Source organism: Herbaspirillum sp. CF444, from assembly GCF_000282135.1.
In the GTDB taxonomy this organism is placed as follows: Bacteria; Pseudomonadota; Gammaproteobacteria; order Burkholderiales; family Burkholderiaceae_D; genus Herbaspirillum.
In genome coordinates this window covers 1-55,679 of the sequence record NZ_AKJW01000030.1, presented here as the reverse complement: position 1 = coordinate 55,679, position 55,679 = coordinate 1, and the positions used below count along the sequence as shown (strand labels likewise).

General features: G+C 60.6%; 58 protein-coding genes. 38 read left to right on the top strand and 20 right to left on the bottom strand.

Features of this window, described 5'->3' with window-relative positions; genetic code table 11:
• Positions 1-86 precede the first annotated feature (86 nt).
• The 4 genes from PMI16_RS07865 (at position 87) to nth (ending at position 4,296) form a co-directional block, all read left to right on the top strand.
• Positions 87-1,169 carry an NAD(P)/FAD-dependent oxidoreductase gene (locus PMI16_RS07865; protein WP_007878245.1) on the top strand — a complete coding sequence of 361 codons (1,083 nt, stop codon included), beginning with the start codon at positions 87-89 and terminating at the stop codon, positions 1,167-1,169.
• A 355-nt stretch (positions 1,170-1,524) separates the two neighbouring features.
• A complete protein-coding gene (locus PMI16_RS07860; RefSeq protein WP_007878240.1) occupies positions 1,525-2,760 on the top strand; it encodes a polyhydroxyalkanoate depolymerase in 1,236 nt (411 codons plus the stop codon).
• Positions 2,673-3,629 carry an electron transport complex subunit RsxB gene (gene rsxB, locus PMI16_RS07855; protein WP_272942473.1) on the top strand — a complete coding sequence of 319 codons (957 nt, stop codon included), beginning with the start codon at positions 2,673-2,675 and terminating at the stop codon, positions 3,627-3,629. The genes PMI16_RS07860 and rsxB overlap by 88 nt, the downstream gene beginning before the upstream one ends.
• 16 nt (positions 3,630-3,645) lie before the next feature.
• Complete coding sequence (nth, locus tag PMI16_RS07850) at positions 3,646-4,296, top strand: endonuclease III (RefSeq protein ID WP_007878235.1); 651 nt, start codon at positions 3,646-3,648, stop codon at positions 4,294-4,296.
• Positions 4,297-4,323: 27 nt separating this feature from the next.
• Here nth and PMI16_RS07845 read toward each other — a convergent pair whose 3' ends face one another.
• Complete coding sequence (locus PMI16_RS07845; protein WP_007878227.1) at positions 4,324-5,556, bottom strand: branched-chain amino acid ABC transporter substrate-binding protein; 1,233 nt, start codon at positions 5,554-5,556, stop codon at positions 4,324-4,326.
• A 186-nt stretch (positions 5,557-5,742) separates the two neighbouring features.
• Here PMI16_RS07845 and PMI16_RS07840 point away from each other — a divergent pair, with 186 nt between their 5' ends.
• Positions 5,743-6,165: a DUF1841 family protein gene (locus PMI16_RS07840; RefSeq protein WP_007878219.1), complete on the top strand. Its 423-nt coding sequence runs from the start codon at positions 5,743-5,745 to the stop codon at positions 6,163-6,165.
• 128 nt (positions 6,166-6,293) lie between these two features.
• On the opposite strand, the gene PMI16_RS07835 is transcribed toward PMI16_RS07840, so the two are convergent.
• The 3 genes from PMI16_RS07835 to PMI16_RS07825 all read right to left on the bottom strand — a co-directional run bounded on the left by PMI16_RS07835 (position 6,294) and on the right by PMI16_RS07825 (position 9,330).
• On the bottom strand, positions 6,294-6,647 hold the full coding sequence (locus PMI16_RS07835) for a c-type cytochrome (protein WP_007878213.1): 354 nt from the start codon (positions 6,645-6,647) through the stop codon (positions 6,294-6,296).
• A 12-nt stretch (positions 6,648-6,659) separates the two neighbouring features.
• Complete coding sequence (locus PMI16_RS07830) at positions 6,660-6,974, bottom strand: c-type cytochrome (protein WP_007878211.1); 315 nt, start codon at positions 6,972-6,974, stop codon at positions 6,660-6,662.
• A gap of 232 nt (positions 6,975-7,206) precedes the next feature.
• Entirely contained in the window at positions 7,207-9,330 is a 2,124-nt protein-coding gene (locus PMI16_RS07825) for a site-specific recombinase (protein WP_007878210.1), read from the bottom strand.
• A gap of 178 nt (positions 9,331-9,508) precedes the next feature.
• On the opposite strand from PMI16_RS07825, the gene PMI16_RS07820 reads away from it, so the two are divergent.
• The 3 genes from PMI16_RS07820 to PMI16_RS07810 are packed head-to-tail and all read left to right on the top strand — an operon-like array spanning position 9,509 to position 12,203.
• Positions 9,509-10,363 (top strand): AAA family ATPase, encoded by an 855-nt coding sequence (locus PMI16_RS07820; protein ID WP_007878209.1) that lies wholly within the window; start codon positions 9,509-9,511, stop codon positions 10,361-10,363.
• Between the two features lie 60 nt (positions 10,364-10,423).
• Positions 10,424-11,011, top strand: coding sequence for a GNAT family N-acetyltransferase (locus PMI16_RS07815; RefSeq protein WP_007878208.1), 588 nt, complete (start codon positions 10,424-10,426; stop codon positions 11,009-11,011).
• Between the two features lie 22 nt (positions 11,012-11,033).
• On the top strand, positions 11,034-12,203 hold the full coding sequence (locus tag PMI16_RS07810) for a vWA domain-containing protein (RefSeq protein WP_007878204.1): 1,170 nt from the start codon (positions 11,034-11,036) through the stop codon (positions 12,201-12,203).
• A gap of 4 nt (positions 12,204-12,207) precedes the next feature.
• Here PMI16_RS07810 and PMI16_RS07805 read toward each other — a convergent pair whose 3' ends face one another.
• Positions 12,208-12,405 carry a heavy-metal-associated domain-containing protein gene (locus PMI16_RS07805; protein WP_007878202.1) on the bottom strand — a complete coding sequence of 66 codons (198 nt, stop codon included), beginning with the start codon at positions 12,403-12,405 and terminating at the stop codon, positions 12,208-12,210.
• Between the two features lie 168 nt (positions 12,406-12,573).
• Between PMI16_RS07805 and PMI16_RS07800 the strand changes: the two genes are divergently transcribed.
• Genes PMI16_RS07800 through PMI16_RS07790 form a run of 3 tightly spaced genes read left to right on the top strand, consistent with a single transcriptional unit; the run spans position 12,574 to position 16,491 of the window.
• Positions 12,574-15,027, top strand: coding sequence for a heavy metal translocating P-type ATPase (locus PMI16_RS07800; RefSeq protein WP_007878201.1), 2,454 nt, complete (start codon positions 12,574-12,576; stop codon positions 15,025-15,027).
• Between the two features lie 2 nt (positions 15,028-15,029).
• Positions 15,030-15,440 (top strand): Cu(I)-responsive transcriptional regulator, encoded by a 411-nt coding sequence (cueR, locus tag PMI16_RS07795; protein ID WP_034379565.1) that lies wholly within the window; start codon positions 15,030-15,032, stop codon positions 15,438-15,440.
• A gap of 58 nt (positions 15,441-15,498) precedes the next feature.
• Positions 15,499-16,491 (top strand): Gfo/Idh/MocA family protein, encoded by a 993-nt coding sequence (locus tag PMI16_RS07790; protein WP_007878199.1) that lies wholly within the window; start codon positions 15,499-15,501, stop codon positions 16,489-16,491.
• 69 nt (positions 16,492-16,560) lie between these two features.
• Here PMI16_RS07790 and PMI16_RS07785 read toward each other — a convergent pair whose 3' ends face one another.
• Positions 16,561-17,328, bottom strand: coding sequence for a DUF3658 domain-containing protein (locus PMI16_RS07785; protein WP_007878196.1), 768 nt, complete (start codon positions 17,326-17,328; stop codon positions 16,561-16,563).
• A gap of 117 nt (positions 17,329-17,445) precedes the next feature.
• On the bottom strand, positions 17,446-17,898 hold the full coding sequence (cadR, locus tag PMI16_RS07780; protein ID WP_007878194.1) for a Cd(II)/Pb(II)-responsive transcriptional regulator: 453 nt from the start codon (positions 17,896-17,898) through the stop codon (positions 17,446-17,448).
• Positions 17,899-18,023: 125 nt separating this feature from the next.
• Here cadR and PMI16_RS07775 point away from each other — a divergent pair, with 125 nt between their 5' ends.
• Positions 18,024-20,303, top strand: coding sequence for a heavy metal translocating P-type ATPase (locus PMI16_RS07775; protein WP_007878192.1), 2,280 nt, complete (start codon positions 18,024-18,026; stop codon positions 20,301-20,303).
• A 16-nt stretch (positions 20,304-20,319) separates the two neighbouring features.
• Here PMI16_RS07775 and PMI16_RS07770 read toward each other — a convergent pair whose 3' ends face one another.
• Complete coding sequence (locus PMI16_RS07770) at positions 20,320-21,711, bottom strand: CoA transferase (protein ID WP_007878190.1); 1,392 nt, start codon at positions 21,709-21,711, stop codon at positions 20,320-20,322.
• A gap of 125 nt (positions 21,712-21,836) precedes the next feature.
• Here PMI16_RS07770 and PMI16_RS07765 point away from each other — a divergent pair, with 125 nt between their 5' ends.
• From PMI16_RS07765 to PMI16_RS07735, 7 genes are all read left to right on the top strand, one after another.
• Positions 21,837-23,018, top strand: a complete 1,182-nt coding sequence (locus tag PMI16_RS07765) for a citrate synthase (RefSeq protein WP_007878189.1) — start codon at positions 21,837-21,839, stop codon at positions 23,016-23,018.
• Between the two features lie 58 nt (positions 23,019-23,076).
• Positions 23,077-23,511: a hypothetical protein gene (locus tag PMI16_RS07760; RefSeq protein ID WP_007878187.1), complete on the top strand. Its 435-nt coding sequence runs from the start codon at positions 23,077-23,079 to the stop codon at positions 23,509-23,511.
• Positions 23,512-23,606: 95 nt separating this feature from the next.
• A complete protein-coding gene (locus tag PMI16_RS07755; protein ID WP_007878185.1) occupies positions 23,607-25,013 on the top strand; it encodes a TolC family protein in 1,407 nt (468 codons plus the stop codon).
• Complete coding sequence (locus PMI16_RS07750) at positions 25,006-26,388, top strand: multicopper oxidase family protein (RefSeq protein WP_007878182.1); 1,383 nt, start codon at positions 25,006-25,008, stop codon at positions 26,386-26,388. Before PMI16_RS07755 ends, PMI16_RS07750 begins: the two co-directional genes overlap by 8 nt.
• 13 nt (positions 26,389-26,401) lie before the next feature.
• Complete coding sequence (locus PMI16_RS07745; RefSeq protein ID WP_007878179.1) at positions 26,402-26,911, top strand: cupredoxin domain-containing protein; 510 nt, start codon at positions 26,402-26,404, stop codon at positions 26,909-26,911.
• A 132-nt stretch (positions 26,912-27,043) separates the two neighbouring features.
• Positions 27,044-27,301: a copper-binding protein gene (locus PMI16_RS24960; RefSeq protein ID WP_237719818.1), complete on the top strand. Its 258-nt coding sequence runs from the start codon at positions 27,044-27,046 to the stop codon at positions 27,299-27,301.
• A gap of 97 nt (positions 27,302-27,398) precedes the next feature.
• Positions 27,399-29,048, top strand: a complete 1,650-nt coding sequence (locus PMI16_RS07735) for a fatty acid--CoA ligase (protein WP_007878174.1) — start codon at positions 27,399-27,401, stop codon at positions 29,046-29,048.
• Between the two features lie 149 nt (positions 29,049-29,197).
• On the opposite strand, the gene purU is transcribed toward PMI16_RS07735, so the two are convergent.
• Positions 29,198-30,067: a formyltetrahydrofolate deformylase gene (gene purU / locus PMI16_RS07730; protein WP_007878173.1), complete on the bottom strand. Its 870-nt coding sequence runs from the start codon at positions 30,065-30,067 to the stop codon at positions 29,198-29,200.
• A gap of 63 nt (positions 30,068-30,130) precedes the next feature.
• Between purU and PMI16_RS25785 the strand changes: the two genes are divergently transcribed.
• Positions 30,131-30,466: a hypothetical protein gene (locus tag PMI16_RS25785; RefSeq protein ID WP_157212561.1), complete on the top strand. Its 336-nt coding sequence runs from the start codon at positions 30,131-30,133 to the stop codon at positions 30,464-30,466.
• Positions 30,467-30,503: 37 nt separating this feature from the next.
• Here PMI16_RS25785 and PMI16_RS07725 read toward each other — a convergent pair whose 3' ends face one another.
• Entirely contained in the window at positions 30,504-31,025 is a 522-nt protein-coding gene (locus PMI16_RS07725) for a bactofilin family protein (RefSeq protein WP_007878172.1), read from the bottom strand.
• On the opposite strand from PMI16_RS07725, the gene PMI16_RS26235 reads away from it, so the two are divergent.
• Entirely contained in the window at positions 30,919-31,158 is a 240-nt protein-coding gene (locus PMI16_RS26235; protein ID WP_162131117.1) for a hypothetical protein, read from the top strand. The genes PMI16_RS07725 and PMI16_RS26235 overlap by 107 nt on opposite strands.
• 63 nt (positions 31,159-31,221) lie before the next feature.
• Here the strand turns inward: PMI16_RS26235 and PMI16_RS25780 are convergent, their stop codons facing one another.
• Positions 31,222-31,569: a hypothetical protein gene (locus PMI16_RS25780; protein ID WP_237719814.1), complete on the bottom strand. Its 348-nt coding sequence runs from the start codon at positions 31,567-31,569 to the stop codon at positions 31,222-31,224.
• A gap of 61 nt (positions 31,570-31,630) precedes the next feature.
• On the opposite strand from PMI16_RS25780, the gene PMI16_RS07720 reads away from it, so the two are divergent.
• Positions 31,631-32,737, top strand: a complete 1,107-nt coding sequence (locus PMI16_RS07720; RefSeq protein WP_007878170.1) for a YjgN family protein — start codon at positions 31,631-31,633, stop codon at positions 32,735-32,737.
• A gap of 26 nt (positions 32,738-32,763) precedes the next feature.
• Complete coding sequence (locus PMI16_RS07715; protein WP_007878169.1) at positions 32,764-33,798, top strand: M48 family metallopeptidase; 1,035 nt, start codon at positions 32,764-32,766, stop codon at positions 33,796-33,798.
• A 7-nt stretch (positions 33,799-33,805) separates the two neighbouring features.
• Here the strand turns inward: PMI16_RS07715 and PMI16_RS07710 are convergent, their stop codons facing one another.
• Positions 33,806-34,204, bottom strand: coding sequence for a nuclear transport factor 2 family protein (locus PMI16_RS07710; protein WP_007878168.1), 399 nt, complete (start codon positions 34,202-34,204; stop codon positions 33,806-33,808).
• A 171-nt stretch (positions 34,205-34,375) separates the two neighbouring features.
• On the opposite strand from PMI16_RS07710, the gene PMI16_RS07705 reads away from it, so the two are divergent.
• The 4 genes from PMI16_RS07705 to PMI16_RS07690 all read left to right on the top strand — a co-directional run bounded on the left by PMI16_RS07705 (position 34,376) and on the right by PMI16_RS07690 (position 37,898).
• On the top strand, positions 34,376-35,212 hold the full coding sequence (locus tag PMI16_RS07705) for a helix-turn-helix domain-containing protein (protein ID WP_443134889.1): 837 nt from the start codon (positions 34,376-34,378) through the stop codon (positions 35,210-35,212).
• A 109-nt stretch (positions 35,213-35,321) separates the two neighbouring features.
• Entirely contained in the window at positions 35,322-35,939 is a 618-nt protein-coding gene (locus PMI16_RS07700) for a TetR/AcrR family transcriptional regulator (RefSeq protein ID WP_007878166.1), read from the top strand.
• A gap of 448 nt (positions 35,940-36,387) precedes the next feature.
• A complete protein-coding gene (locus PMI16_RS07695) occupies positions 36,388-37,083 on the top strand; it encodes a Pr6Pr family membrane protein (RefSeq protein WP_034379559.1) in 696 nt (231 codons plus the stop codon).
• Between the two features lie 191 nt (positions 37,084-37,274).
• On the top strand, positions 37,275-37,898 hold the full coding sequence (locus PMI16_RS07690) for a TetR/AcrR family transcriptional regulator (RefSeq protein WP_007878162.1): 624 nt from the start codon (positions 37,275-37,277) through the stop codon (positions 37,896-37,898).
• Between the two features lie 81 nt (positions 37,899-37,979).
• Here PMI16_RS07690 and PMI16_RS07685 read toward each other — a convergent pair whose 3' ends face one another.
• Positions 37,980-38,291: a hypothetical protein gene (locus PMI16_RS07685; protein ID WP_157212559.1), complete on the bottom strand. Its 312-nt coding sequence runs from the start codon at positions 38,289-38,291 to the stop codon at positions 37,980-37,982.
• A gap of 83 nt (positions 38,292-38,374) precedes the next feature.
• On the opposite strand from PMI16_RS07685, the gene PMI16_RS07680 reads away from it, so the two are divergent.
• Positions 38,375-38,761 (top strand): hypothetical protein, encoded by a 387-nt coding sequence (locus PMI16_RS07680; protein WP_007878161.1) that lies wholly within the window; start codon positions 38,375-38,377, stop codon positions 38,759-38,761.
• Between the two features lie 402 nt (positions 38,762-39,163).
• Positions 39,164-41,812 (top strand): bifunctional diguanylate cyclase/phosphodiesterase, encoded by a 2,649-nt coding sequence (locus PMI16_RS07675; RefSeq protein ID WP_237719813.1) that lies wholly within the window; start codon positions 39,164-39,166, stop codon positions 41,810-41,812.
• Positions 41,813-41,815: 3 nt separating this feature from the next.
• Here the strand turns inward: PMI16_RS07675 and PMI16_RS07670 are convergent, their stop codons facing one another.
• The 5 genes from PMI16_RS07670 to msrP form a co-directional block, all read right to left on the bottom strand.
• Entirely contained in the window at positions 41,816-43,249 is a 1,434-nt protein-coding gene (locus PMI16_RS07670; protein WP_007878159.1) for a YVTN family beta-propeller repeat protein, read from the bottom strand.
• Between the two features lie 81 nt (positions 43,250-43,330).
• On the bottom strand, positions 43,331-43,687 hold the full coding sequence (locus PMI16_RS07665; RefSeq protein WP_443134888.1) for a DUF305 domain-containing protein: 357 nt from the start codon (positions 43,685-43,687) through the stop codon (positions 43,331-43,333).
• A 329-nt stretch (positions 43,688-44,016) separates the two neighbouring features.
• On the bottom strand, positions 44,017-44,727 hold the full coding sequence (gene msrA / locus PMI16_RS07660; RefSeq protein WP_007878156.1) for a peptide-methionine (S)-S-oxide reductase MsrA: 711 nt from the start codon (positions 44,725-44,727) through the stop codon (positions 44,017-44,019).
• The gene (locus tag PMI16_RS07655; protein WP_007878155.1) at positions 44,724-45,398 is read right to left on the bottom strand and encodes a sulfite oxidase heme-binding subunit YedZ; all 675 of its coding nucleotides are present in this window, start codon (positions 45,396-45,398) and stop codon (positions 44,724-44,726) included. The genes msrA and PMI16_RS07655 overlap by 4 nt, the downstream gene beginning before the upstream one ends.
• A gap of 13 nt (positions 45,399-45,411) precedes the next feature.
• Positions 45,412-46,392 carry a protein-methionine-sulfoxide reductase catalytic subunit MsrP gene (gene msrP, locus PMI16_RS07650; RefSeq protein ID WP_007878154.1) on the bottom strand — a complete coding sequence of 327 codons (981 nt, stop codon included), beginning with the start codon at positions 46,390-46,392 and terminating at the stop codon, positions 45,412-45,414.
• A gap of 244 nt (positions 46,393-46,636) precedes the next feature.
• Here msrP and PMI16_RS07645 point away from each other — a divergent pair, with 244 nt between their 5' ends.
• Both PMI16_RS07645 and PMI16_RS07640 read left to right on the top strand, forming a co-directional pair.
• Positions 46,637-47,308, top strand: coding sequence for a heavy metal response regulator transcription factor (locus tag PMI16_RS07645; protein ID WP_007878153.1), 672 nt, complete (start codon positions 46,637-46,639; stop codon positions 47,306-47,308).
• On the top strand, positions 47,305-48,732 hold the full coding sequence (locus tag PMI16_RS07640) for a heavy metal sensor histidine kinase (protein ID WP_007878152.1): 1,428 nt from the start codon (positions 47,305-47,307) through the stop codon (positions 48,730-48,732). Before PMI16_RS07645 ends, PMI16_RS07640 begins: the two co-directional genes overlap by 4 nt.
• Here the strand turns inward: PMI16_RS07640 and PMI16_RS07635 are convergent, their stop codons facing one another.
• Positions 48,733-50,418, bottom strand: coding sequence for an ADP-heptose--LPS heptosyltransferase (locus PMI16_RS07635; protein ID WP_007878151.1), 1,686 nt, complete (start codon positions 50,416-50,418; stop codon positions 48,733-48,735).
• Positions 50,419-50,481: 63 nt separating this feature from the next.
• Between PMI16_RS07635 and PMI16_RS07630 the strand changes: the two genes are divergently transcribed.
• The 7 genes from PMI16_RS07630 to PMI16_RS07600 are packed head-to-tail and all read left to right on the top strand — an operon-like array spanning position 50,482 to position 55,194.
• Complete coding sequence (locus tag PMI16_RS07630) at positions 50,482-50,685, top strand: hypothetical protein (RefSeq protein WP_034379539.1); 204 nt, start codon at positions 50,482-50,484, stop codon at positions 50,683-50,685.
• Between the two features lie 49 nt (positions 50,686-50,734).
• A complete protein-coding gene (locus PMI16_RS07625; protein ID WP_007878150.1) occupies positions 50,735-51,373 on the top strand; it encodes a GbsR/MarR family transcriptional regulator in 639 nt (212 codons plus the stop codon).
• Between the two features lie 3 nt (positions 51,374-51,376).
• The gene (cydP, locus tag PMI16_RS07620) at positions 51,377-51,679 is read left to right on the top strand and encodes a cytochrome oxidase putative small subunit CydP (RefSeq protein ID WP_007878148.1); all 303 of its coding nucleotides are present in this window, start codon (positions 51,377-51,379) and stop codon (positions 51,677-51,679) included.
• A complete protein-coding gene (locus PMI16_RS07615) occupies positions 51,666-53,288 on the top strand; it encodes a cytochrome ubiquinol oxidase subunit I (protein ID WP_007878147.1) in 1,623 nt (540 codons plus the stop codon). Before cydP ends, PMI16_RS07615 begins: the two co-directional genes overlap by 14 nt.
• A gap of 28 nt (positions 53,289-53,316) precedes the next feature.
• Positions 53,317-54,459, top strand: coding sequence for a cytochrome d ubiquinol oxidase subunit II (gene cydB, locus PMI16_RS07610; RefSeq protein WP_007878145.1), 1,143 nt, complete (start codon positions 53,317-53,319; stop codon positions 54,457-54,459).
• 35 nt (positions 54,460-54,494) lie between these two features.
• Positions 54,495-54,680, top strand: coding sequence for a cytochrome bd-I oxidase subunit CydX (cydX, locus tag PMI16_RS07605; RefSeq protein WP_007878143.1), 186 nt, complete (start codon positions 54,495-54,497; stop codon positions 54,678-54,680).
• A 7-nt stretch (positions 54,681-54,687) separates the two neighbouring features.
• Positions 54,688-55,194: a DUF2867 domain-containing protein gene (locus PMI16_RS07600; protein ID WP_007878141.1), complete on the top strand. Its 507-nt coding sequence runs from the start codon at positions 54,688-54,690 to the stop codon at positions 55,192-55,194.
• 35 nt (positions 55,195-55,229) lie between these two features.
• Here PMI16_RS07600 and PMI16_RS07595 read toward each other — a convergent pair.
• A partial coding sequence (locus PMI16_RS07595; RefSeq protein WP_157212557.1) for a substrate binding domain-containing protein occupies positions 55,230-55,679 on the bottom strand: 450 nt, incomplete at its 5' end.

Sequence of the window (55,679 nt, the reverse complement as noted above, 5' to 3'; positions counted from 1 at the left end):
GCGGAAAATGCCGCGCAAACCTGCCTTGGCCGGTAGCCAATTGAGTCTGGAAACACCTCTCAACTGAAACGGGAATTGGATTTTTTATGGATAACTTCAAGATTGCGGCCGCTGACGCCGGCAAAACAACGCCGATCGAAACCGATGCCGTCATCGTCGGCGCGGGCCCTGTCGGCCTGTTCCAGGTATTCGAACTCGGCCTGCTGGAAATCAAGGCCCACGTCATCGACTCGCTCGCCAACGTCGGCGGCCAATGCGTCGAACTCTACCCGGACAAGCCGATCTACGACATTCCCGCCGTGCCGGTCTGCACCGGCCAGGAACTGACCGACAACCTGCTCAAGCAGATCGAGCCGTTCGACCCGACTTTCCACCTGGGCCAGGAAGTCACCGTCGTGCAAAAGCGCGAAGACGGCCGTTTCGACCTCGAAACATCCGCCGGCACCAAGTTCATCACCAAGACCATCTTCATCGCAGCCGGCGTGGGCTCGTTCCAGCCACGCACTTTGAAAGTCGACGGCATCGAAGCCTTCGACGGCTCGCAACTGTTCTATCGCGTCAAGGATCCGGCCCTGTTCGAAGGCAAGAACATCGTCATCTGCGGCGGCGGCGACTCCGCGCTGGACTGGGCGCTGAACTTCGTCGGCAAGGCCGAATCCGTCGTGCTGCTGCACCGTCGCGAAGAATTCCGCGCGGCGCCGGCATCGGTGGCCAAGATGAAGGAACTGTGCGAACAGTACGAAATGCAATTCCTGGTCGGCCAGGCCACCGGCTTTGAAGCCAAGGACGGCAAGCTGTCCGAAATCAAGGTCACCGGCGCCGACGGCGTCACCCGCCGCCTGCCGCTGGACATGCTGCTGGTGTTCTTCGGTTTGTCGCCAAAACTGGGCCCGATCGCCGAATGGGGCCTCGACATCGAGCGCAAGCAACTGAAAGTGGTCGACACCGAAAAGTTCGAAACCAACGTTCCGGGCATCTTCGCGGTCGGCGACATCAACACCTATCCAGGCAAGAAGAAGCTGATCCTGTCGGGCTTCCACGAGGCCGCGCTGGCGGCCTTCGGCGCGGCGCCGTACATCTTCCCGGAGAAGAAGATCCACATGCAATACACCACAACGTCGCCGAAACTGCACAAAATCCTCGGCGTCGAAACCCCGGTTTTCGACTGATCCTTGCACCATCGGCGATCAGGCCGGTCCGGCAAAAAGCCTCTTTCCTTCCGGAAAGGGGCTTTTTTCTTGCCTGAATATCCCCCATATGGACTCAGGAAAAACATACTGATGCCGATAATGCTTGTATAAATCGTTGAATAAAAAGGCTTTATATGATCGACAAGCTGAAAATTCTTTGTCGACATTTCGCGTTTTTATCATGCTTCCGGGAAGGACGGCGAAGGGTGATCCGTGGTAAAATATTGCGTTGCAACATAGCAAGTTTTGTCGTCTGAACGGCGCACAATGCCGTTATGGACATATCTGGATCAATATCAGCCAGCTTCATGCGTATTATGTGTAAAGGTCAGCCATGCTTTATCAACTTCATGAATTAAACCGCACCTTTCTCAATCCCCTGATGCAGTGGGCGGAAACCTCGGCAAAACTGTTCTCCGATCCTGTTTCCCCGCTCGCACATACGCCATTTGCACAACGCATCGCCGCCGGTTACGAACTGCTCTACCGCCTCGGCAAAGACTACGAAAAACCCCAATTCCAGATCGATTCGACCGAAATCAACGGCAAGACCGTCGACATCATCGAAAAAGTTGCCGAAACAAAACCATTCTGCCGTCTGATCCACTTTCGCAAGGATCTGGACGCCAAGCAACTGGCCGCGCTCAAACAACCGACCGTCCTGCTGGTCGCGCCGTTGTCCGGCCACCATTCGACGCTGCTGCGCGACACCGTGCGCGGCCTGCTGCCGAACCATGACGTCTATGTTACCGACTGGACCGACGCGCGCATGGTGCCGCTGGACAAGGGTTCCTTCCACCTGCACGACTATGTCTACTACATCCAGGACTTCATCCGCGCGCTGGGCCCGGACGTCCACGTGATCTCGGTATGCCAGCCGACCGTGCCGGTGCTGGCGGCCATTGCACTGATGGCCAGCGCCAACGATCCCAAGCTGCCCAAGAGCATGACCATGATGGGCGGCCCCATCGATGCGCGCAAATCGCCGACCGCCGTCAATGACCTGGCGACCGAAAAGCCGTTCAGCTGGTTCGAGAACACCGTCATCTACAGCGTGCCGCCGAATTACCCCGGCTTCGGCCGCAAGGTCTATCCCGGCTTCCTGCAGCACGCCGGCTTCGTCGCCATGAACCCGCGCCGCCATGCCGAAAGCCACTGGGATTTCTACATGCACCTGCGCGACGGCGACGACGAGTCGGCCGAAAGCCACCGCAAATTCTACGACGAGTACAACGCCGTGCTCGACATGCCCGCCGAGTTCTATCTGGAAACCATCAAGATCGTGTTCCAGGACTTCGACCTGCCCAAGGGCACCTGGGAAATCGAAGGCAAGACGGTGCGTCCGCAAGACATCAAGTCGGTCGCCCTGTTCACCATCGAAGGCGAACTGGACGACATCTCCGGCTCCGGCCAGACCCAGGCGGCGCAAGAGCTGTGTTCGTCGATTCCGAAATCGCGCAAGCAGCATTTCACTGCGCCGAAATGCGGTCATTACGGGATTTTCTCGGGGCGCCGCTGGCGCGAAGTCATCTGTCCGAAGATCGGCGAATTCATCAAAGCCAATTCCTGACACCGGACGACGCACACGAAAGCCTTTGCCGACTAACCGGCAAAGGCTTTTTTATTGACCGGAGGATTCCCCACGTCAGGCCGGTTTCCCGGATAATACGGCTCCAGATCCTTCGCGTCGTCCGTGACGCTTTTCATTACCTCCGCTCATTCACCGTGTCTTCTTCCGCTGTCCCGTCGCTCGCCGACCAGATCGAAAACCTGCTGCCGCAAACCCAATGCAGCAAGTGCGGCTATCCTGCCTGCCGTCCGTACGCAGAAGCCATCGCCGAAGGCAGCGCCTCCTACAATCAATGCCCGCCCGGCGGCGCCGAAGGCATCGCCCGCCTCGCCCAATTGCTGGAACGCCCGTTGTTGCCGCTCAATCCGGCCAACGGCGTCGAACGCAGCCGTACGCGCGCCGTCATCGATGAGGCCGTCTGCATCGGCTGCACGCTGTGCATCCAGGCTTGCCCGGTCGACGCCATCGTCGGCGCCGCCAAGCAGTTGCATACCGTGCTGGCCGACGCCTGCACCGGCTGCGACCTGTGCGTCGCACCCTGCCCGGTCGATTGCATCGCCATGGTCGAGGTCTCGCCCGGCAAGACAGGTTGGGACGCCTGGTCGCAGCAGCAGGCCGACACGGCGCGCGCGCAACACGATTTCCGCAGCTTGCGCCTGCGCCGCGAGAAGGAAGAAAACGACGCCCGCCTCGCGGCCAAAGCCGCCGCGAAACTGAAGGAAGTGGAATCGGCGCACGCGCTGTCGCCGCAAGAAAAAGCCGAGCAAGACCGCAAGAAAGCCATCATCCAGGCCGCCATCGAACGCGCGCGCCTGAAGAAAGAGCAAGCCGCCGCGACCGACACCAACCCATCAGCCAAGCCACACTAAATAGTCAAGTCCAGCCATGAACAGCGAAAAACGCCGCGAAATATTCACCCGCCTGCGCCAAGCCAACCCGACCCCGACCACCGAGCTGGAATACACCACGCCGTTCGAGCTGCTGATCGCCGTGCTGCTGTCGGCGCAAGCCACCGACGTCTCGGTCAACAAGGCCACGCGCAAGCTGTATCCGGTCGCCAACACGCCCGCCAAAATCTACAAACTCGGCGTGGATGAACTGATCCCGTATATCCAGACGATAGGATTGTTCCGCACCAAGGCCAAGAATGTGATCGAGACCTGCCGCATCCTGCTGGAACAGCACGGCGGCCAGGTACCGCAAACCCGCGAAGAACTGGAAGCCTTGCCCGGCGTCGGCCGCAAGACCGCCAACGTGGTATTGAATACGGCCTTCGGCCATCCCACCATTGCCGTCGACACGCATATTTTCCGCGTCTCCAACCGTACCGGCATTGCACCGGGCAAGGACGTCGATGAAGTCGAGCGCAAACTGATGAAGTTCGTCGCCCCGGAATTTTTGCAGGATGCGCATCACTGGCTGATCCTGCATGGCCGCTATACCTGCATCGCGCGCAAGCCGCAGTGCTGGAACTGCATCATCGCCGACCTGTGCGAATTCAAGCAGAAGACGCCGCTGCCGCAAAAGGGCGTCTGAGCGTTATCCACATCTCCCTGCGGCAGATTAATTCACGCTGCCGGAGATGATCTTGCGCACCACCCAGCTCTGATCCTGTACTTCGTAAATGGTAAAGGTAGGATGGTTGAGATCGCCTTCGCGGTTGAAGGAAATCATCCCTGTCATGCCCGCGAAGTGAATATCGTGCAAGGCCTCCGCCACCTTCTTCGGATCGACCGAGTTGGCCTGGCGCATGGCGGCAATCAATACCTGCGTGGCGTCGTAGGCAAACGGCGCGTACAAGTCGATATTGCTGTCGAATTTCTGCATGTAGTTCTTCTCGAAACTCTTCCAGCCCGGCATCTTGTCCATCGGCAGTCCCGGCTCCAGCACGATGCTGCCATTGCCGTCGGCGCCCGCAGCCCTCAGAAACGGCAAGCCGACGGTGCCGCTGGCGCCGATGAAGCGCGTCTGCAAATTGCGCCGCTTGATGGCGCGCGCCAATGTCGACGCCTGCATGTCCAGGCCGCCGAACAGCACCGCATCGGGCCGCAATCTGACCGCCTCCGCCAGCACCGCATTGAAGTCCGAAGTCTTGTCGCTGACCGTATGCGATCCCACGATCTGCGCCCCGTGCTCTTTGGCGCTACGACTGAATTGTTCGACGAAACCGCGCCCGAACGGCGTGCCGTCATCGACCACCAGAACACGCCTGGTTTGCAGGATTTTTACCGCATAGTCGGCGGTGTAGCTACCCGCGCTGCCGTTGTTGCCGATGGTCCGAAAGGTGGCGCGGTTGCCCTGTTGGGTATAGAGCGTGCTCATGGTGGCCGGCGATATCTGGATCACGCCGGCGGCGTTGTAGATGGGGGCGGCAGCCAGGCTGGCGGCGCTGTTCCAGTGGCCGATCACGCCGACCACGCCGGTCTTGGCGAGATAACGGGCGACGAATTCGGCAGTACGAGGATTGGTACGATCGTCCTGCTGCAGCAATTGCAGTTGCACCGGCTTGCCCTGGATCTGCAAGCCGCGCTTGTTGGCCTCGTCCACGGCCAGTTGCGCGGCATTGGCCATGCTCTTGCCGACGCCGGAAGACATGCCGCTCAGCGGTCCGGCGTAACCGATCAGCACGGTCTGCGCTTCCTTGCCGGCCTTCCCCGCTTTCTCCGCCTTTTCCGCTTTTTCCGCCTTGTCTGTCTGGAGCGAAGCAAGCGCAATGGGATTGACGGCAAAGCAAAGCGCGCAAGACGACAGCGCGAGCCGCAACAGCAATTGCCATTTGCAAAACCTGTGCTTCATGATCGGCGTCCCTTTTCGAAATGTGGCGATGTATCCTCGCCCTCTGCACGCATCTTACCGCACGACAACTTCATCGGAAATATTTCGGCGCGATGGCGTGCAGCAAGCCTTGAAAGTCGCCAGTCCGCGGCGGGAAGACTTCGGCGATAAGACGTACAATGACGCTTTTACGTCCCAGCCGCCGCAATGTTCAACCCGTCCCAGCACGATGTGCGCCGTTTCTTTTGCGAAGCCTTCCGCAAGCATCGCCAGAACCAGATCCTGACCCCGCTCGAAGCCATCGCCCGCGACTGGATCGTCCAGCACCCCGAGTACGACGACGAGCTGGCCGATGTCGAACGCGCGCTGGAAGCCGATTACCCGGTCGAACAAGGCCGGACCAATCCTTTCCTGCATCTGTCGATGCACCTCTCGATCAGTGAACAGATTTCCATCGACCAGCCGCCGGGAATCCGCAAGGCCTTCCAGGCCCTGGCCCAACGCAAGGGATCGGAGCACGAGGCGCAGCATGAAATCATGGAATGTCTGGGCGAGGTCATCTGGAACTCCCAGCGCAGCGGTCTGCCGCCCGACAGCGCCGCCTACATCGAAAGCATCCGGCGTCGCTGAGCTTGCAGTCTGCCAGTCTGCTCCCGGCAGATGACACGCAAGTGACGCTCCCATGAAAAAAGCCACGGCATGCCGTGGCTTTTTTATAGCAGGCCGGCGGCGACGTCGACTTCGCCGGCTTTTGCCTTTTACTTTTCCAGCACCAGCGAACCCGGCAGGCCGTGCAGGTAGGCGGCGATGTCCTGGATGTCCTTGTCGGTCAGCGCCTTGGCCTGGCCGGCCATGATGGCGTTGGTGCGGCCGTTCATGCCGTCATTGCCGCGGCGATAGGCGATCAGCGCATGCTGCAGGTAATCCTGATGCTGGCCGGCCAGCTTCGGATAGGAAGGGTCGATTGGCGAATTGAAATCCTTGCCGTGGCAGGAAGCGCAATTGTATTTTTCGGTCAGCAGCTTGCCCGATTCCGCATTGCCTGCGGCCATGGCGCTCAGGGACACAACAAAAGAAGCGGCGAAAACCGCCGAAGTCATGATCTTTTTCATCTCGTGCTTCCCTTATTTTTGCTGTGAGTAGTAAGCGGCCAGCTCGGCGATGTCCTTGTCGGACAAGCTGCCGGCGATACCCTGCATGGACGGATGCTTACGCTCGCCCTTTTGATAGGCTTTCAGCGCGTTCTCGATATATTTTTCGGATTGGCCGCCCAGCATGGGGACCTGATAGACCTCGGGGAAAGTCGCCTTGTAACCTGGAATACCGTGGCAGCCGATGCACATCGACACGTTGACCTTACCGGTGTTACCTGCAAGATCGACGGCCGAAGCCGCGCTGGCAACACCCGCGAAAGCGAGCAGTACGAAGAGTTTTTTCATATTGGCAGGGGTAAATAAAATCAAACTAAGGCACAAACTAAGTCGAATACGACACTGTTCGAAGCTGGTTCCACAGGTTTGGCTATACATTATTGGCTCAACCATGTCGGCTTAAGCATTCTCGCCCTTCCCCTGCGACGCCAAAAAACCGGTTGATTTTACCCCAACAGCGCCCCGAGTCAAACTGTCGGGGCGCGCCAAATTACAACATGCCTGCCGTTATTGCGGCGCCTCAACGTTCTTCTTCCGTCTCCGATTCGTTGGGAACAGGCCTGGCAGCAGCGCTCGCGGCTTTTTCAGGGAAGAAAAAACTCAGGGGAGAAGCGGTAAATCGTCGCAGCACAGCACGAAAAACCACGCGCCGTATCCGCGCCGGAATATCGCGCGCGCGCAAGGCCAAAGCCATTGCACTGGCAAACGCCACACCGACGTTAAGCACGCCGATCAGCACGATGCCGCTGACCGCCAGCCAGAACGGCGGCGTCGCCAGCACGCTCCAGCCGAGGCTTGCTGACGCCGCCACCAGCGTGCCGGTAGCCAGCGTGACGTGGCGCACGTCGAGCGGCAAGCCGAAAAACTGCGCCACCACCGGCGTCATGCCCAACAAGACGCCCAGAGAAACGTTGCCGGCAATCGTCGCCACGTGACGTTCCAGCCAGGCCGCCCAGCGCGCCGCGCGGGTCGCTCCCAACGCGTGCACCAGACGACGCTGGTGCGCCAGCGCCGCGCGCAGACGGCGCAGGGCGAACCAGTTGTCGGCAAATCCCGCCACCAGGCTGGACAGCCACAGCAGGATGCCGGTGAACGCCGCATACAAGGGCGTCGGCCCGATCAGCGACAGGTCGTGCATGGCGCCGGCGGCCTTGTCCGGGCTCATCAGCGTGGTCCCGGCCGCCAGCATGAAACCGGCCGTGATCAGCAGCATGGTCGGGATCACCCCCGTCAGATTGCCGAAGATCGCCGCCGCCTGCGAGCGCAGCAGCATCGCCGTCTCGCCCAGCAAGGCGCGCAGGCCGTCGACCGTATCGAGTTCGCCCATCTTGGCAGCCAGCGCCGGCGCCGTCACCGCCGGCTGCTTGGTCGCCAGTACGCCGCCGATGGCGGCAATGACGAGGAAACTGATCGCATAGTTGATCGAGGCAAACGCGCCTTCGAAGAAATGCGCCAGCCCCAGTTTGGCCAACGCGATCTTCATCAGCACGGTGAAGGCCGTGACCACGCCGCCCAGGCAAGCCGCCTTGAGCATCGCGCGGTAGCCCGAGCGGTCGCGCGCAATGTAATGTTCGCCATGATCGGCGCTGCGCTCGACCATCTTGCGCGCCAGCAGCGCAAAGCTGCGGCGCACCAGGCTGCGCACCGAGGAGCGGCTGTGATGCGCGGCGATCAGATCGGCCAGCAGCAGTTGCACGCGCCCGGTGCCGCCTCCCGTCCCCGGCTCTTTCCAGGTCGACGAACGCACGTCGACCAGGCGCCCCATGCGCGTGAGCTGCGCGCGCATGCGTTCGATCCGGTACACCAGGCTCACCGACACGCCGTATTCATCCAGATGCGCATAAATGCGGTCGGTCTGCGCCTGGCACACCGCGATCAGCATGCGCGCGCTACGCAAGGCACCTTCGTCGTTCGGACTGGCGCGCAAATAAGCTTCCATCTCGCGCCGCAAGGCCATGAACGGCGTCGCCTGCAACGGCATCTTCGGCTCCAGCCGCTGGCGGAACGCCGGGCTGATGCCGTCTGCCACCACCACGGTGGTCAGATAGGTCAGCGCCTCTTCGATCTGCTGCCAGTAGGCGTGAGAGATGCCATCGTCGGCGGCCAGCTTCCACAGGCGTTCCTGCTGCTCCCGATCGAGTTCAAGCAGCCATTCGGCGTCCTCCGGATCGGGGAACATGGCCGCAAACAAGGTCGGCAATTCGCTCGGCGACAAATGGCGCGGCAATATCATCTTGAAAGCGCGCTCGGTCAACTCGCTGAAAAACGCCGACTCGTGCGGCAGGCCCGTCACCGAAAACAGTTCCGGCCCGCTGGCCTCGCGCAGCGTCTTTTGCAGGCAGTTCTGCACCTGCCGGCGCACGTCGCGATGTTCGTCCAGCCAGTCAAGCATGGCGTGCACGCGCTGATGCCGGACGCGACGGCGCCCTTCCGCGTCGAGCAGCGACACTTTCGGTTGATGGCGCAGCCATTCGGCCACGTCGATCATCCAGTTGGCGCGGTCGTGCCAGACCGAATCGATGTCGGCGCGCCGCATCAGCACTTCCAGTTGCGGCGCATAGTCAACGTGGTGTTCGTAACGCGCCTGCAGACCATGGCGAAAGCGCCGCCAGATCACGCGCATCTTGAGGAAAAGAAACTTCATGCCTCACTCTGTGTATTTATGAGGGGAAAGGATTCCGGCTCGCCCTCTGGCAGGCCGGAACCTCGTAGCAACAATATATGGGGATGAAAAGCGAGAATTCAATCAAATAGCGGGGAAAATAGCTCTGAATCTTTTTACCTTATACTCGGATTTATTTTCGTCCCGATGACATCCCACCATGCGACAAGAAACTCGTTTTGAAGGTTCCGCCAGTTACGTTGCCACCGATGACCTGAAACTGGCCGTCAATGCCGCGCTGACCCTGCAACGCCCGCTGCTGATCAAAGGCGAGCCCGGCACCGGCAAGACCATGCTGGCCGAAGAAGTTGCGCAGGCGCTCAACCGTCCGTTGCTGCAATGGCATATCAAATCGACCACCAAGGCGCAGCAAGGTTTATACGAATATGACGCCGTGTCGCGCCTGCGCGATTCCCAACTCGGCGACGAGCGCGTCAAGGACATCCACAACTACATCGTCAAGGGCGTGCTGTGGCAGGCCTTCACCGCCGACGAACCGCAGGTCCTTCTGATCGACGAAATCGACAAGGCCGACATTGAATTCCCCAACGATTTGCTGCGCGAACTCGACCGTATGGAGTTCTATGTGTACGAAACGCGCGAGATGGTGTGCGCGCGCCATCGTCCGCTGGTGATCATCACCTCCAACAACGAAAAGGAATTGCCCGACGCCTTCCTGCGCCGCTGCTTCTTCCATTACATCAAGTTCCCCGACAAGGACACGATGCAGCAGATCGTCGACGTGCACTTCCCCCATCTCAAGCGCGACCTGCTGGCGCAGGCGCTGCAGACTTTCTACGAAGTGCGCGACATCCCCGGCCTGAAGAAAAAGCCGTCGACGTCGGAACTGATCGACTGGCTCAAGCTGCTGCTGGCCGAAGACATTCCGGCAGAGACCTTGCACAGCAAGGACGGCAAGGCCGCGATTCCGCCGCTGCATGGCGCCTTGCTGAAGAACGAACAGGACGTGCACCTGTTCGAACGCCTGGTGTTCATGTCGCGCAATAATCGATAGCAATCGAGAAGCAGCAGATAAATCGCCATCAACCGTCGTCGCCAACCCTGGGAGTCCGCCATGCAGTTCTTGCACCCGATCACGCTCAAAGGCCAGTACGCCACGCTGGAGCCGCTGTCGCTCGACCATCACGACGCGCTGATTGCAGCGGTATCGGACGGCAAGCTGTGGAAGCTCTGGTATACCTCGATCCCCAAGCCGGAAAACATGCGCGCCGAAATCGAACGCCGCCTGAAGCTGCAAGAGCAAGGTTCGATGCTGCCCTTCGTCACGCGGCGCCACGACACCGGCGGCTTGTGCGGCATGACGACCTACATGAACGCCGACCCGATACACCGCCGCCTCGAGATCGGTTCGACCTGGACCGCCGCCAGCGCCCAACGCACCGGCATCAACACCGAGTGCAAGCTGATGCTGCTCACACATGCGTTCGAAACGCTGCATTGCATCGCCGTGGAATTCCGCACGCACTGGCTGAACCAGCAATCGCGCGCGGCCATCCTGCGTCTCGGCGCGAAGCAGGACGGCATCCTGCGCAATCATCAGCGCGCGCCCGACGGTTCGTTGCGCGACACAGTGGTGTTCTCCATCATCGAATCCGAATGGCCGGCGATCAAACGCCATTTGCAATTCAAGCTCGGGCATTGATGCAGAGTCAATTATTTCCCCTATGCTGATCGACTTCTTTTTCACGCTCAAAGACGCACGAATCCCGGTCTCCATCAAGGAATTCCTGGTCCTGCTCGAGGCCATGCAAAAGAACGTCATCTCGCCGGCTATCGACGACTTCTACTATCTCTCGCGCATCACGCTGGTCAAGGACGAAGCCAATTACGACAAGTTCGACAAGGCCTTCGGCAGCTACTTCAAGGGCGTGGAAACCATCTTCGAAAAGAATCCGGAGATCCCGCTCGACTGGCTGATGAAACGCATGCAGCGCGAACTCACGCCGGAGCAAAAAGCGGCGCTGGAAAAGTTCGGCTACGACAAGCTGATGGACCGCCTCAAGGAATTGCTCAAGGAACAGCACGAGCGTCACGAAGGCGGCAACAAGTGGATCGGCACCGGCGGCAGTTCGCCGTTCGGCAACAGCGGTTACAACCCGGAAGGCATCCGCATCGGCGGCGAGAGCCGGAATCGCAGCGCGGTCAAGGTGTGGGACGAACGGACCTACAAGGATTACGACAGCGAGCGCGAGCTCGGCACGCGCAACATCAAGGTGGCGCTGCGCCGCCTGCGCAAATTCGCGCGCGACGGCGCCGAGGAAGAACTGGCGCTCGACGACACCATCCGCGCCACGGCCAACAACGCCGGCTACCTCGACATCAAGATGCAACCGGAACGCCGCAACAACATCAAGGTGATGATGCTGTTCGACGTCGGCGGCTCGATGGACGACCACATCGCGCGCACCGAAGAATTATTCTCCGCCGCCAAGACGGAATTCAAGAACATGGAGTTCTTTTACTTCCACAACTGCGTCTACGACTACGTGTGGAAAAACAATCGCCGCCGCCATGCCGAGCGCTTTCCGACCTGGGACCTGCTGCACAAATACTCGCCGGACACCAAGCTGATCTTCGTCGGCGACGCCACCATGAGTCCTTACGAAATCGTCCAGCCCGGCGGCTCGGTGGAATACAACAACCCTGAAGCCGGCGCCGTCTGGCTGCAGCGCTTCACCAGCACCTTCGCCAACTTCGCCTGGCTCAATCCTGAACCGGAAGGCTTGTGGCAGTATCGGCAATCGATTTCCATCATCCAGCAGTTGATGAGCCAGCGCATGTTTCCGCTGACCATTGACGGACTGGAACGGGCGATGCGGCTGCTGAGCAAGTAGCCGATCAGGCGGCTACAGGCGTATAACCCGCTTCCTTTATCGCTTCCGCAAATTCCGCAGCCGCCATGTCGCTGTCGATGTTGACGCGCTTTTCGGCGACCTGAACGTCAACTCTGGCGTTGGCGTCCACTTCTTTCACGGCGCGCGTGATGGCGCTTGCGCAATGGTTGCAGGTCATGTCCTGAACGTCGAATGTCGGCATGGTGAAGCTCCTTTTCTGAGTTGATGATGGTGATAACGTCAGCTTAAACCTTCCCACACGGGCAAGGTCAAGCACGCATTTTCAACAATCATGTCACAATAAGCCTTGACCTTACCATGATGGGAAGGATCATGCTGAGTCCATGATCACACCGTCACTGAGAGCATCATGTCCACTTCTATCGCTTCACTCCGCCTGCAGGAACTGACCCTCGCCGTCGAAGGCATGACCTGCGCCTCCTGCGTCGGCCGTGTGGAAAAAGCCCTGCGCGCTGTGCCCTCGGTGCGCGATGTCAGCGTCAATCTGGCGACCGAGCTTGCCACCGTCCAGGTCGATCCGGGCGTGCATGCCGATCAACTGATCGCCGCCGTCCACAAGGCCGGCTATGACGTCAAACAAGAAGAAATCACGCTCGACATCGCCGGCATGAGCTGCGCCTCTTGCGTCGGTCGCGTCGAAAAAGCGCTTAATAAAATCCCCGGCGTCAGCGACGTCTCCGTCAACCTCGCCAGCGAAAAAGCGACGCTGACCACCACCAGCGCGGTGCCCGTGGATACCTTGATTGCCGCCGTCGAACGTGCCGGCTACAACGCCGCATTGCCGGCCATCGCACAGAAGGAACCGACCCGCCCTGCTTTGCCCGCATGGTGGCCGGTCGCGGTTGCCGCCGCACTGACCGTGCCCTTGATGCTGCCGATGCTGTTGATGCCCTTCGGCATCGCATGGCAATTGCCCGGCATCTGGCAATTGTTGCTGGCGACGCCGGTGCAGTTCTGGCTGGGGGCGCGCTTCTATCGCGCCGGCTGGCGCGCCGTCAAGGCGCACACCGGCAACATGGACTTGCTGGTCGCGCTCGGCACCAGCGCCGCTTACGGCTTGTCGCTGTATCAGTTGTGCAATCAATTGATGAACACGCACAGCGGTCACGATGCGCCCCATTTCTACTTCGAAGCGTCGGCTGCCGTCATCACGCTGGTGCTGCTCGGCAAATGGCTGGAAACCCGCGCCAAGCGCCAGACCGCCGACGCCATCCGCGCACTCAACGCGCTGCGTCCCGAGCAGGCGACGGTACGGCGCGACGGCGTCGACAGCGAAGTTGCGCTGTCGTCCATCCGCATCGGCGACCTGGTCGTCGTGCGTCCCGGTGAACGCGTGGCGGTTGACGGCGTCGTGCAGCAAGGTCTCAGCCATCTCGATGAATCCATGCTCACCGGCGAAAGCCTGCCCATGGAAAAACAGCCCGGCGACAAGGTCACCGCCGGCGCCATCAACGGCGACGGCTTGCTGCTGATAGAGACCAGCGCCATCGGCGCCGAGACGGTTCTGGCGCGCATCATCCGCATGGTCGAACATGCGCAGGCCGCCAAGGCGCCGATACAGCGCCTGGTCGATCAGGTCAGCGCGGTGTTCGTTCCCGTGGTGCTGGTGCTGGCGCTGCTGACGCTGATAGTCTGGGGCCTCATCGGCGGCGACTGGGAACAGGCGCTGCTCAACGCCGTGGCGGTACTCGTGATCGCCTGCCCTTGCGCGCTCGGCCTGGCCACGCCGACGGCGATCATGGCCGGCACCGGCGTGGCGGCGCGCTACGGCATTCTGATCAAGGATGCGGAAGCACTTGAAATCGCCCATCGCATCGATGCGGTCGCCTTCGACAAGACCGGCACGCTGACCGAGGGCAAGCCGGTGCTGGCTGCGCTGCATGCCGTCGACCACGATGACGACAAACTGCTTGGCATCGCTGCAACCTTGCAACGCCACAGCGAACACCCGCTCGCGCATGCCGTCATGGATGCGGCCAGCAATAAAGCACCGGCTTCGATCAAGGCCGGCGACAGCAAGGCGGTGCCCGGACGCGGTACACAAGCACTGATCGGTGGTCGCCTGACCTGTCTCGGCAGCGCGCGCTGGATGCAGGAGCTCGGAGCGGCGCCCGACAGCCAACCGGAACTCAATACGATTGCCAAGGAATTGGAGCAGCAAGGCCGCACGATCTCGTGGCTGGCGCAGGAAGATAGCGATCATGGCGTCAGGCTGCTCGGCCTGCTGGCCTTTGGCGACACCATCAAGAACAGCGCGCAATCAGCCATCGAGCGCCTGCACCAGTTGCACATCCGCACCGTCATGCTGAGCGGCGACAATCACGGCGCTGCCGCGCATGTAGCGGCAGAACTGGGCCTCGACGATTTTCGCGCCAACGTTCTGCCGGCCGACAAGGCGCAAGCCATTGCCGATCTACGCAAAGCAGACCAAGGCGGCCGATGCATCGCCATGGTCGGCGACGGCATCAACGACGCACCGGCGCTGGCCGCCGCCGACGTCGGCATCGCCATGTCCACCGGCACCGACGTCGCCATGCAGGCTGCCGGCATCACGCTCATGCGCGGCGATCCGGCGCTGGTGGCCGACGCCATCGACATCTCGCGACGCACTTATAGCAAAATCCGCCAGAACCTGTTCTGGGCCTTCATCTACAACATCGTCGGCATTCCGCTGGCAGCGTTCGGATTGTTGAACCCCATGATCGCCGGCGCGGCGATGGCGATATCGAGCGTGAGCGTGGTCGGCAACGCCTTGCTGCTGAAACGTTGGCGACCACGCGACGATAAAGGAGAACAAGCATGAGCATGAACATCGGCGACGCCGCACAAGCTTCCGGCGTGTCGGCAAAGATGATCCGCCACTACGAAGACATCGGCCTGGTGCCCAAGGCCGCGCGCACCGATGCCGGTTACCGCATTTACGGCGAGCGCGACGTGCATCTGCTGCGCTTCATCCGCCAAGGCCGCGTATTGGGATTTTCAATGAAGCAGATCGCCGACCTGATGGGATTGTGGCTGGACCAGTCGCGTCCGAGCCGCAAGGTCAAGCAGTTGGCGAACGAACACATCGCCGAACTGGACAACAAGATCCGCGAACTGCAGGCGATGAGGTCGACGCTGCAGCAGCTCGCGCACGATTGTCACGGCGACAACCGTCCGGACTGTCCGATACTCGATGCGCTCGGCGCGGAGCTTCCCGGCGCGCACGCGACGTGATGTAATACAGGGCCGACCAGTACCATCACCCGTGGTCGCACAACAAGAGCCGATCATCATGACAACAAGCGATCTTCCCGAAACAATCCGCTGGGGCATCATCGGTTGCGGTGCCGTGACGGAACGCAAGAGCGGTCCGGCCTATCAGAAGACGCCAGGCTTCGCGCTGCATGCCGTCATGCGCCGCGATGCCGGCCAGGCCGCCGACTACGCCCGACGCCATGGCGTGGCGAAACACTACAGCGACGCCGACGCCCTGATCGCCGATCCCGACGTCGATGCCGTCTACATCGCCACGCCACCCGACACCCACTTGCATTACGCGCTCAAGGTGGCGGCGGCCAACAAACCCTGCTGCATCGAAAAACCGATGGCGCCGAGCTACGACGATTGCCTGACGATCTGCGCGGCCTTCGAAGAACGCGACCTGCCGCTGTTCGTCGCCTATTACCGGCGCACGCTGCCGCGCTTTGAGCAGATCAGGAGCTGGCTCCACGAAGGCAAGATAGGCAGCCCACGCCACATCAACTGGCAATTCAGCCGCACGCCCTCGCCGGCCGATCTGGGCCGCGCCGACAACTGGCGCACCGATGCGGCAATTGCGCCGGGCGGCTACTTCGACGACCTGGCCAGTCACGGACTGAATCTGTTCGCACATTATTTCGGCGACATGCTGGAAGCCTCCGGCTGCAGCACCAATCAACAGGGGCTGTATTCCGCCAAGGATGCGGTGAGCGCAAGCTGGCTGCATGCCTCCGGCGTGACCGGCGGCGGCAGCTGGAATTTCGGCAGCTTCGAGCGCGTCGACCATGTCGACATCATCGGCAGCGAAGGAAAAATCACTTTCTCGGTGTTCGAAGACGCGCCGCTGGTGCTGACCAATGCCGGCGGCACGCAACGACTGGACATCGCCCATCCGGAAAACATCCAGCTCCATCATGTCCGCAAAATGCACGAACATCTGCGCGGGGCCGGCAAGCATCCGTCGAGCGGACGCGCGGCGGCGCATACCAGTTGGGCGATGGACAGCATACTGGGCAATCTTTCTTAAGAACCTGAACAAGACATTTCATGCCAAAGCGGCTCGCGGTGTTATCTCGCGAGCCGCTTTTGTCACCGTCTATCGTTTCACCCGTCGGCGAACACGATATTTCCTCATGGCGGCGCGATCTCCATCGACGTCAAGTATTCCGGCGTCGATCAGATATTGCAAACGAGAGTTCAGAAAGAAATCACCCAGCATATTGCGCGGATCCGATCGCGCCATCGCCGCCCCCACAACCGTCGAAGCGGTTTGCCATTGATATGGGCAGCAGGCCAGCAAGAGGTCGTCATGCACGTCCATGTCACGAAAATGCAAATGTCCGGCGCCATCGCATTCGCGCAGCATCTCGGGTCGGGCAGCGATGTCCGAGAATTCCTGCGCCCATGCCTGGCGTTGCGCCGTAGAGATCGCCTCGGCATTGGCGACAAACTCCTTCAGCCGTTCCGGCGGCCAGACAGCAGTCGAATGTAGTCCCTCCGGCCCATGCGCAGGAACGCCGACAGCAAACAGGGGATGTCCTGCCTCGGCCAGCCTGTGACATGCCATGCGCAAGAAAACATATTCAGCGCCGCTTGCGCTATGCCAGACATGCACCGGGCATCCCGGCTCCCGAGCAAGGACCGACTGCAGTTCACGCCAGGGTACGAAACAATTCGATGCGGACTCCCTGTATTCATCGTCATAACCGCGCCCGATGTCGCGCCAGAAAGCATCTCTCATCCTCTCATCGCCGAGCGGACCCAGGCTATAGTCATCCATTGCACAAAATACCTGCACATGCGGAAAAGCCATGCGCATTGATCCGCCTGTGCCGGCGGGGCTAACCAAATGAAATGCTGTCACGAAAATCCTTTGTCGGCGGCATGAAAAAACATCCCTGCAGCATTCATACGCCGTCAGGAACGCTGTTAGAAATAGCCCAGCCGATGGAGTTCGTCGAAAAAAATGGGGAAACGCCGCTTAATGACAGCCGCTACCGTGACTGCCCAGATTCACCGGCTTGCTGTCGTCGCCCATGTTGGCGAGTCCCTGCAGAATGCCGCAATCCTTGACGGCCTGCGCACTGTCGCATTGCGCGCGCAGGCTCTTCAATTGCGTCTGCAATTTCTTCAGCTCGCTGATGCGTTGGGCGACGTGGCCGATGTGCTTGTCGAGCAAGGCGTCGACTTCGCCGCAGTTGTCTTCCGGCGCATCGCGGAATTGCAACAGGCTGCGCACTTCGTCGAGCGTCATGTCGAGCGAACGGCAGTGGCGGATGAATTGCAGGCGCTCGACGTGACTGTCGCCGTACAGGCGGTAATTGCCCTGCGAACGCGTCGGTTCCGGTAGCAAAGCTTCCCGCTCGTAATAGCGGATGGTTTCCACCGGACAATCGGTGCGCGCCGCCAGTTCGCCTATCTTCAAGGTATCCATGCCTGCTCCTGCCAAAAAATAATGAAACCCGCCTGCAAGCAGGGTCATTAAAGGCTTGACCCTGTAGCTGGTTCAGGGTTTTAAATATACAGCAAGCCCCCATATTCTGCTTATCAGGAGCATGCATGTCGAATTGCAGTCATCACGATCACGGACATACCCATCAACACGGCCATGAGCACAATCATGCTCATGACCACGCTCACGCACATGATCATGGCGAAGCTGTATCTACCGTCGACGACATCAAACCGACCGGACTGAAAGACGCCGAAGAAGCTGTCTTCTTCATCCAGAAGATGGATTGCCCGACCGAGGAAAAACTGATCCGCGAACGCCTGTCCAACATGGACGGCATCGCCGCGATGCAGTTCAACCTGATCCAGCGCGAACTGACGGTGCAGCATCGCCTGCCTTCGGTCGAGCCCATCGTGACCACGCTCGCTGCGCTCGACATGCTGCCCAAGGTCAAGAGCGACACGCTCGACGCCACGACCGGCACAGGCGATGACGATCACGGCACGTCCTACGCCATTCCCAAACGCAAGTGGCTGATGGTCGGTATCGCCGCCATCGCCGCGCTTGCCTCCGAAGTGGTCGCCTGGAACAGCGGCAACGACCGCTCGCTCGTCGTCATCGCGCTGGCGCTGCTGGCGATCGCCGTCGGCGGCGTCGACACGCTGAAAAAAGGCTGGATCGCGCTGCGCCATCTGTCGCTGAACATGAACTTCCTCATGTCGCTGGCCGTCATCGGCGCCGCCATCATCGGCCAATGGCCGGAGGCGGCGGTGGTGATCGTGCTGTTCACGCTGGCCGAGATGATCGAATCGCTGTCGCTGGACCGCGCGCGCAACGCCATCGCCGGATTGATGGCCATGTCGCCGGATGAAGCAACGGTATTGCAGGACGGCGCCTGGATCAGCGTCGCCGCGAAACAAGTGACGTTGAATACCGCGGTGCGCGTCAAGCCGGGTGAACGCATCCCGCTCGACGGCGTCGTCACCGACGGCCAGCCCGTCATCAATCAGGCGCCGATCACCGGCGAAAGCATGCCGGTCGCCAAGCAGTCCGGCGATCAGGTGTTTGCCGGCACCATCAACGGCAACACGGCCTTCGACTACCGCGTCACCGCCGTGCAAAGCGAATCGACGCTGTCGCGCATCGTCAAAAGCGTGCAGCAGGCGCAAGGCCAGCGCGCGCCGACACAGCGCTTCGTCGATCAGTTCGCGCGCTATTACATCCCTGCCGTGGTGGCGATGGCCGTACTGGTGGCGGTGTTGCCGCCGCTGCTGTTGAACGCGCCCTTCTATCCGTGGCTGTACAAGGCGCTGGTGTTGCTGGTGATCGCCTGCCCTTGCGCGCTGGTGATTTCCACGCCGGTGACCATCGTCAGCGGACTGGCCGCCGCGGCACGCCACGGCATCCTGATCAAGGGCGGCGTGTATCTGGAACAAGGCCGCCTGCTCAAGGCGCTGGCACTCGACAAGACCGGCACCATCACACACGGCAAACCGGTGGTCACCGATGTGCAGCGCTTGTCCGACGGCGATGAAGCAAGTCTGCTCACACATGCCGCCAGCCTCGCCTTGCGTTCCGACCATCCGGTGTCGGCGGCGATTGCGGCCCACTGGAAAACGCAGCAAGCCGAAGCGATCGCAGAAGACGTCGGCGACTTCAAGGCGCTGACCGGACGCGGCGTGCAAGGCAGTATCGGCAATAGCGATTTTTATCTCGGCAATCATCGCCTGGTACACGAACTCGACATGTGCAGCCCGGCGCTGGAAGAACGCTTGCTGGCGCTGGAAAAGCAAGGCAAGACCACCACCATCCTGTGCCGCGACGGCAAGGCGCAGTTGCTGCTGGCGGTCGCCGACACGGTGCGCGACAGCAGCCGCGACGCGATTGCGCAATTGAAGCAACTCGGCGTCAGCGTCACCATGCTGACCGGCGACAACGCACACACCGCACGCGCCATCGCCGATGTCGTGCAACTCGACGACGCGCGCGGCGATCAACTGCCGGAAGACAAGCTCAACGCCATCGGCGACATGATAGACAAGCACGCCTACGTCGGCATGGTCGGCGACGGCATCAACGACGCCCCGGCGCTGGCGCGCGCGCAGATCGGTTTCGCCATGGGCGCGGCCGGCACCGATACCGCGCTGGAAACCGCCGACGTCGCGCTGATGGATGACGACCTGCGCAAGATTCCAGACTTCATCCGCCTGAGCAAGAAGACCCATCGCGTGCTGATGCAAAACATCACGATCGCGCTCGGCATCAAGGCGGTTTTCCTGGTGCTGGCGCTGACCGGCGAAAGCTCGCTGTGGATGGCGGTGTTCGCCGACATGGGCGCGAGCCTGATCGTCGTCTTCAACGGTTTGCGGCTGGTGCGCTCGCTGTAGATTTCTCTACCTTTCCCTACCACTGCGGTTGCGCCGAACCCAACGGCGCAGCCGGCCTGTCCCACGACATCGTTGCGCCCCCGACGGCGACCGCGCCGCGCAGGCGTCGCGCCGGTCCCCAGAATGTCTGCTCTATCGCCGGCGCCAGATCGTCGACGCTTTCCGGTTCGAGCATGGCATCGACCTGCTGTCCCGATCCCGTCGCCAGTAATTGCGCCATGCGCGCCAGCGAGGTGCGCACTTCCATGCCCTTGCCGGTCTTCAGCCTTTGCGTCAGCCCGCGGATGGCCGCCGTCGCCATCAGGTAACCGGTCGCGTGATCGAGCGCCTGCACCGGCAGCGGCGTCGGCTTGTCGCGTCCGAGCCGGCGCATGCCCGCTTCGGCGATGCCGCTACTCATCTGCACCAGGCTGTCGAAACCGCGACGCGTCTTCCACGGCCCGCTCCAGCCGTAGGCATCAAGACTGACATCCACCAGCGCGGGATTGATGCGGCGACGGTTTTCAGCGTCGAAGCCCATGCCGGCCAATGCATCCGAACGGTAGCCGTGCACCAGCACGTCAGCCTGCGCCAGCAATTGCGCAAAGATTTCCTGGTCCAACGATGCGCGCAGGTCCAGCCGGGCGCAGCGCTTGCCCGGCACCATGTCGGGCACCACGCCGGGCTCGTCCCAACTGGCCGGATCGATGCGCAGCACGTCAGCCCCGAAACCGGCCATGAAGCGCGTCGCCGTCGGTCCCGCCAGTACGCGCGTCAGATCCAGCACGCGGATGCCTTGCAAGGGACGTTGCCTGCTGACGGGCCAGTCGGGCTTTGCCGCCGCCGGTCCGTCGACGATGTGCAACAAGGGCTCGCTGTTGACCGCCGCGCCTTGCGGGTGGACGCGCCACTGCTCCATCGTGCGCATGGCCGCCGCGCAACCGCCCTGGGCGACAACGGCGATCTCCAGCTCTTGCGCCGACCAGCCTGCGACTGCGGCGGCAACCGCTGCCCGCTCAACCGTTACGTCCAGCACCGTCAATGCCGCCGCGCGATGATGCGGCGCATTGGTGTGCAGGCGTATCCAGCCGTCCGCCGCCTGGTAGTCGCCGGCCACCGCATCCCACAAGGCCGGCGCTTCCCATCCTTGCGGCCGCAATGAAGTACTGAACCAGAACGAGGCCAGCCGGCGGTCGGCCTGCACCTCGACGACGTCGTTGCCGGCGGCATGCGTCAGCTCGGCGATTGCGAGGCCGGCCGCGCCGATCGCCCCCACCGCCAGATCGGTCACCGCAAAGATCGACGGCAAGCTGCCGCTGCCGGTCAGCTTTACCTGTTCGAGATGGTGGCGCTCGCCCCTGGCGGCCAACCAGATTTCACGCAGGAACCCGCGCGCGCTTGCTTCGGAAACAGCAGACAAAGTAGACATACCGGACCTCGCGTCATGAAGATGGCTGAAGCATATTCCGCTCGTTTTAATTGTCAATATTGATTAATATAATCAATACAACTCGCCGACATACTGCATCAATTCCCTCGCTCCCATTCGACACCATGCCCACTTACCTGAGTTCCGCCGAAGCCGCCGCCGCGCTCGGCGTGTCGCGCCAGACCTTGTATGCCTACGTCAGCCGCGGCCTGCTGACCGCACAAGCCGACAACAAGGTGCGCGAGAGCCGCTATCTGGAAGAAGAAGTCAGACGTCTCGCCACCCAACGCACGCGCGGACGCAAACCGAAGGAAGTCGCCAAGGCCACGCTCAACTGGGGATTGCCGGTGCTGGAGTCCGGCATCACGCTGATCGAAGATGGACGGCTCTACTATCGCGGCCACGATGCGATCGCCCTCGCTGCGACACACAGCGTGGAAGACGTCGCCGCCCTGCTGTGGAATTGCAATGCGCCGCAGGCCTTCGCTGCCGGCGATATTTCGGCCCATGCCGCCTATGCCGGCATGCTCAAGCACTTCGCCGGTCGCCGCGTCGAAGAATCGCTGCTGCCCCTGTTCACCATCGCCAGCGACGACGCCGCCACCGCCGCCTGGCAAACCGCACCGGAGCGCATGGCCGAAGGCTGCGGCGCACTCATGCGCCTGCTCGCCGCCAGCCTGCTCGGCACGCGGCCTAGTGCCGAACCGATCCATGCGCAATGCGCCAAAGCGTGGAAGCTGGATGCGCAAGGCGCAGCGCTGGTACGCATGGCGCTGATCCTGTGCGCCGACCATGAACTCAATGCATCGAGTTTTACGGCGCGCTGCGTGGCCTCCACCGGCACCAGCCTGCGCGCTTCGGTGATTGCCGGACTCGCGGCGCTCACCGGCGGCAAGCACGGCGGCACGACCGCCCGTGTCGAAGCGATGTTTGATGAAATCGGCGAGCAGCACGTCACCGACAAAATGCAGCAACGGCTGGCGCGCGGTGACGACTTGCCGGGGTTCGGACACCACCTCTATCCCGAAGGCGACGTGCGCGCCATTGCCTTGCTCGAAGACATCCTGCCGCAGCATCCTGCCTGGCAAGAAATGATCAAGTCGGCTCACGCCCTGATCGGCCACCATCCCTCGGTCGACTTCGCGCTGGTCGCGGTGCGACGCCATCTGCAACTGCCGGTCGGCGCGGCATTCGGCCTGTTTGCGCTGGGACGCGGCATGGGCTGGATCGCGCAGGCGCTGGAGCAACGCGCCACCGGCGAATTGATCCGGCCGCGAGCGGCTTACACCGGACCTCGGCCGATGTAAAAGCGCCAGAAATCGTAAAATAACGACTCCATTTTCAAGCAGTGCTACACTACGGCCCATGACTTCGCGCGTAAAAATCTTCCTGCTCTGGCTGCTGGCCTTTGCGATTCCCGTTCAGGGATTCGCTGCCGCGGTGCAGATGGGTTGCGCGCCTTCGCAGCAAACTCGGGCAATCCCAATCCATGAGGCAGCGGCATCCGTCGTCTCCGCGGATGAACATCAACATGCCGGTCATGCCATGCATGGCGTGGAAACGACCGCACAAGCGGATGCAGGCCTCGCCGCCGATCATCCGATGCCGCATCAGCACAAAGCGTCCTCGGCTTCGTGCAGCTCCTGCAGCGTCTGCACCATCGGCGCCATCCTGCCGCTGGCGCTGGACAAGCTCATCAACCTGCCCGTCGCGGCAGACATTCACGTCGCCAGGGCTCAACATGGCTACGTCGGCTATACGCCGGAAAATCCCGAACGCCCCCCTTCACAACTCGTGTAATCACTGAAACTGTCGGCGCGTACGCCGGCAGCTTTCTGCAATCGTTCCGGCAGATGAATCTCTGCCGGTGAACACCCCGTTTGCACGAGGCTTACATGAATGCATTTCCCCCTTTGCGGAAACTCGCGCCGCCGCTGCTCGCCGTTGTGCTGAGCGGCTGTGCGAGCTTCAGCGACGACGGCGGCTTTAACGCCGTCAACCAGGCCGCCCGACAGCGGCTCAACAAACAAACCGGCTGGATACGTTCCGAACAAGATGCCGACGGCGTCGCACAACGCGTGCGCGCTCTGCTGAGCAAACCGCTCGGCGTCGACGACGCCGTGCAGATCGCCTTGCTCAACAATCGAGAGCTGCAGGCGTCCTACAGCGAACTCGGCATTGCCGAAGCGGATCTGGTGCAGGCCGGACGGCTGCCCAACCCCGGCTTCAGCTTCGGCCGCACGCACACCGGCGACGACATCAAGATCGACCGCAGCCTGACGCTGTCGGTGATGAGCCTGCTGACCATGCCGGCGGCCTCGCGCATCGAAGCACGCCGTTTCGAGCAGACCCGGCTGAAGCTGGCCGACGCCATGCTGCGCACGGCCGCGATGACGCGCAAGGCCTACTACCGGAGCATCGCGGCAACGCAGAGCGTGCGCTATCAGGAGCAGGTCCGCCAGGCCGCCGAAGTCGCGCACGAGCTGGCTGCCCGCATGGCGAAGCAAGGCAACTTCTCGCAACTGGATGCGGCGCGCGAGCAGGCCTTTTATCTGGAAACCTCGGCGCAGCTGACACGCGCCCGCACGCAGGCGATACAAGAAAACGAAGACCTCGTGCGCCTGCTGGGTCTGCTCAATGTACATAAGCAGGACGGCGCTCTGCAACTGCCGCCGCGCCTGCCGGATTTGCCGAAGAATGCCGTCACACTCGACAACAGCGAACAAGTCGCGATGGAGCAGCGGCTTGACGTGCAATCGGCGAAGCTGGAAGTCGCCGCGCTGCAAGGTTCGCTCGGCCTCACCAAAGCCACGCGCTTCGTCAACGTGCTCGATCTCGGCTACGTGCGCAATTCGGAAAGCGGCAAGCCCGCCGAAATCGGTTATCAGGCCAGCATCGAAATCCCTCTGTTCGACTGGGGCAGCGCGCGCGTCGCCAAGGCCGAGGCGATCTACATGCAGGCCGTGCATCGCCTCGCCGCCACCGCCGTGCAGGCGCAATCGGAAGTGCGCAGCGCCTATGCCGCGCACCAGCATGCCTATCTGCTGGCGCGGCAATATCAGGATGAAGTGGTGCCGCTGCGCAAACGCATCTCCGACGAATATCTGCTGCGCTACAACGGCATGCTGGCAAGCGTGTTCGAACTGCTGGCCGATGCGCGCGAACAAGCCAGTGCCGTCAACGCCGCCATCGATGCCGCGCGCGATTACTGGATCGCCGACAGCGACTTGCAGTTGGCGCTGGGCGGACCGGTTTCAACGGCCTCGGCGCCAAACAAGACGGAAGGAAAAATCCATGAGTGACTCCACCAACACCCTGAGCCGGCGCGCCTTCCTGCAAGGCTCCGCGCTGGCCGTCGGCGCCACCGCCGTCACGCGCATCGGCGCCGCCTCCTTGCCGGAAGCGGCCACGCAAAACAGCGCCGGCACACAAGCGCCGTTGACGCCACCCAACGGCCGTCCCTACCATCCCGTCGTCACGCTCAACGGCTGGTCGCTGCCCTGGCGCATGAACAACGGCGTCAAGGAATTCCACCTCGTCGCCGAGCCGGTGGTGCGCGAAATCGCGCCGGGCATGAAAGCCAACCTGTGGGGTTACAACGGCCAGAGTCCCGGCCCGACGATCGAAGTCGTCGAAGGCGACCGCGTGCGCATCTTCGTCACCAACAAGCTGCCGGAACACACCTCCGTGCACTGGCACGGCCAGCGCCTGCCCAACGGCATGGATGGCGTCACCGGCCTGACGCAGCCGGGCATCCCGCCGGGCAAGACCTTCGTCTACGAATTCACGGCACGGCGCGCCGGCACCTTCATGTACCACCCGCATGCCGACGAAATGGTGCAGATGGCGATGGGCATGATGGGCTTTTGGATCACCCATCCCAAGGATCCCAACTTCATGCGCGTGGATCGCGACTTCGTCTTCCTGCTCAACGCCTACGACATCGATCCCGGCGCGGCCACGCCCAAGGTCAACACCATGCTCGACTTCAACCTGTGGACCTGGAACAGCCGCGCCTTCCCCGGCATCGATCCGCTGCCGGTACGGCAAAACGACCGCGTGCGCATCCGCGTCGGCAACCTGACGATGACCAATCACCCCATCCATCTGCACGGCCATGAATTCGTCGTCACCGGCACCGACGGCGGCTGGACGCCGCCTGCTTCGCGCTGGCCCGAAGTCAGCGCCGACATCGCCGTCGGCCAGATGCGCGCCATCGAATTCGACGCCACCGAAGAAGGCGACTGGGCGCTGCATTGCCACAAGGCGCACCACACCATGAACGCCATGGGCCACAACGTGCCGACCATGATCGGCGTCGACCAGCGCGACTTGGCGAAGAAGATCAACCGGCTCATTCCCGACTACATGGTCATGGGCGACAAGGGCGGCTCCATGGGCGAGATGGAAATGCCGCTACCCGACAACACGCTGCCGATGATGGGCGGCAACGGTCCTTACGGATCGTTGGAGATGGGCGGCATGTTCAGCGTGGTCAAGGTGCGCAAGAACCTGGCGCGCAACGATTATCGCGACCCGGGTTGGTACAAGGCACCATCCGGCACCGTCGCTTACGAATGGCGCGGCGCCGAACAACCGGCGGCTTCCGCATCCGATAAAAAAACGGGCACGGACGGCGACGCCGTCAACGTGATCCGACGCAATCATCAACACTGACCAAGGAAAAACAATGAAACTTCCACACACACGCAATCTTCTCGCCGCCACCCTGTTCGCCGTGGCCTCGTTCAATGTCGCCGCGCAAGCCATGTCGCATCATCACGAGGCCGCCGGCCATGGCGAGGATGTCTTCGGCCAGCCCGGCGCCGCAGGCAAGATCACGCGCACCGTCAAGGTCGACATGAGCGACAACATGCGCTTCACGCCGGAAAAACTGCAGGTGAAGACCGGCGACACGATTCGCTTCGTCGTCAGCAACAGCGGCAAGATCAGACATGAGCTGGTCTTCGGCACCGAAGCGCAATTGAAGGCGCACTACGCCGCAATGCTGAAAAATCCGGAGATGGAACACGCCGACGACAACCAGATCAGCCTGGCGCCGGGCCAGCGCGGCGAACTGATCTGGCAATTCACGCATGCCGGCACCGTCAACTTCGCCTGCCTGCAACCGGGCCATTACGACGCCGGCATGAAAGGCAGCGTCACCGTGGCTGCCGCCGACGGCACGCACAAACACTGATTTGCACTGATCCGAAATTCAGAAAGGAAAATCATGAAATACATTTTCGTCACCGCGATTCTGCTTGCCGCTTTCTCGACTGTCCCGCCCGCGACAGCGCAAGAAATGCAACCGGACGCAACGCACAATGCGATGCACCACATCATGCAGAACGATGCCATCCCCAAAGTCAGCGGCGAAATCCGCAAGGTCGATACCGATGCCGGCAAGATCACCATCCGCCACGGCGAGATTCCCAATCTGGACATGCCGGGCATGACCATGGTGTTTCGCGTTGCGTCGCCCGACATGCTGGGCAAGGTAAAAGCCGGCGACCAGGTGCTTTTCACCGCGGAGAAAAGCAACGGCGCACTGACCGTCACCAGCATCGAGCTTGTTCCCATGAAGTAAGACTGGCGACAGCAAATCGGGCTATCATCGGTCAACTGAACATGAGGGCGGGAAGCGGACCATGCTCCCGCCCCTTACAACAACGACAGGAGACCGCATGAGCGCCCACCTCATCGACACGACACCCGAAGCCTACGGCTACCCGCTGCTGATCAAACAGTTGCTCCACTCTTCGCTGGCGACCGCGCCCGACCAGGAAATCGTCTACGGCCTCGCCAATCAGCGCCGCCATACTTACACCGATCTGTACGAACGCATCCAGCGCCTGGGCAACATGTTGCGCGAACTGGGCCTGCAACCCGGCAATACCGTCGCCGTGATGGACTGGGACAGCCACCGCTATCTGGAATGCTTCTTCGCCATCCCGATGCTCGGCTACGTGCTGCAAACCGTCAACGTGCGCCTGTCGCCGGAACAAATCGCCTATACGCTGAATCATGCCCAGGCCGACGTGCTGCTGATCAATTCAGACTTCATGCCGGTGCTCAAACAGATACGCGGCGAACTGACCACGCTCACGCGCTGCGTGCTGATCACCGACGACGGCACGCCGGCGCCGCGCGGTCCCGGCTTTGCCGGCGAGTATGAAGAGCTGCTGGCGCAGGCCTCGCCCAAGTGCGACTTCCCCGACTTCAACGAAAACGCGCGCGCCACCACCTTCTATACGACCGGCACCACCGGCATGCCCAAGGGCGTCTACTTCAGCCATCGTCAACTGGTGCTGCACACGCTGGCGGTAACCGCGGGCCTGGCGCTGGCGCCGCAACAGGGACGCCTGCATCGCGACGACGTCTACATGCCGCTGACGCCGATGTTCCACGTGCACGCCTGGGGCCTGCCTTACGTGGCGACCATGGCCGGACTCAAGCAGGTCTATCCGGGCCGCTATGTCCCCGACACCATCCTGAAACTGATCGCCACCGAAAAAGTCACTTTCTCGCATTGCGTGCCGACCATCCTGCACATGGTGCTGAGCGCGCCGGCCGCGCAGGAGGTCGACCTGTCGAAATGGAAGATGATCATCGGGGGCTCCGCCATGACCAGCGCGCTGGCGCAGACGGCGCGCGAGCGCGGCATCGACGTGTTCACCGGCTACGGCATGTCGGAGACCTGCCCCATCCTGTCGCTGGCGCACGTGCCGACAGCAGAGCTGGGCTCGGAACAGGACGTCGCCACGCGCGTCAAAACCGGCCGCCCGCTGCCGCTGGTGGCCTTGCGCACGGTGGATGGAGACATGAACGACTGCCCCCGCGACGGCAAGAGCACCGGCGAAGTCGTGGTGCGCGCACCCTGGTTGACGCAAGGCTATCTGCACAATCCGGATGCTTCGAAGGATTTGTGGGAAGGCGGCTGGCTGCATACGCAAGACATCGGCAATATCGACCCACGCGGCTACCTGCAGGTCACCGATCGCATCAAGGACGTGATCAAGACCGGCGGCGAATGGGTATCGTCGCTGCAAATCGAAGAGATCATCGCGCGCCATCCGGCAGTGGCGGAAACGGCGGTCATCGGCGTCAAGGATGCCACATGGGGCGAACGCCCGGTGGCGCTGGTGGTGCTCAAGGCCGGTCAGGCCGGCAGCGTACAGGCGGAAGATATCCGCCGGTTGGTGCTGGCGGCGGTCGAAGATGGCGTGATTTCAAAATACGGCGTGCCGGACCGCATCGAGTTCGTCGGAGAGCTGGCGCGCACCAGTGTCGGCAAGCTCAACAAGCGCGTGATGCGCGAACAATATCCCGGGTGATGAAAAACGCCTGCGCCGGTCTCAGATGCAATGAGTCCGGCGCAGGCGTTTCAGGTGCTGAAAGTCAGACCAGGCATCGCCAGACGCCTCGATCCTCCGTCGATATCACGCGATTCTTCCCCGCATGCCTGGCCTTGATCAGCCGTGGATCAGTTGAAGATGACGGTCTTGTGACCGTTCAGCAGGATGCGATGCTCGGTAAACCACTTCACCGCGCGCGCCAGCACGACGGACTCAATATCGCGGCCGATGGCGGTCAGCGTATCCGGGCCCATCGAATGATCGACGCGCTCCACGCCCTGTTCGATGATCGGGCCTTCGTCCAGGTCGCTGGTGACGAAGTGCGCCGTCGCGCCGATCAGCTTCACGCCGCGGTCATGCGCCTGGTAGTAGGGCTTGGCGCCCTTGAAGCTGGGCAAGAAGGAGTGATGGATATTGATGGCGCGGCCCTTGAGCGCGGCGCACATCGACGGCGACAAAATCTGCATGTAGCGCGCCAGCACCACCAGATCGACCCGGTTGGCTTCGACGATTTCGAGGATGCGCGCTTCCTGCGCCAGCTTGGCCTCTTCCGGCGCGCCGGCAGCCAGCGGCAGATGATGGAACGGGATGTTGTAACTCGCCGCCAGCTGGTAGAAATCGGTGTGGTTGGACACAATCGCCGGAATTTCCACCGGCAGCAGGCCGCTCTTGTAGCGGAACAGCAAGTCGTTGAGGCAATGGCCGATTTTCGAGACCATCAGCATGACGCGCGGCTTCTTGGCGGCGTCGTGCAATTGCCAGTCCATGTCGAGCAAGTCGCCCAGCACGGCAAAATCCGTACGCAATGCTTCGTCGCTTACGCCCGCATCTTCCGAAGAAAAATGCACGCGCATGAAGAACAGCTTCGATTGCGAATCGCCGAACTGCGCCGAGTCAATGATGTTGCAGCCGTGGTCGGCGAGAAAACCCGACACGCGATGCACGATGCCGCGCTGGTCGAGACAGGAGATGGTGAGGATGTATTCCGGGTGCGCCATAGTCAATCTTAAAAACACTGTCGTCCGCTGCTCAGTGACGTAACGGTCGCATGCAGCATGTGCTTGGGCATGTTTCCCGAATGCAGCAAAAGAGCATCACAAAAGACGAAAAGCGCTATTGTCGCATGCCCGGCGCATGCGCACAAAGCCCCGGACTCGCGTAAGCGGGACCGAGAGGCACAACGAAACGCAGAAAAGCAGGACGGCGCGCGCAAAAAAGCCGCTCCCGGCGTTGAATCGATCAATTCCGGAGCAAACCTGTCGTTCCGTACCGTACGTTCAGTTTCCGTCACGCAGGCGTTGCCGGGCCATCCGGCCAATGGCAATAAAACCGCCCGGACGCCGTCCGGATGGCTTCATCTGCATGACGAAAAACGGGAACAGCCGCCAAGCCAATGACGCAAACGGCTTTCAGCTTCCCCGAATCGGGGATAAATCAGGCGGTTTTGGCTTGCAGCAGCTCGCGCTGTTCCGACGAGCCGCCGACCTGCACGTCGCCGCTGAGCTGGCCGCCCTCTTCGATGACCAGTTTGCCGTAGCGGATCTTGCCCGACACCTTGCCGCTGGAATAGATGACCAGTTTCTGGCGTACCGTCAGCTCGCCGTCGAAGTCGCCGCGGATTTCCGCCAGATCGATTTCCGCCGAGCCCTTGAAAGCGCCCTTTTCGGCGATCTGGATCACGCGCGAATCCATCGTCGCTTCGACACGGCCTTCCACCACCAGCGTGTCGCAGTCGTTGATCTCGACGCCCTTCAGTTTGATGTTGGGACCGACGATCAGTTTGCTGCCCATTTCGTTGGAACCGGAATTGGATTGCTGGGTGGAGGAAGATGGTTGGTTGCTGACTGTCTTGGACACATTGGATACGCCCGGTTGCGTCAAATTGTTACTGGCGCTGAAAGGGGAATTTGGCGAATTGGTTTCTCGTTTGCCAAAGAGGGTTTCTGAGCGAAGCATGGTATCTCCTGAAGATAAATGTGCGGTGCAAGACGTGGCACTGCTAAAACGAATCGGCGATGCGCTCATTCAATTGATTATTCAATTTTTCAATCGCGATGAACATCTTCGCCGCGGAGGGCGAGATCGCTGAAAAGCTGATGCCGACTGATGTTGAAGGACACGAGCTGTACAACGATCTCAGCGTTTCGGCATATCAATAAATAGAAAGTTCACGAGAATTTTGTAACAGTGACATGGGGCCGCGAACTTTTTCCGCATGCGTGCGCATCGCGTTTTCGCGCGGCGGATTTTTCATGCTGATTTTTAAATGTGCGTTACATTTTTCTTGTCGACGTAAATTATTTTTCCTCGCTGCTTTCATCGTCGCCTCGTCATCACGTCCACCCCGCAGCGACATCCGTTTTGTCGAGGACGAATCATGAGCAATGCCAGTGCTGTTACATTTTTCCGTTACCGTTTTTTCGCGGACGCATCGCCGGCGAGGAAGCAAAGTTTGCTCAACGACACCGGCTTCATGTGCTTGACTTTTTGAAGACGGCAAGAGATTCTTTGGCGCACTCTGCGTGAGCAATCAATTTCAAAAACAAACCGATGGGGGATGCATGAGCGACACCTTCAACCAACCCGGCCAGCCCGAAGTCCCTTCCAGCCCCAGTTTTTCTGCACCTGTCCCGCCTGCATCACCTGCGGTGGAGGCATTTTCTTTCAGCGGCCGCGGTTCCGAATACTTCCGCATCTGGATCGTCAACCTGCTGCTATCGGTCGTCACGCTCGGCATTTATTCCGCCTGGGCCAAGGTGCGGCGCCTGCGTTACTTTTATGACAACACCACGGTCGCCGGCACCAGCTTTGAATATCACGGCAATCCGATGGCCATCCTCAAAGGCCGCATCGTCACTGTGGTACTGCTGTTCGGCTACCAGTTCGCCATCAGATTCAATCCCTTGCTGGCCCTGCTCGTACTGATCGCTGCCGGGGCCGTACTGCCCTGGCTGATCTGGCGCAGTCTGCAATTCAAGCTGTACAACACCAGCTACCGCGGCATCCGTTTCGGTTTTCGCGGCAGCGCTGCGGGTGCGTACAAGGTGTATCTGTGGCTACCGCTGCTGACCTTCTTCACCCTGTATCTGCTGACGCCGTTCACGCATCAGCGCATCAAGCGTTTTCAACATACCGAGTCGCGCTTCGGCGCCAGCCATTTTTCGTTCAACGGTTCGGTCGGCGCCTTTTACAAGACTTATCTGGTCGGCTTCGGCATCTACCTGGCGGGTTTCATTGCCATTTTGCTCACGATCGGCGCCAGCGCCTATCCGTTCGGCGGTGCTGAGGAATTCGAACGTACCCACATCTTTTCCTTCGTGCTGGTGATCCTGGCGCTGTACGCCTGGACCTTCCTGATGTATCCGCTGTTCCTGACGCTGATGCAAAACCTGATCTGGAATCACACCCGGCTCGGCGAGCACGGTTTCCGCAGCGAGATGCGCTGGGGGCGGATGATGTTCATTGCCCTCACGAACATCGTCGGCATCATCTGCACACTCGGCCTGTATACGCCGTTCGCCCAGATCCGCGCGCTGCGCTACCGGGTCGAATCGATGAGCCTGCATCCGGCCGGCAGCCTGGACGAGTTCATTGCCGACAACGAACCGTCCGGTTCGACCGTGGGCGAAGGCATGACGGACTTGCTCGATTTCGACCTGTCGCTGTGACAGCAGCAGCGACAACGAGCGCAGCCATGCCGGTGCAAGTTGCCGCGTTCTATTTCGACGGCAAAACCTCGCGCCGCCATGTCGTCACGCTGGAAGTGATTGGCGACATGGCGCGTATTTACAGCAGTCGGGAGAGTCCGGCAGAGGCGGAGCTTATCGAGCGCGTCTGCCCCATCACGCAATTGCGCGTATCCGAGCGGCTCAGCCGGGCGGCGCGCAAGGTTACCTATCCCGATGGCGCCTATCTGGAAATTCAGGATCAGGATGCATTCGCGGCCCTGCTGGAAACCACCCGCCACCGCGACTCGCTGGTCGTACGCATGCAGCAGAACTGGCGCGCGACGCTGGCTGCCGCCGCGGCGCTCGTCATCCTGCTGGCGGTGAGTTATCTCTATCTGTTGCCGGCCGCCGCCGGCCTGATCGCCCGCACGCTGCCGGCCAGTGTTGAACAACGCATCGGCGCAGGTGCGCTGGATTTTCTGGATAAACACATCCTGGCGCCGACGGCGCTCCCGGCCGCGCAACGGGCCGCCATCACGGCGCGCTTCAACACGCTGACGGCGGGAATGGATGCGGTGGAGCCGATACCGCCGTACGAGATCGTCTTCCGTAAAAGCCGCATCGGCCCCAACGCCTTCGCCCTGCCGTCCGGCCAGATCGTATTGACCGACGAAATCGTGAAGCTGCTCAACGACGACGACGCCGTCATGGGTGTGCTGGCGCACGAACTCGGCCATCTGCAGCGGCGCCATCTGATGCGCCGGCTGATCCAGAGCTCGGCCATCGGCGCGGCGGCGACCGTGCTGTTCGGCGACGTCTCGGCGGTCATCGCCAACATACCGACCGTATTGCTGGACATGAAGTATTCGCGCGACGTCGAACGCGAAGCCGACGATTATGCCATCGCCCTGTTCAAGGCCAACGGCATGAGCCGCCAGAAGCTTGCCTACGTGTTTGAAAAACTGGGCGAGAAAGAAGCGGCCGGAGGCGGCGTACCACCCTACCTCTCCAGCCACCCCGCCAGCGCCGAACGCGTGCAACGCATCCTGAACGCGCAATGATGAGAACTCAGGCCGGCACCTGATCCAGGAAGCCGGTCACGCTGCGCAGGCGTCCCTGCTCCAGCACCGCGTAGTCCGTTCCCTTGACCATCGCCTCTTCGCCGTCCAGGCCCAGCGCCCATGAAAAGCGCAGATGATCGCCATGGAAATCGGCCTCGCCGATGCGGCTGAAACGGAAAGCGGGGAAGCGCTCATGCACCGCCGCCACCAGTTGCGAGATGCCGGCGTGACCGTCGCCTTGCATCAGGGGATCGCGGTAGCTCGCATCGGCGGCCCAGATTTCGGCGATCAGGCCGGCGCGGCGCGCGGCGTCGGTTTCGTTCCAGACGGCGATGTAGAGATCGACCAGGTTGCTCATCTGCTCGGCGGCGGCAGTCATATCGGTCGAGTGTGTCGAAAGTGTCATGCTGGACTCCATATATAAAGAAGAAGGAAGCAGAAAATGCGATCGCTGGCCGGCGCGTCCTGCAGTACGGCCTAACCAACGTCAGGCACATCATTGCGCAGGCCCCGACGCCGGACAATTACCTCCCGGGTAATGTGAGGCCATGCATCGATACGCTATGATCGGCGCATGATGACGACACCTTCTCTTCCTGCCGCTCCCAGGGCCTCGACACCGGTCAGCGACATGCTGCGCGAATGGCGACTGCGCCGGCGCATGAGCCAGCTCGATCTCGCTTGCGAGGCGGAAATCTCGACGCGCCACCTGAGCTTTCTCGAAACCGGACGCTCGCAACCGAGCCGCGAAATGTTGCTGCGCCTGGCCGAGCGTCTGGAGATTCCTCTGCGCGAACGCAATGCCTTGCTGATGGCGGGCGGCTTTGCACCGCTGTTCCCGGAGCGCGCGCTGGACGATCCCGCCTTGCAGGCGGCGCGCAAGGCCATCGATCAGATCCTCACGGGGCATGAGCCGTTTCCGGCGCTGGCGATCGACCGTCACTGGAACCTGGTTTCCGCCAACCGCATCATTCCGCTGTTGCTGATCGGCGTCGACCCGGCGCTGCTGCAAGCGCCCATCAATGTGATGCGCCTGAGCCTGCATCCGCAGGGACTGGCGCCGCGCATCGCCAATTTTCCCGAATGGCGCCGGCACATGCTGGACCGCCTGCGCCAGCAGATCGCGCTAAGCGCCGATCCGGTCCTGATCGATCTGAACAAGGAATTGCATACGTATCCGACACCCGATCACGACGAGCAGGCGCACGAGCACGCGCTCTCGCCTTATGCCGCAGTGGCCGTGCCTTTCCAGTTGAACACGGCGCATGGGGTGCTTTCGTTTTTCAGCACGACGACCATTTTCGGCACGCCGGTCGACATCACTTTGTCGGAGCTCGCGATGGAATGCTTCTTCCCGGCCGATGCCGCGACGTCGGCGGCGCTGCAATTGCTGTTGCCGAAACAGGATGAATAATTTCCTCGCGACATTATTTGCGCCGGCCGACTACCGTAGTTCTACGCATCGCCGGCGATTTTTTTGAAAGCGCCTTTACATTTCGCACACATGTGCTAAATTAACGAGCATGGAAACCGTCATTACCCGTACAGCCAAAAGCGAACTCACCCTGGCCGCCATCGTCGACACTGCCCTGGAAATGGCGCAGAACGAGGGCCTGGAGGCTTTGTCGCTGGGCGAAGTCGCCAAGCGCCTCGGCATCAGCAAGAGCGGCGTGTTCTCGCGCGTCGGTTCGCGCGAGGCCCTGCAGCAGGCGGTGCTGGACGAATTCGACCGGCGTTTCGTGGAAGAAATCTTCAAACCCGCGATGGTGCTGCCGCGCGGATTGCCGCGCCTCAATTCAATGATCCGCAGCTGGCTGCGGCGCACCAGCAATGAGGTCGGCTGCCTGTATATTGCCGGCGCCTTCGAATACGACGACGTCGACAATCCGATGCGCGATCGCATCAAGAAGAACATCATGCAGTGGCGCGGCATGCTGCACCGGACGGTGGAACAGGCGCTGGAAGAAGGCCAGTTGCGCCCGGATACCGATCCGGAACAATTGGTGTTCGAGCTGTATTGCCTGATGGTCGGCCTGATGCACGATGCCCGCTTCCTGCGCGATCCCAAGGCGCTGGAGCGCGTCCAGACGGCTTACGACCGGCTGATTTCGACGTATCGCAGCTTCAATTATCACGGTTAGCTTGAGTCCGGCGTCGCTTCTCGACGGACCTGTCTTCAGGGAAGTCGTCGTTTGATCGTTTTTTAAATAAATTTCGCACTATCGTGCCAAACAAGGAGAGAATCATGTGGATCACCATCGGCGTCATCACGCTGCCCATCGGCGTATCGTTGCTTTTCCAAGTATTGCAAACCGTCAGACTAGTGCCGGACCAGAATGAAGACTTCGTCTTCGTCTGAGGTAATGCGCGCCGTTGCGCCATTGCATCGCTACCGGCATCGAATGCCGGCAACAAGCGCGCCTGAACCTGGCCAGCCAGCAAGAAGACTCCTCAGTACAGTCTAAGTAAGCAGGTGTAAAACGCCGTGAACAGACCTGCGTGCGGGAACAATATATGACGCACGCCGATCCATATCGTGATTCAATGCTCGCCGAGCCTTGCACGATCCTTCACTTTTGCCGCCTGCCGATGTCCACGCCCGAACCGACCTTGTCCGCTGAAATCTTCCCCGACCAGCAACTCTCCACCATTTCCTGCATGCTGGCGCTCGTCATTGCCGCCATCAGCTGGTTTGCCCTGAGCGCGCAGACCGACATCACCATCGACCGCGTGCTGGTGCACGGCATGACCGTGATGGATGGCGTGGCGCGTTTGTCGAGCTATCTGACCAATCTCACGATCCTGCTGAGCGCAGTCGGTTTTTCCGCGCTGGCGCTGCCCGGCGGCAACCCGGTCAGCCGTTTTTTCCGCAAGCCGCAAGTCATCACGGCGATCGTGGCTTACATGATTTTCGTCGGCATCGCTTATAACCTCCTGCTGCGCCAGCTGTGGCAGCCGACCGGCTTTCGCGCGCTGGTCAACGAGAGCCTGCATACGGTGACGCCGCTGCTGTCGATGGTGTATTGGATTTTCTTCGTGCCGCGCTTCCAGCCCAGCCTGAAAAAGAGTGTGCTGTGGCTGATCTATCCGCTCTCCTATCTGTTCATTACCTTGTGGCGCGGCGGCATGTCCGGCTTCTATCCCTATCCATTCATCAACGTCAACGAGCTCGGCTATCCGCACGTGCTGCTCAACGCAGCGGGATTGCTGGCGGGCTTCCTGATGCTGATGGGCTTGCTGATCGTCATCAACGAATCCGGGAAGACTTTGTTTCTGCGACGCTGAACGCACCGGACGAGTCATTCCGCCCCGAGAATTTCCCCATGACAATTCTCGAACACAAGCGAGAAGACGAATCATTCGAGACGGTATGTAAAAAAATGTTATGAAAAATTGTCGCCGGAGCCGTTTCTTTCTCAAGTTGTGACATATGCGACCGATATAGGCTGTAGACAGCGCACTACCTTTATTGGAGCATGACCATTTCTCTCACCTATATGCCTGATCCCGCTACAGGCAGACGCCGCAATCCTGCAACCCATGACGCCATTCTCGACGCCACGGGTGTCCTGCTGGATGAAATCGGGTTCGACAAGCTTTCGCTGGAAGGCGTGGCTGCGCGCGCAGGTGTGGGCAAGGCGACGATTTATCGCTGGTGGCCCAACAAGAGTTCGCTGGCGATGGAAGCCTTGCTGCGCGAAGCCGGCCCCGACGTCGCCTTCCCCGAAACGGAATCGGCGCGCCACGACATCGAGAACCAGATCCGCAAGCTGGCCAAGCTGTATCGCGGCAAAACCGGTCGCGTGGTGTGCGAAATGATCGGCCTGTCGCAGTTCGACGCCGAAACCATGCGCCTCTTCAACGACAACTACCTCGATCCGCGCCGCGGTGCCGTCAAACAAGTATTGCTGCGCGGCATCAAAAATGGCGAATTCAAGGAAGACCTCGACTTCGACGTCATCTTCGACCTGCTTTACGGTCCCATCATTCAGCGCATGCTGATGCGCCATGCCGGTATCGACGAGCGTCATATCGATCTGCATGTCGCCCTGGTGCTGGACGGCATCACCCCTGCAAAACCAAAAAGCGAATTAATTTAACAACATTCTCGTAAGTTTTATTGCGTCGTAGGAATTTTGCACCTAAAATTCAAGACGAAACGTATCGTCTTGTTTTTCCTATTACATAACAAACTTGTCTGCCAGGGTTGTTGCGGGGTCATTTTTACTCGCAATGAGAAGGGGCGGATCTGACACCTCAGCGAGAACCGTAAATGCCTTGTCACCGTTTGGCTGCTTCCGGTCAGCCAGAGCACTGCATGCACTTGCGCCGTACGCCGGTGCTTTCGTTTGCGCCGCAGCTTGCATCACCCTGTCGCGGCCGCCAGTCCATTTACCGAGTTTGCCGATTTTCACACGCCCGTTTGCCTGGCCGACGGCGCCTTGGTATTTGCCATGGCCGGGACGCTTACCTGTCGACGCGATTGCTGCCATGACGTAATCCCATGCAATAGCGCTGCGAAGAAATAAGAAACCAAACAAATTCAATCAAGCCAGTTTGCAAATGCGGGGGCACCATGCAGAACGATGTCGCTAACCATACCGTCACGCTGACCAATCACCACAACGGCCGCGAAGAACGCAAGGACCACAACGACCACTACAATGCGGCGCGCTCCGACCATTCTTGCCGCGTGCGCGTGTATCGCACCTGGTTCTTCTGGAGCTTCGTCCTGATTCCGGTTCTGGTCGTGCTCGGCTGGACCCAATATGTCACCATCAAGGGGCCCGTCCCCTGGCTCGGCCTTGGCGACGTGCAGCACGCCGGACACTGGAGCGAATGGATGCGCTACTACGTCTGGCTGCAGTTGGTCTGGCTGCCTGCCAACATGGTGATCTTCCTGATCTGGTGCGCGCTCGGCGTCAGGATCTGGAACTGCAAGAGAATGTCCCGCCAGCACTGATCACTGAAAACCACATCGGAGGCAACGCTGCTTCGGCGCCTCCGGTTTGTCGGAACGGCGCCGGCGAATCTGCATCCGGCAAAAAAATGGCAAGCCCATCATGCGGACAACGCGTCCATCCGTTTGCGCAGACATAACGGCGCCGCGCTCGATTCTCATGCCTCGCAGAATCATATAAACAAGCGGGAACGTTTCTATATAATCGTCCACCAATATACAAAATATTTTCTACATTAATTTGAAAAATCAGTGAATTGAAGAATCGCACCACCCGGGCCGATTACGCATCATGTGCCATCGCATCACAATGGGACAACACTCTATAAGCAGACGACAGTGAAGAAGCGTTTACTCAAAGTTCTCAGTATTCTTGCGTGGCCTCTCGGCTGCCTGCTTCTGGCCATGTTGATGTGGTCCCTGCTACTATCCCGGCTCGGCGAACGCGAAGCGGAGATCGGCAAGACGGCGATGCAAGAAGCGCGCGCGCACTCGAAGTCCTATGCCGAACAACTGGCGCGTTCGGTTTCGCAGATCGACCAGATCACGCTCAATCTCAAGTATTACTGGGCCTACACCAACGGTCACCTCAGTGTTGAAGACCAGCAACGGCAAGGTCTCTATCCGACTTCGGCCTTGCTGTACGCCACCATCTCCGATCGCGACGGCGCGTTGAAGACCAGCTCCCTGCCGCTCAAAGATCTTGTCAGCGTGGCCGAGCGCGATTACTTCATCACCCACAAAACCCAGCCGCACAGCGGATTGCTCATCAGCAATCCTTCCGTCGGTTTGCGTTCGCAGCGTACGCTGATCCGTTTTTCGCGCCGCCTGGATGCCGCCGACGGTTCTTTCGACGGCCTGGTGATGGTGGCCGTGGAGCCGGCCTTCCTTGCGCCGTCGCAAGACGACTCCGCCATCGGCAGAAATGACTTCATGGCGCTGTTCAAACGGGACGGCGGACCACTGGTCTCGCGCACCGCCGAAGCGACCATGGCCCAACAAAACATGTTCAAGTCTTTACCCGCATTCGAAGGCGACAACGGCGCCAGCGTCATGCCCGGCGCCCTGTTCAACGACGGCGAAGAACGCATCGTTTCCTGGCATGCGCTGCGCGACTATCCGCTGCTTGCCGTGACCGGCATGTCGACCGGAGACATCTACGCCTCCTTCCGCGAGCGCGCCAGCGACTACACCGTGATCGCGACCGCCTGCTCCGTCTTCCTGGCGATTTGCGCCGTGGTCGGCACGCTGCTGTCGCTGCGCCTGGCGATCCGCAAGCGCGAAGCCGAAAAGGCGCGCGAAGCCTACGGCATCGTCACCGAGGGGGGCAACGACGGCTTCTATATGTGGCGCGCCGTGCGCAACAAGGAAGGCGCAGTGATCGACTTCGAAGTGCTCGATTGCAATGAGCGCGGCGCCGCCGTGTTCGACAAGAACAAGGCCGAGTTCATCGGCAGCTACATGTCGGGATACTATTCGCCCGCCTATTTCGCCAAGCTGTTGCCGACATTCCGGCAAGCCATGGAGCTCGGCTACTACGAAGACGAATACATGATCCCCGACGACAGCCCGCTGACCACGACCTGGCTGTATCGCAAGATGGTGCGCAACAAGCTGGGCCTGGTGATCACCGTGCGCGACGTCAGCGAAGCCAAGGCGCATGAGCTGGCCCTGCTCGAACAGATCAACACCGATGATCTGACCGGCCTGCACAACCGCCATTGGGTCATCAATCATCTGCACAAGGTGCTCAACGACGCCGCCAGCGAGCGGCGCGGCTTTGCCGTGCTGTTTCTCGACCTGGACGATTTCAAGAACATCAACGACACCATGGGCCACTCCAGCGGCGACATGCTCCTGCAATCGGTCACGCAACGGCTGCAGGACCTGCTTGCCGCCGACGTCCGATCCGCCGCCTCGGCGTCCGACAGTCCGCTCCGGCAGTTCCCGATGAAAAATGAACTGGTTCGCTTCAGCGGCGATGCCTTCACCATCATCCAGCAGCAAAGCGGCAGCATCGAAGACGCGGCGCAACTGGCGGAAAGCATCCTGCAAGCCTTCTCCCGTCCGATCATGCTGCCCAACCAGAGCGTCCTGCAAGTCAGCCTGTCGATCGGCATCAGCATGTACCCGCGCGACGGCGACAGCGTCGATGCCTTGCTCAAGCATGCCGACACCGCCATGAACGCGGCAAAATCGGATGGCAAGAAGCGTTTCCGCTTCTATCAGCCGCAATTGTCCGAACGCCTGCAAGTCAAACTGGAAAATGAAACCGCCCTGCGCCTGGCGATCGAGCGCGATGAATTCGTCCTGCACTTCCAGCCGCGCGTCAATACCGCGAGCGGCGAGTTCTGCAGCATGGAAGCGCTGGCGCGCTGGCAGCATCCGGTGCGCGGCATGGTGTCGCCACTGGAATTCATCCCGATTGCGGAAGAAACCGGCCTGATCCTCAGACTGGGCGAACTGATCATCCGCAAGGCCTGCGCGCAACTGGCGCAGTGGAAAGCGGAAGGATTGCCGGCGTTGCCGATGTCGGTCAACGTCTCGTCGCGCCAGCTCAACCAGGGCAATCTCAATACCATCATCGCCACCGCGATCCGGGACTACGTCATCGATCCGGCGCAGATGGAAATCGAACTGACCGAATCCTGCATGATGGCCGACACGCTGGAGATCGCCGAAGAACTGGCGTCCTTCCAGGAGCTCGGCATCAAGCTGCTGGTCGACGATTTCGGCACCGGTTATTCGTCGCTGTCGCAGCTGCAGCGGCTCGACCTCGACGTGCTCAAGGTCGACAAAGCCTTCACCGCGGAACTGGGCATGCGCGCCGAAGGCGAAGTGTTCTTCAACGCCATCGTCTCAATGGCGCACGCCCTGCACATGACCGTGGTGGCCGAAGGCGTGGAAACCGGGCAGCAATTGCAACTGCTGCAGGCGCTCGGCTGCGACGAGGTGCAGGGTTACTACATCTCGCATCCGCTGCCCGCGGCGGAAATCCCAGGGCTGATGCGTCGCCGCTTCCTGTTCCCGGTCTCTCCGCTCACGCCGGCCTGATTTCTACTTCGCTTCGACCAGCACCGCCCTGGCGGCATCGGCGGGTTGATTGCCTTCCATCACGATGATGCGGCCGGCGCCGGCGGCAGCAGATACTCCCGGCGCTGCCGATGTCGCAGGTTCGCGCAAAGGACCGATCGCCGTGCCGTTGGCGACGCCCTTCGCATCCGTGACGAAACGCGCGACCGGCGCCGGCTGGCCATCCAGATAGACGCTGTAAGTGGTCTGGGGCTTGAGCTTGAACAGCGACACTTCCAGTGCGTCAATCACGCCCAGATTGCGCGATACGACGAAACCGCGCGCCAGGTCTGACGACTGCGCTGTCGACTGCGCTGCCGATTGCACCACCGGCTGCAGGCGAATATTGAGCGGATCGCTGTTGACGCGCGCCACCAGGTTGGCCGTGCCGTCATCCGCACCCACCACATGCGACAGATACACCAGCGCTTGCGGCGCCTGTCCGCCGCCGACATGCGCGATCACCTTGTTGCCGGCCGGATCGATGACTTCGACGCCGTCGCCGTTTTCCAGTCCCACATAGATGCGGCTGCTGTCATCGGCAGTCCAGATCCCGTGCGGCAACGCGCCGGTCGGAATCGTCGCCACCAGTTTCGCCGCCTTGTCGGTGGTGAATGCCTTGACCACGTTCTCGCCGCCTATCGTCACATACGCCAGCACTTTGCCGTCGACCTTGGCGAAGGCCAGATGGTTGGTGATGAAGCCGGTGTCGATGACGCCGATGACCTCCAATGTTTTGGTGTCGATGCGCGTGACCTTGCCGACGTCCTTGTGCGTCATCCACATTTCCTTGTAGTCCGGCGTGAACTGAAGGAAAGGCGAAAACGGACTGACCACATCGATCTTCTTGACGACCTGGTGCGTCTGGACGTCGATGACGTCGACTTGCGGCGTGAAGCTCGACACCGCAAACGCCAGTTTGCCGTCCGGCATGAACTGCACCATGCCCGGACCGACACCGGTCTGGATACGGCGCGTTTCCTTGAAGCTGACCGGATCGATCACCGAGATGTAATCCTCGCCGCGCACCACCACCCAGACTTCCTTGCCGTCGGCGCTGAAGAAACCTTCATGCGGCGAACGACCGACATAGGTGATGCCCTTGACCCGATTGGTGGCCGTGTCGATGAAAGTCACCGAGTTGGAACCGTTGGAAATCACCAGCAAGGTCTTGTGGTCCGGCGAAAAACCCATGCCGTGCACGTTGATCTGCCCCTTGTACAGCGGCGACAGTACATCGGGACGCGGATTGCCCAGACGGATCTGGCCGACCAGGGTGTTGGTCGCCGGGTTGATCACGGTCACGGTGTTGCTGTTCTGGTCGGCGGTATAAACGCGATCCTGCGCCGACGGCAAGGCCCATGCCGCCTGGGCAAACAATATGGACACCGCGCTGGCGATGAGAGAGATTTTTTTCATGTCGATGTTGTCCCTGATGTTGGTATGAGGCGAATAAAGAAGCAAATAAGAAGCGAATAAAAGAAGCAACTGCGTGAAAATCTATTTGTCCGTCTTGTCGCCATGCCGTTGCAGCCATGCCTGCATGACGCGGATTTCGTTCTGCTGTTCGGTGATGATGCCGAGTGCGAGATTGCGGATTTCCGGATCGTCGGAATACAGCAGCACCGCTTTCGCCATGTCCACTGCTCCCTGGTGATGCGGCATCATCATGGTGATGAAATCATGCTCGGCATTGCCGTTCATCGGCGCATGCGTCATGCCGTGATCCATGACGGCCATGGCATCGTCCATCAAACCGGCAAAGGGTTTTGCGGTGCTGGCGATGAAGACCGGTGCCGCATCTTTAGAAGCAACGGCGGCCGGCTCCGCGCCATGGTGATGATGCATCCCCTGCATTGCTTGCATTCCTTGCATATCCTGGGCAATGGCGTTGCTACCGGGGCATAAGAAAACAGCCGCCATGACTACCGAACCGGCGACCACGGCCGCTGCGGCGACGTGACGGTGCGGCCGCATCAAACGGTCCAGACGACTCGCTGTCGTCAATATTGTTTGCATTGAAATCTCCTCTTTTTTGTTGATCGCATCGATGCAGCCTTGCAGGCGAACTCGCCTGCAAGCAGCACATATCAACAGTCTAGAAGCCGGACCGGGTTAAACGGATGACAAAGCAGTGACAAATTTGTCATGCTTCCGCCCGAGTGAGCGGAAGCCGTCGGGACAAATCAATTGCGGAAGACGGTGACCGGCGCGGCGCGATAGTCGGAGGGATACATCTGTTTGAAATTCTCGATCTTGGGCAGATCGTAGCGCGCGATATAGCCTTGTTGCGGATGCAGCGTGGCGAAATCTTGATGGTAGTCTTCAGCAGGATAGAAGGCCGTCGGTTGCAGCGGCGTCAGCTGCGTAACGATGCGCGCAGGATAGACCTTGGCCGCATCGAGCTGGGCGATGTAGTCGGCCGCGATGCGCTTCTGGTCATCGTTCTGATAAAAGATCGCGGAACGGTATTGCGTGCCCATATCCGGTCCCTGGCGATTGAGCTGCGTCGGATCGTGCACGACGGAGAAATAGATTTGCAGGATCTTGCCGTACGAAATCTTGCGCGGATCGAAGGTCACCTTGACCGACTCGGCATGTCCGGTGGAGCCGGAACCAACCATGTCGTAGCGTGCATTTTCCTTGCTGCCGCCGGCGTAACCGGACACGGCGCTGGTCACGCCGAGCGTGTGCTGGAACACCGCCTGCACGCCCCAGAAGCAACCGCCCGCCAGGACTACGGTTTCAGTAGTCGCACTCGTTGCTGCCGGCACGCTTTTCGGCGCGGGAATCTTGAAGGCCGATTCCGCCGCTTGCGACGACGATATCTGCATGGTCAATGCCGCTGCCGCCAACAGCAGGAGAAAACCGTTTTTTTTAAATTGTGCTTTCATCATTTACTCTCTTCCACTAAACCTGCACCGGCATCGCGCCGGGAAAACAATTGCGCCAGCTGCTGACGATTTTTTTGCGACAGGATGCGCATCAGCAGCAAGGCCGCCACGATGGTCGCAAACAATATCGGTTGCGCCAATACATTTTTCCCGGCCTTGACCCACCAGAAATGCAGCACGCCCAGCGGCACGATCACATAGGTCAGGCGATGCAGCCATTGCCAGCGCTTGCCGCCGAGCCGGCGCACCATCGCATTGGTGCTGGTGATCGCCAGCGGAATCAGCAACGCGAATGCCAGTACGCCGACGGTGATGAAAGGACGCTTGACGATGTCCTTCCACATTTCCTGAAAGTCGAAGAAATGATCCAGCCAGAAGAAGATCGTGAAATGCAGGAACACGTAGAAGAACGCATACAAGCCCAGCATGCGGCGCAGACGCACCAGCCAGTTCCATCCCGTCAGGCGGCGCAGCGGCGTGACCGCCAGCGTGATCGTCAAAAAGTACAGTGCCCAGTCGCCTGTATTGCGCGTGATGAATTCGATCGGATTGGCGCCGAGCTTGTCGAGGAAGACGAACAGCACCAGCCGCGCCAGCGGCATCAAGGCCAGCACGAACAAGACGTTGCGCAGGTACAGGACCTGCCGCGTCGAGAGAGTTTTCAATGCGTTCATCTTCCCGTCCTGCTTAAAAATACTTCTTGAGATCCATGCCGGTGTACAAACCCGCAACGTCGTTGTAGCCGTTGAACATCAGCGTCTTGCGCTTGCGGGCGAAAAAGCCGTCTTCGCCGATGCGGCGCTCGGTGGCCTGCGACCAGCGCGGATGATCGACGTTGGGATTGACGTTGGAATAAAAACCGTATTCCTGCGCGGCGTACATGTTCCAGGCGGTCTTCGGTTGCTCCTTGAGGAAGCGGATCTTGACAATGGACTTGGCCGATTTGAAACCGTACTTCCATGGCACCACGACGCGCACCGGCGCACCGTTCTGGTTCGGCAGCACTTCGCCGTACATGCCCAGCGTCAGCAAGGTCAGCGGATGATTGGCCTCATCCATGCGCAAGCCTTCCGTGTACGGCCATTGCAGGATAGGATCGGACAAGCCCGGCATCTGCTTCTTGTCGGCCAGCGTGACGAATTCGATGTATTTGGCGTTGCCGGTCGGATCGGCCTTCTTGATCAGCGCCGACAGCGAATAGCCGATCCAGGGAATCACCATCGACCAGCCTTCCACGCAGCGCAGGCGATAAATGCGCTCTTCCAGCGGTGCCAGCTTGGTCAGCGCATCGAGGTCCAGCGTGAACGGCTTTTTCACTTCGCCTTCGATGCTGACGGTCCAGGGATTGGTTTTGAGCGTGCCGGCAGTTTTAGCCGGATCGGCCTTGTCGGTGCCGAACTCGTAGTAATTGTTGTAGGTCGTCGCATCCTGATAGGCTGTCGGCTTGTCCATCACGGCATAGGAACTGTTAAGCTTGGCCGCCAGTTTGCGCGCCGTGGCCGATTGCGCGAATGCGCTGCCGGCCCCAGCCAGCCCCAGACCGCTGCCGGCGATTGCTCCTATCGCCATTTTGGCGATGAAGGCGCGACGCGAGGCAAAGACCTCCCGCGGCGTAATCTCCGAAGCGAGAGGAATATCGATCTGGTCTGGACGGATTTTGATCAGCATGGCGTTTTCCTGAAATAATGGATGAATTAAGTCTATTGCTCTGGAGCACCCGGGATTCGGCATGCGCTCCCCGACAAATCATAGCCCGGAAGACACGAAGACTTTTGTCTCACTATCATCCTATGGCATGCGCAGTGTCATCAACATGGCATTTTGATGACAAATTTGTCATCCAGCGGCCGATGCCGAGTTGCTAGAATGCCCCGACGCAACTGAACAACCAAGCACTCACCTGGAATCCCGTATGGCCATCCTTGTCATCGAAGACGACCCCAAAACCGGCGACTACCTCAAAAAAGGCTTGCGCGAGTCCGGCTACACGGTCGATCTGGCGCGCAACGGTACCGACGGTCTGCACATGGCGATGGAACAGGAATACGACCTGGTCGTGCTGGACGTCATGCTGCCCGGCACCGACGGCTGGCAAGTAATGAGCGCCCTGCGCGCCAAGCGCGACCTGCCGGTGATCTTCCTCACCGCGCGCGATCAGGTCGACGACCGCATCCGCGGACTGGAACTGGGCGCCGACGACTATCTCGTCAAACCCTTCTCCTTCACCGAGCTGGTGCTGCGCATCCGCACCCTGCTGCGGCGCGGCGTCACGCGCGACGCCGAGGTGTACCAGGTCGCCGACCTGCAGCTGGACCACGTGCGCCACAAGGTGACGCGGCAAGGCGTCAACATCGTGCTGACCAACAAGGAATTCCTGCTGCTGCACCTGCTGATCAAGCGCCGCGGCGAAGCCTTGTCGCGCTCGGTGATCGCCTCGCAGGTGTGGGACATGAATTTCGACAGCGACACCAACGTCGTCGACGTCGCCGTCAAGCGGCTGCGCGCCAAGATCGATGCGCCTTTCGAGAAGAAGCTGATCCACACCGTGCGCAGCATCGGCTACATGTTTTCGGAAACGCCATGAAAGTCAGCATGAAACCGTGGCGGTCCTGGACGCTGGCCTTCCGCGTCAGCGCCCTGTTCGCGCTGATCGCCTGCCTGGTCGTCACCGGCCTGGGCATGTATCTCTACAACTCGGCCAGGCAGTCGCTGGAAATCCGCGCCGACTACACGCTGATCGGCCGCGTCGAACATTTCCGCAACCTGCTGCACGACCTCTACAACGTCGAACAGATGGAGCAGCGTCCGGCGCTGTTCGAAAGCATGCTCGGCAACGAGCAGGACGTGCGCATCTTCCGCCGCCAGGGCGAAGCGCCTTTCATCAACATCAATCCCGACAACCTGACGCCGCCGCCGATGAAACCGGTAGCCATCGGCATGCCGCTGGCGATCACCTCGCTGCATGACGGCATGCGCGCCGATGGCGTACGCGTGCGCTGGGTGGCCGCGCTGGCCGACGTCGGCAATCACAACGACACGGTGGAAATCGTCGCCGCCTACGTCATGACGCAAGAGTCGCGCATGATGACGGTCTACCTCTGGCGCGTCGTCGCGGCGGTCGCCCTGACGGTGCTGTTGACTGCGGCACTAGGTTTTGTTGTACTGCGTCGCGACCTGATGCCGCTCACTCGCATGAGCAAGCGCGCCGCCGAAATCACGCCGGCAAGTCTAAGCACCCGCCTGCGCGAAGAAGATGCGCCGGCCGAATTGCGCCAGCTCGCCAGCGCCTTGAACGCCATGCTCGATCGCCTGGAAAACGGCTACGAACATCTGTCGCAATTCTCCGCCGACCTGGCGCACGAGATCCGCACGCCGGTCAACATCCTGATGGGCCAGACGCAGGTCACGCTGGGCAAACGCCGCAACGCCGAAGAATACGAACAGCTGCTGGAATCGAATCTGGAAGAACTGACGCGCCTGTCGCGCATCATTGAAAACATCCTGTTCCTGGCGCAGGCCGACCATGCCGACCTCACCGTCGACCGCACGCCGATAGCGTTGGCCGACGAGTTGCACAAGATCGCCGACTACTTCGAAGGCGTCGCGGCCGAACGCGACATGCATTTTGAAGTCAACGCGAATCAGGGCGTCGCCTGCCGCGCCAACCTGATCATGTGGCGACGCGCGGTCAGCAATCTGGTGGTCAACGCCGTGCGCTATGGAGAAAAAGGAACCGCGATCCGCATCGTCGTGCAAACCACGACCGAAGGCGTCAGGATCGCCGTCGAAAATCGCGGCACGCCGATGACCCAGCAACAGATGGAACGCATGTTCGACCGTTTCTACCGTGGCGACAAATCACGCAGCGAATACACCGAGTCCAACGGACTTGGCCTGGCCATCGTCAAGGCCATCATGACGCTGCATGGCGGGACTGCTGAGGTGACGTGTACTGTGGATGGATGGATCAGTTTCAGCCTGTTCTTCCCGGCGGAGCGGCAAGACTGATCAGTTCTTTTGCGCAGACGTCGCGATCAGGGCCTGACGCACGCGTCCAATGACTTCATCCCAATCGCCGGTGGTCGCCTGCCTGAACAAGCTTGCCGACGGATACCACGGACTGTCGCTGCGATCCAGAAACCAGCGCCAGTCAGCCGCCTTCGACAGCAATATCCACACCGGCACGCCGAGCGCTCCGGCCAGATGGATTGCAGCCGTATCGACGCCGATGACGAGATCGAGATTGGCGATCAATGCGGCAGTGTCGTCGAATGCGCGCAATTGCGGCGCTGGCCAGAGCATGGCGGGATTGGCTTGCAGGAAAGCTTCGTCGCTCCGGCGAATTTCAGGCTGCAACAGGATGAATTCGATGTCGTCGCTCACTGCAAGCAGAGGAGCGAAATGCTCCAGCGCAATCGAGCGGCGCCAGTCGTTGTGGTTGCCTGCGTTGCCGGAGCAGACGATGCCGACGCGCCCAACGCGCCCGACACGCAAATGCTTTTTTGCTGCGAGCGAGACCTGCCATTGCGCCTGCTTCGATGTGTCTGCATGCAAATAGGATGACCGCGACGGAATCGTTTCCAGCGTAGTGCGGAATACACCCGGCAAACTCATCAGCGGCAATTGCAGATCGACCCGAGGAATGGCGTCGCCGATGGAGATGGGCTGAATGCGGCCGTTGGAGGCCAGCGTTTCCATCAGTTTCTTCAACGTTGCAGGAACTTCCAGCACGACCTGCGCGCCGAGCTCTGCAACTTGTTGCGCATAGCGGCAAAAGTGGATGGTGTCGCCCAGCCCCTGCTCCGCCCACAACAAAATCGTCTTGCCGCTGACTTCATGCGATCCGTTCCAACGGGGGATGTCCTGATGCCGGGCAGGATCGGCAAGCTCGCCCTGCCAGCGCGATTCGTACAACGGCCACGCGCTGTCGAGCATGCCCAGCGTCAGCCTGGTCAGCGCCAGATTGACGCTGGAGTCGGCATCGCCGGGCTGCAGCGCGAGCGCCTTTTCACTGCCGGCAATGGATTCTTCGTAACGGCACAGACGACTCAGCACCGCCGCGCGGCATGCCCATGCATCGGCCGATTGCCGATTCATCGACAGCACCTGGTCGATGCATGTCAGTGCATCCTCGTTGCGATGCAGGCGGTACAGCGTCAATGCCTCATCCAGGCGGTATTGCACGTTGTCCGGCGCCAGTGCGCGCGCTTGTTGGATACTGTACAAGGCATCGGCATGGCGTTGCAGTCGTCCGAGCGCTACCGCGTGGCGATGCCAGATGTCTGCCTTTTCCGGCGCGAGACGCAAGGCGTGTTCCAGGGTCTGCAAGGCTTCCTCGTGGCGTTGAGCATCCTGCAGCAACAAGGCGGCGGCCACGTAGATGTCGGCGTGCTGCACGCCGGATGCGATCAGTTGCAGATACAGGCTCAGCGCTTCCGGGCGCCTCCCGGCTTCATAAAAAACACGTCCGAGTTTGTAGCTGACGGCCAGATCCCCGGGCTTGAGCGCCAGTGCGCGGGCATACCAGTCGATTGCCTGATCGTGCAGACCAAGGCCGGCGGCCACGGCGCCGGACAAATGCAGCAGATTGAAATCGGCGGCGCCCAGCGTGAGCGGTTGCAAAATGGCGTGCGCCGCTTCCAGCTTGCCGTGCTGGAAATACAGATAGGCTTGGGCAATGGCGTCGTTATTCATGCGCCGGATGTTAACACGCGTTCGCCTTGCGCTGCTTCCAGGACTGCATCGTCAGGATCAAGCGTGCGAAACAGCGCCTTTCCCGCTGATACCCGCCCGGATCGCGAACAATTCAAGAAAAACGATATATCGCAATTTGTCGCGGTCGGTTTTGCGACTCATTGGCGCATTGCCGGCTTATTGCGCGGCATGTTGGCGATAAACCGCATTCCCATGATCTGGCGCAAAGCTTTGCGCGAACCTTTGCGCAATACTCCGATTGTCTAAATTTTCGAATTGTCGTATATTTCAGTAATTACTGAAAATTCAAAACATCATGGAACCGAATACACTCAGCCCGCTGATGCAGCGCTTCATCCTCCACTTCGGCGAAATGGGCAGCCGCTGGGGCATCAATCGCACCGTCGGGCAGATTTACGCCTTGCTGTATGTGCAGGCAAGACCGCTCAATGCCGACGAGATCGCCGAATATCTGGGCTTTTCGCGGTCGAATGTCAGCATGGGCCTGAAAGAACTGCAATCCTGGCGGCTGGTGAAACTGCTGCATCAGCCCGGCGACCGCCGCGAGTATTTCGAGCCGCCCAAGGATATCTGGGACATTTTCAAAGCCTTGCTGGAAGAGCGCCGTCGCCGTGAAATCGAGCCGACGCTGTCGATGCTGCGCGACGCGCTGCTGGAAACCCCAGCCAATCCGGACGACAAGCACGCGCAAAAACGCATGCGCGAAATGTACGACCTGATCGAACTGTCCAGTTCCTGGTTCGACGACGTGCAGCGCCTGTCGCCGGAAACGCTGTCATCGCTGATGAAAATGGGCTCGAAGATCAAAAAATTGCTGGACGTCAAGGATAAATTCCGTTTTAGTAGCGATAAAACCGGCGACAAGGCTGCGGATAAAAACAAAGCCGGCAAGGACGCAACTGCAGAGTTTTCCGAATCTCCCGCGAAGGAGTGAAGAATGCCCAGGCCCTCATGGTTGTTCCGTATTCATCGCCTGTCCCGCCTGCCCCGTCTTACGCAACTGCCGCTCGGTGCTGAAATCGCGTTGATCCTGCTGGTCAAGATTGCGATCCTGACCGTGCTGGCGAAAACCTTTTTCTCTGAACCGCAAGCCAAAAAGATGCGCATGCCCACCGAACAAGTGGAGCTGCATCTGCTGGCGCCGGCCACCGCTGCAACCTCAGCAACCGCAGCAACAATCACGACCGGCGCCGTCACCACATTTACTTCCACTCTCGAGGTCACCCATGCTTCCCATTGACGAGGTCGTCAGTCTGTCGCGGCTGCAGTTTGCCGTGACGGCGTTGTATCACTTCCTGTTCGTTCCGCTTACCCTCGGCCTGTCCTGGATTCTGGTCATCATGGAATCCGTCTATGTCATGACCGGCAGTCCCGTCTACAAGGACATGACGCGCTTCTGGGGCAAGCTGTTCGGCATCAACTTCGCCATGGGCGTGGCCACCGGCATCACGCTGGAGTTCCAGTTCGGCACCAACTGGTCGTATTACTCGCACTATGTCGGCGACATCTTCGGCACGCCGCTGGCGATCGAGGGCATGGCGGCGTTCTTCCTCGAATCGACCTTCGTCGGCTTGTTCTTCTTCGGCTGGGACCGCCTCTCGCGCGTGCAGCATTTGCTGGTGACCTTCCTGGTGGCGCTCGGCTCCAGCCTGTCGGCCTTGTGGATCCTGATCGCCAACGGCTGGATGAACAATCCCGTCGGCGCGGAATTCAATTTCGAAACCATGCGCATGGAACTGGTCAGCATGACCGACGTGATCTTCAATCCGGTGGCGCAGGTGAAGTTCGTGCACACCGTGGCGGCGGGTTATGTGACGGCATCGATGTTCGTGCTGGGCGTGTCGGCGTACTACCTGCTCAAGGCGCGCGACACCCAGTTCGCCTTGCGCTCGTTTGCCGTCGCCGCCGGCTTCGGCCTGGCGTCGACCTTGTCGGTGATCGTGCTCGGCGATGAATCCGGCTACACCGCCGGCGAAGTCAACAAGGTCAAGCTGGCCGCCATCGAAGCCGAATGGGAAACCCACCCTGCCCCTGCCGGCATCACAGTGTTCGGCATGCCGGACAGCAAGAACGAACGCACCGACTATGCATTCAAAGTCCCCTATGTGCTGGGATTGATTGCGACACGTTCGACCGACACGCCGGTGGTCGGCATCAAGGACCTGAAGAAGGAACACGAAGTGCGCATCCGCAACGGCATGCTCGCCTACGCCGCACTGACGCGCCTGAAGTCGGGCGACAAATCACCGGCGGCGCGCGCTGACTTCGACAAGCTCAAGCACGACCTCGGTTACGGTTTGCTGTTGAAGAAGTACACGCCGAACGTCATTGACGCCACGCCGGAACAGATCGCCAAGGCGGTCGACGACACCATCCCGAATGTGGCGCCGCTGTTCTGGTCGTTCCGCGGCATGGTGGCGCTGGGCATGTTGTTCCTGTTCATCTTCGCGACCTCGTTCTACTTCCTGATCCGCAAGCAGCTGGCGCCGCAACGCTGGCTGCTGCGCCTGGCGGTGTTCAGCATTCCGCTGCCGTGGATCGCCGCGGAACTGGGCTGGATCGTTGCCGAATACGGCCGTCAGCCATGGACTATTGCCGGCATCCTGCCGACGCATCTGTCGGCGTCGACCTTGCAGCCCTCGAGCCTGTACTTCAGCCTGGCCGGATTCATCCTGTTCTATACCTTCCTGCTGGTGGTCGAGATGGTGCTGATGGTGAAGTATGCCAAGCGCGGCCCGAGCAGCCTGCATACCGGCAAATACCACTGGGAGCTGCTGGACAAGAAACCGGCCAACCTGCCTCCGTCGGCCGTCGGCAAGCGCCCGCCGCTACCGAAACCAAGCCGTTGATTGCAGCAGAATACCCAAGGAAACAATCATGATCTTCGATTACGAAACTTTAAAAATCATCTGGTGGGCATTCGTCGGCGTGCTGATCATCGGCTTCGCCCTGACCGACGGCTTCGATTTCGGCGTCGGCATGATGCTGCCCTTCGTCGGCAAAACCGATGCCGAGCGCCGCGTGCTGATCAATTCCATCGGCCCGACCTGGGAAGGCAACCAGACCTGGTTCATCACCGCCGGGGGCGCCACCTTCGCGGCCTGGCCGCTGGTGTATGCGACGGCGTTTTCGGGCTTTTACATTGCGCTGATGGTGCTGCTGTTTTCGCTGTTCTTCCGTCCGGTCGGCTTCGACTATCGCAGCAAGGTCGCCGATCCGCGCTGGCGCAATGCTTGGGACTGGGGCCTGTTCGCCGGCGGCATCGTGCCGCCGCTGATCTGCGGCGTGGCGTTCGGCAACCTGTTGCTGGGCGTGCCCTTCCACTACGACGACACCATGCGGGTGGAATACACCGGCAACTTCTTCCAGCTGCTCAATCCTTTCGGCCTGCTGGCCGGCCTGCTGAGCGTGGCGATGCTGCTCACGCATGGCGCGACCTTCGCGATGGTGAAGACCGAAGCCGAGATCGCAGCGCGCGTGCGCAAGATCGCCATCTATGCGTCGCTGGCCACGCTCGTTCTGTTCGTGATCGGCGGCTACTGGGTGGCGCGCGGCATCGACGGTTACAGCATCACCTCCATGCCGAGCGCCAACACCGCCTTCATGCCGCTGGCGAAGACGGTGGAAATCACCTCGGGCGCCTGGATGGACAACTACGTGCGCTGGCCCGAGACCAGGGCGATTCCCGTCGTCGCCATCGTGGCGCTGTTGCTGGTTGCATTGTTCGGCGCATGGCGCAAGGCGCGTCTGGCCTTCATCTGCAGCGGGGTTGCAGTGGCCGGCATCATCCTGACGGCAGCGACCGCGATGTTCCCGTTCATCCTGCCGTCGTCGCTGGATCCGCGCAGCAGCCTGACGGTGTGGGATGCCGTGTCGAGCCAGAAGACGCTGGGCATCATGTTCTGGCTGGTGCTGTTCTTCCTGCCGCTGATCATGCTGTACACGGCCTGGGTCTATCGCGTGATGCGCGGCAAGGTGACGCTCAAGCACATTGCCGACAACGAACACACCGCTTATTAACTCACTGATTAATTTATTCGGAGAAGGAGAACATCATGTGGTATTTCGCCTGGATACTCGGCGTCGGCCTGGCGCTGGCCTTCGGCATCATCAACGTCATGTGGCTGGAAGCCAACTACGCCTTCGGCCGCCGCAAGGAAGACGAAACCAACGAACGCTTCGCGTCCGCCAGCGCCAAAGCCGAGCTGGCCAGAAAACGTCCCGCTCCCGGCACAAAGTGAGGCAAAAATGAACACCGCCTCCGCCCGCCTCGTCGCCACCGATCCGGCGCTGTTGCAAGCGCTGGCCGGCGCCGGTTTTGCCGATACCTTCCAGATTGCCCTGACCGACGAACAAGGCCGTTTGTCGGCCGGCGAGCTGACGCGGCAAATGTTCAGCCGCACGCCGGAATGGGTATCGCTGCTGTTGGCGACCCGCAATCGTATCGTTGCGCTGTTTGGCCTGAAGCAGGCCGACTTGCATATCGAGGGAGATGCATCGTCAACATCGTCATCGGTCGCGGGCGTTCCCGTGGTGGAGCAAAGCGACGAGCAGGTGCAGCTCGGCTTTGACGACAAGCACCTGGATTTCCGGATCTGGGTGCGGCGTGAACCCGGCACATCGGAGTTGTCGGCGCAGCTGAAAGTGACGACGGTAGTACGCACCAATCAATTGCTCGGGCGTGTTTATCTTGAGGTGATCAAACCATTTCACCGATGCATCGTGCCGGCGATGCTGAATCGCTTGCGCCGCTAAAGCACGCAAATAAGACAATCCGCCATGGCGCGCCTTCAGCGTGCTTGTCGCACAGAACCGTTCCAACGTTTTTCATAGTCGACGCTCCTGAAATGCTCGACCAGGAAATCGATGAAAACACGCACCTTGCCCGGCAGGTGCCGTCGGTTTTGATAGGCAATGTTGATCGCCAATACCGGCAGCTCCCAGTCCGGCAAGATCCTGATCAATCTCCCCGCTTCGAGGTCGTCATGCACGATATAGGTCGGCTGCACCAGAATGCCCAGGCCATCGAGCGCGGCTGCACGCAGGATCTGACCGTCGTTGGCTTCCAGCAGTTGTCGCACGCGCACGCACACGTTCGTCCCCTTGCTCTTGCCCTTGCGCGTGAAGCGCAGCTCGTTCATATGGTTGGCGTGGGTGTAGAGCAGCAGTTTGTGGCGCGTCAGTTGATCCGGCGTGGCGGGTATGCCGTGTTGCTGCAGATAGGCTGGCGCAGCCGCCAG

What these genes read in the sequence shown, in the direction of transcription:
- PMI16_RS07715 (WP_007878169.1), top strand. Translation starts at nt 32,764, where the DNA reads ATGCCGGTGCAAGTTGCCGCGTTCTATTTCGACGGCAAAACCTCGCGC.
- PMI16_RS07750 (WP_007878182.1), top strand. Translation starts at nt 25,006, where the DNA reads ATGAGTGACTCCACCAACACCCTGAGCCGGCGCGCCTTCCTGCAAGGC.
- PMI16_RS07640 (WP_007878152.1), top strand. Translation starts at nt 47,305, where the DNA reads ATGAAAGTCAGCATGAAACCGTGGCGGTCCTGGACGCTGGCCTTCCGC.
- PMI16_RS07675 (WP_237719813.1), top strand. Translation starts at nt 39,164, where the DNA reads ATGTTGATGTGGTCCCTGCTACTATCCCGGCTCGGCGAACGCGAAGCG.
- cadR (WP_007878194.1), bottom strand. Translation starts at nt 17,898, where the DNA reads ATGGATACCTTGAAGATAGGCGAACTGGCGGCGCGCACCGATTGTCCG.
- PMI16_RS07760 (WP_007878187.1), top strand. Translation starts at nt 23,077, where the DNA reads ATGACTTCGCGCGTAAAAATCTTCCTGCTCTGGCTGCTGGCCTTTGCG.
- PMI16_RS07745 (WP_007878179.1), top strand. Translation starts at nt 26,402, where the DNA reads ATGAAACTTCCACACACACGCAATCTTCTCGCCGCCACCCTGTTCGCC.
- PMI16_RS07670 (WP_007878159.1), bottom strand. Translation starts at nt 43,249, where the DNA reads ATGAAAAAAATCTCTCTCATCGCCAGCGCGGTGTCCATATTGTTTGCC.
- PMI16_RS07815 (WP_007878208.1), top strand. Translation starts at nt 10,424, where the DNA reads ATGCAGTTCTTGCACCCGATCACGCTCAAAGGCCAGTACGCCACGCTG.
- PMI16_RS07790 (WP_007878199.1), top strand. Translation starts at nt 15,499, where the DNA reads ATGACAACAAGCGATCTTCCCGAAACAATCCGCTGGGGCATCATCGGT.
- cydB (WP_007878145.1), top strand. Translation starts at nt 53,317, where the DNA reads ATGATCTTCGATTACGAAACTTTAAAAATCATCTGGTGGGCATTCGTC.
- PMI16_RS07705 (WP_443134889.1), top strand. Translation starts at nt 34,376, where the DNA reads ATGACGACACCTTCTCTTCCTGCCGCTCCCAGGGCCTCGACACCGGTC.
- nth (WP_007878235.1), top strand. Translation starts at nt 3,646, where the DNA reads ATGAACAGCGAAAAACGCCGCGAAATATTCACCCGCCTGCGCCAAGCC.
- PMI16_RS07635 (WP_007878151.1), bottom strand. Translation starts at nt 50,418, where the DNA reads ATGAATAACGACGCCATTGCCCAAGCCTATCTGTATTTCCAGCACGGC.
- PMI16_RS07810 (WP_007878204.1), top strand. Translation starts at nt 11,034, where the DNA reads ATGCTGATCGACTTCTTTTTCACGCTCAAAGACGCACGAATCCCGGTC.
- PMI16_RS07765 (WP_007878189.1), top strand. Translation starts at nt 21,837, where the DNA reads ATGCCCACTTACCTGAGTTCCGCCGAAGCCGCCGCCGCGCTCGGCGTG.
- PMI16_RS07680 (WP_007878161.1), top strand. Translation starts at nt 38,375, where the DNA reads ATGCAGAACGATGTCGCTAACCATACCGTCACGCTGACCAATCACCAC.
- msrP (WP_007878154.1), bottom strand. Translation starts at nt 46,392, where the DNA reads ATGCTGATCAAAATCCGTCCAGACCAGATCGATATTCCTCTCGCTTCG.
- PMI16_RS07685 (WP_157212559.1), bottom strand. Translation starts at nt 38,291, where the DNA reads ATGGCAGCAATCGCGTCGACAGGTAAGCGTCCCGGCCATGGCAAATAC.
- PMI16_RS07845 (WP_007878227.1), bottom strand. Translation starts at nt 5,556, where the DNA reads ATGAAGCACAGGTTTTGCAAATGGCAATTGCTGTTGCGGCTCGCGCTG.
- PMI16_RS07700 (WP_007878166.1), top strand. Translation starts at nt 35,322, where the DNA reads ATGGAAACCGTCATTACCCGTACAGCCAAAAGCGAACTCACCCTGGCC.
- PMI16_RS07835 (WP_007878213.1), bottom strand. Translation starts at nt 6,647, where the DNA reads ATGAAAAAGATCATGACTTCGGCGGTTTTCGCCGCTTCTTTTGTTGTG.
- PMI16_RS07865 (WP_007878245.1), top strand. Translation starts at nt 87, where the DNA reads ATGGATAACTTCAAGATTGCGGCCGCTGACGCCGGCAAAACAACGCCG.
- PMI16_RS07800 (WP_007878201.1), top strand. Translation starts at nt 12,574, where the DNA reads ATGTCCACTTCTATCGCTTCACTCCGCCTGCAGGAACTGACCCTCGCC.
- PMI16_RS07625 (WP_007878150.1), top strand. Translation starts at nt 50,735, where the DNA reads ATGGAACCGAATACACTCAGCCCGCTGATGCAGCGCTTCATCCTCCAC.
- PMI16_RS07830 (WP_007878211.1), bottom strand. Translation starts at nt 6,974, where the DNA reads ATGAAAAAACTCTTCGTACTGCTCGCTTTCGCGGGTGTTGCCAGCGCG.
- msrA (WP_007878156.1), bottom strand. Translation starts at nt 44,727, where the DNA reads ATGATGAAAGCACAATTTAAAAAAAACGGTTTTCTCCTGCTGTTGGCG.
- PMI16_RS07710 (WP_007878168.1), bottom strand. Translation starts at nt 34,204, where the DNA reads ATGACACTTTCGACACACTCGACCGATATGACTGCCGCCGCCGAGCAG.
- PMI16_RS07860 (WP_007878240.1), top strand. Translation starts at nt 1,525, where the DNA reads ATGCTTTATCAACTTCATGAATTAAACCGCACCTTTCTCAATCCCCTG.
- PMI16_RS07600 (WP_007878141.1), top strand. Translation starts at nt 54,688, where the DNA reads ATGAACACCGCCTCCGCCCGCCTCGTCGCCACCGATCCGGCGCTGTTG.
- PMI16_RS07735 (WP_007878174.1), top strand. Translation starts at nt 27,399, where the DNA reads ATGAGCGCCCACCTCATCGACACGACACCCGAAGCCTACGGCTACCCG.
- PMI16_RS07775 (WP_007878192.1), top strand. Translation starts at nt 18,024, where the DNA reads ATGTCGAATTGCAGTCATCACGATCACGGACATACCCATCAACACGGC.
- PMI16_RS07720 (WP_007878170.1), top strand. Translation starts at nt 31,631, where the DNA reads ATGAGCGACACCTTCAACCAACCCGGCCAGCCCGAAGTCCCTTCCAGC.
- purU (WP_007878173.1), bottom strand. Translation starts at nt 30,067, where the DNA reads ATGGCGCACCCGGAATACATCCTCACCATCTCCTGTCTCGACCAGCGC.
- PMI16_RS07825 (WP_007878210.1), bottom strand. Translation starts at nt 9,330, where the DNA reads ATGAAGTTTCTTTTCCTCAAGATGCGCGTGATCTGGCGGCGCTTTCGC.
- PMI16_RS07690 (WP_007878162.1), top strand. Translation starts at nt 37,275, where the DNA reads ATGACCATTTCTCTCACCTATATGCCTGATCCCGCTACAGGCAGACGC.
- PMI16_RS07755 (WP_007878185.1), top strand. Translation starts at nt 23,607, where the DNA reads ATGAATGCATTTCCCCCTTTGCGGAAACTCGCGCCGCCGCTGCTCGCC.
- PMI16_RS24960 (WP_237719818.1), top strand. Translation starts at nt 27,044, where the DNA reads ATGCACCACATCATGCAGAACGATGCCATCCCCAAAGTCAGCGGCGAA.
- PMI16_RS07820 (WP_007878209.1), top strand. Translation starts at nt 9,509, where the DNA reads ATGCGACAAGAAACTCGTTTTGAAGGTTCCGCCAGTTACGTTGCCACC.
- rsxB (WP_272942473.1), top strand. Translation starts at nt 2,673, where the DNA reads ATGCGGTCATTACGGGATTTTCTCGGGGCGCCGCTGGCGCGAAGTCAT.
- PMI16_RS07805 (WP_007878202.1), bottom strand. Translation starts at nt 12,405, where the DNA reads ATGCCGACATTCGACGTTCAGGACATGACCTGCAACCATTGCGCAAGC.
- PMI16_RS07770 (WP_007878190.1), bottom strand. Translation starts at nt 21,711, where the DNA reads ATGTCTACTTTGTCTGCTGTTTCCGAAGCAAGCGCGCGCGGGTTCCTG.
- cydP (WP_007878148.1), top strand. Translation starts at nt 51,377, where the DNA reads ATGCCCAGGCCCTCATGGTTGTTCCGTATTCATCGCCTGTCCCGCCTG.
- cueR (WP_034379565.1), top strand. Translation starts at nt 15,030, where the DNA reads ATGAACATCGGCGACGCCGCACAAGCTTCCGGCGTGTCGGCAAAGATG.
- PMI16_RS07645 (WP_007878153.1), top strand. Translation starts at nt 46,637, where the DNA reads ATGGCCATCCTTGTCATCGAAGACGACCCCAAAACCGGCGACTACCTC.
- PMI16_RS07655 (WP_007878155.1), bottom strand. Translation starts at nt 45,398, where the DNA reads ATGAACGCATTGAAAACTCTCTCGACGCGGCAGGTCCTGTACCTGCGC.
- PMI16_RS07725 (WP_007878172.1), bottom strand. Translation starts at nt 31,025, where the DNA reads ATGCTTCGCTCAGAAACCCTCTTTGGCAAACGAGAAACCAATTCGCCA.
- PMI16_RS07665 (WP_443134888.1), bottom strand. Translation starts at nt 43,687, where the DNA reads ATGCAGGGGATGCATCATCACCATGGCGCGGAGCCGGCCGCCGTTGCT.
- PMI16_RS07840 (WP_007878219.1), top strand. Translation starts at nt 5,743, where the DNA reads ATGTTCAACCCGTCCCAGCACGATGTGCGCCGTTTCTTTTGCGAAGCC.
- PMI16_RS07615 (WP_007878147.1), top strand. Translation starts at nt 51,666, where the DNA reads ATGCTTCCCATTGACGAGGTCGTCAGTCTGTCGCGGCTGCAGTTTGCC.
- PMI16_RS07695 (WP_034379559.1), top strand. Translation starts at nt 36,388, where the DNA reads ATGTCCACGCCCGAACCGACCTTGTCCGCTGAAATCTTCCCCGACCAG.
- cydX (WP_007878143.1), top strand. Translation starts at nt 54,495, where the DNA reads ATGTGGTATTTCGCCTGGATACTCGGCGTCGGCCTGGCGCTGGCCTTC.